This is a genomic window from Sphingobium sp. SG1 (assembly GCF_057063145.1).
Genome location: NZ_JBVVOJ010000003.1, coordinates 229,342 through 284,480, shown reverse-complemented (window position 1 = coordinate 284,480; position 55,139 = coordinate 229,342). Strand labels below are relative to the sequence as shown.

55 protein-coding genes, 1 tRNA gene and 2 riboswitches (2 of these 58 only partly in view) are annotated in these 55,139 nt (G+C 66.6%); of the genes, 21 read left to right on the top strand and 35 right to left on the bottom strand.

Annotated elements, in window-relative coordinates; translation table 11 throughout:
- The 11 genes from ftsZ to AC0KVN_RS09250 form a co-directional block, all read left to right on the top strand.
- Nucleotides 1–161, top strand: partial view of a cell division protein FtsZ gene (gene ftsZ / locus AC0KVN_RS09300; protein ID WP_017501206.1) — the end only. 1,306 nt of this gene lie to the left of the window's left edge; the window shows 161 of its 1,467 coding nt (coding positions 1,307–1,467); the start codon falls outside the window, past its left edge; it ends in the stop codon at nucleotides 159–161.
- Between the two features lie 127 nt (nucleotides 162–288).
- Nucleotides 289–2,223, top strand: coding sequence for a tetratricopeptide repeat protein (locus tag AC0KVN_RS09295; protein ID WP_435566749.1), 1,935 nt, complete (start codon nucleotides 289–291; stop codon nucleotides 2,221–2,223).
- Between the two features lie 9 nt (nucleotides 2,224–2,232).
- The gene (locus AC0KVN_RS09290; RefSeq protein WP_435566748.1) at nucleotides 2,233–3,384 is read left to right on the top strand and encodes a deoxyguanosinetriphosphate triphosphohydrolase; all 1,152 of its coding nucleotides are present in this window, start codon (nucleotides 2,233–2,235) and stop codon (nucleotides 3,382–3,384) included.
- A 385-nt stretch (nucleotides 3,385–3,769) separates the two neighbouring features.
- Nucleotides 3,770–4,306: a hypothetical protein gene (locus AC0KVN_RS09285; RefSeq protein ID WP_279729247.1), complete on the top strand. Its 537-nt coding sequence runs from the start codon at nucleotides 3,770–3,772 to the stop codon at nucleotides 4,304–4,306.
- A gap of 137 nt (nucleotides 4,307–4,443) precedes the next feature.
- On the top strand, nucleotides 4,444–4,728 hold the full coding sequence (locus tag AC0KVN_RS09280; protein WP_435566747.1) for a hypothetical protein: 285 nt from the start codon (nucleotides 4,444–4,446) through the stop codon (nucleotides 4,726–4,728).
- A gap of 99 nt (nucleotides 4,729–4,827) precedes the next feature.
- Nucleotides 4,828–4,928, top strand: a riboswitch (glycine riboswitch).
- A gap of 176 nt (nucleotides 4,929–5,104) precedes the next feature.
- The gene (gene gcvT / locus AC0KVN_RS09275; RefSeq protein WP_161734722.1) at nucleotides 5,105–6,268 is read left to right on the top strand and encodes a glycine cleavage system aminomethyltransferase GcvT; all 1,164 of its coding nucleotides are present in this window, start codon (nucleotides 5,105–5,107) and stop codon (nucleotides 6,266–6,268) included.
- 26 nt (nucleotides 6,269–6,294) lie between these two features.
- A complete protein-coding gene (gene gcvH, locus AC0KVN_RS09270; RefSeq protein WP_004207946.1) occupies nucleotides 6,295–6,666 on the top strand; it encodes a glycine cleavage system protein GcvH in 372 nt (123 codons plus the stop codon).
- 131 nt (nucleotides 6,667–6,797) lie between these two features.
- Entirely contained in the window at nucleotides 6,798–8,156 is a 1,359-nt protein-coding gene (gcvPA, locus tag AC0KVN_RS09265; RefSeq protein ID WP_435566746.1) for an aminomethyl-transferring glycine dehydrogenase subunit GcvPA, read from the top strand.
- A complete protein-coding gene (gene gcvPB, locus AC0KVN_RS09260; RefSeq protein ID WP_435566745.1) occupies nucleotides 8,153–9,724 on the top strand; it encodes an aminomethyl-transferring glycine dehydrogenase subunit GcvPB in 1,572 nt (523 codons plus the stop codon). The genes gcvPA and gcvPB overlap by 4 nt, the downstream gene beginning before the upstream one ends.
- Nucleotides 9,725–9,797: 73 nt before the next feature.
- Nucleotides 9,798–10,442, top strand: a complete 645-nt coding sequence (locus tag AC0KVN_RS09255; RefSeq protein ID WP_435566744.1) for a DUF938 domain-containing protein — start codon at nucleotides 9,798–9,800, stop codon at nucleotides 10,440–10,442.
- A 76-nt stretch (nucleotides 10,443–10,518) separates the two neighbouring features.
- Nucleotides 10,519–11,400, top strand: a complete 882-nt coding sequence (locus tag AC0KVN_RS09250) for a hypothetical protein (RefSeq protein WP_435566743.1) — start codon at nucleotides 10,519–10,521, stop codon at nucleotides 11,398–11,400.
- Here the strand turns inward: AC0KVN_RS09250 and AC0KVN_RS09245 are convergent.
- The 8 genes from AC0KVN_RS09245 to AC0KVN_RS09210 form a co-directional block, all read right to left on the bottom strand.
- Nucleotides 11,357–13,348, bottom strand: coding sequence for an ATP-binding protein (locus tag AC0KVN_RS09245; RefSeq protein WP_483656080.1), 1,992 nt, complete (start codon nucleotides 13,346–13,348; stop codon nucleotides 11,357–11,359). The genes AC0KVN_RS09250 and AC0KVN_RS09245 overlap by 44 nt on opposite strands.
- Before the next feature lie 122 nt (nucleotides 13,349–13,470).
- Nucleotides 13,471–14,703 carry a serine palmitoyltransferase gene (gene spt, locus AC0KVN_RS09240; RefSeq protein WP_004207938.1) on the bottom strand — a complete coding sequence of 411 codons (1,233 nt, stop codon included), beginning with the start codon at nucleotides 14,701–14,703 and terminating at the stop codon, nucleotides 13,471–13,473.
- A 133-nt stretch (nucleotides 14,704–14,836) separates the two neighbouring features.
- Nucleotides 14,837–15,082: an acyl carrier protein gene (locus AC0KVN_RS09235; RefSeq protein ID WP_279729241.1), complete on the bottom strand. Its 246-nt coding sequence runs from the start codon at nucleotides 15,080–15,082 to the stop codon at nucleotides 14,837–14,839.
- A 164-nt stretch (nucleotides 15,083–15,246) separates the two neighbouring features.
- Nucleotides 15,247–15,525 (bottom strand): ETC complex I subunit, encoded by a 279-nt coding sequence (locus AC0KVN_RS09230; protein ID WP_004207936.1) that lies wholly within the window; start codon nucleotides 15,523–15,525, stop codon nucleotides 15,247–15,249.
- A 56-nt stretch (nucleotides 15,526–15,581) separates the two neighbouring features.
- Nucleotides 15,582–18,032, bottom strand: coding sequence for an ATP-dependent helicase HrpB (hrpB, locus tag AC0KVN_RS09225; RefSeq protein ID WP_435566742.1), 2,451 nt, complete (start codon nucleotides 18,030–18,032; stop codon nucleotides 15,582–15,584).
- A gap of 270 nt (nucleotides 18,033–18,302) precedes the next feature.
- Nucleotides 18,303–19,763: an arylsulfatase gene (locus AC0KVN_RS09220; RefSeq protein WP_287428923.1), complete on the bottom strand. Its 1,461-nt coding sequence runs from the start codon at nucleotides 19,761–19,763 to the stop codon at nucleotides 18,303–18,305.
- 121 nt (nucleotides 19,764–19,884) lie between these two features.
- Nucleotides 19,885–20,664: a TSUP family transporter gene (locus AC0KVN_RS09215; protein WP_435566741.1), complete on the bottom strand. Its 780-nt coding sequence runs from the start codon at nucleotides 20,662–20,664 to the stop codon at nucleotides 19,885–19,887.
- Between the two features lie 207 nt (nucleotides 20,665–20,871).
- On the bottom strand, nucleotides 20,872–21,897 hold the full coding sequence (locus AC0KVN_RS09210) for a polyprenyl synthetase family protein (RefSeq protein ID WP_004207933.1): 1,026 nt from the start codon (nucleotides 21,895–21,897) through the stop codon (nucleotides 20,872–20,874).
- 161 nt (nucleotides 21,898–22,058) lie between these two features.
- Between AC0KVN_RS09210 and AC0KVN_RS09205 the strand changes: the two genes are divergently transcribed.
- Nucleotides 22,059–22,337, top strand: coding sequence for a chorismate mutase (locus AC0KVN_RS09205; protein WP_004207932.1), 279 nt, complete (start codon nucleotides 22,059–22,061; stop codon nucleotides 22,335–22,337).
- Between the two features lie 139 nt (nucleotides 22,338–22,476).
- On the opposite strand, the gene AC0KVN_RS09200 is transcribed toward AC0KVN_RS09205, so the two are convergent.
- The 7 genes from AC0KVN_RS09200 to AC0KVN_RS09170 form a co-directional block, all read right to left on the bottom strand.
- Complete coding sequence (locus tag AC0KVN_RS09200) at nucleotides 22,477–23,451, bottom strand: cupin-like domain-containing protein (RefSeq protein WP_435566739.1); 975 nt, start codon at nucleotides 23,449–23,451, stop codon at nucleotides 22,477–22,479.
- A gap of 72 nt (nucleotides 23,452–23,523) precedes the next feature.
- The gene (locus AC0KVN_RS09195; RefSeq protein ID WP_435566904.1) at nucleotides 23,524–24,426 is read right to left on the bottom strand and encodes a DMT family transporter; all 903 of its coding nucleotides are present in this window, start codon (nucleotides 24,424–24,426) and stop codon (nucleotides 23,524–23,526) included.
- Between the two features lie 45 nt (nucleotides 24,427–24,471).
- Entirely contained in the window at nucleotides 24,472–25,932 is a 1,461-nt protein-coding gene (locus tag AC0KVN_RS09190) for a GntP family permease (RefSeq protein ID WP_435566738.1), read from the bottom strand.
- On the bottom strand, nucleotides 25,925–26,959 hold the full coding sequence (locus tag AC0KVN_RS09185; protein WP_004207927.1) for a patatin-like phospholipase family protein: 1,035 nt from the start codon (nucleotides 26,957–26,959) through the stop codon (nucleotides 25,925–25,927). Before AC0KVN_RS09185 ends, AC0KVN_RS09190 begins: the two co-directional genes overlap by 8 nt.
- A 107-nt stretch (nucleotides 26,960–27,066) precedes the next feature.
- Nucleotides 27,067–27,714: a heme exporter protein CcmB gene (locus AC0KVN_RS09180; RefSeq protein WP_313394635.1), complete on the bottom strand. Its 648-nt coding sequence runs from the start codon at nucleotides 27,712–27,714 to the stop codon at nucleotides 27,067–27,069.
- Complete coding sequence (gene ccmA / locus AC0KVN_RS09175; RefSeq protein ID WP_313394634.1) at nucleotides 27,705–28,322, bottom strand: heme ABC exporter ATP-binding protein CcmA; 618 nt, start codon at nucleotides 28,320–28,322, stop codon at nucleotides 27,705–27,707. Before ccmA ends, AC0KVN_RS09180 begins: the two co-directional genes overlap by 10 nt.
- Nucleotides 28,319–28,726, bottom strand: coding sequence for a metallopeptidase family protein (locus tag AC0KVN_RS09170; protein WP_004207924.1), 408 nt, complete (start codon nucleotides 28,724–28,726; stop codon nucleotides 28,319–28,321). The genes ccmA and AC0KVN_RS09170 overlap by 4 nt, the downstream gene beginning before the upstream one ends.
- A gap of 40 nt (nucleotides 28,727–28,766) precedes the next feature.
- Between AC0KVN_RS09170 and AC0KVN_RS09165 the strand changes: the two genes are divergently transcribed.
- The gene (locus AC0KVN_RS09165; RefSeq protein WP_004207923.1) at nucleotides 28,767–29,057 is read left to right on the top strand and encodes a 4a-hydroxytetrahydrobiopterin dehydratase; all 291 of its coding nucleotides are present in this window, start codon (nucleotides 28,767–28,769) and stop codon (nucleotides 29,055–29,057) included.
- A 35-nt stretch (nucleotides 29,058–29,092) separates the two neighbouring features.
- A riboswitch (SAM-I-IV-variant riboswitch) is annotated at nucleotides 29,093–29,202 on the top strand.
- Nucleotides 29,203–29,259: 57 nt separating this feature from the next.
- Nucleotides 29,260–30,306, top strand: a complete 1,047-nt coding sequence (locus AC0KVN_RS09160; protein ID WP_435566736.1) for a threonine aldolase family protein — start codon at nucleotides 29,260–29,262, stop codon at nucleotides 30,304–30,306.
- A 30-nt stretch (nucleotides 30,307–30,336) separates the two neighbouring features.
- Here the strand turns inward: AC0KVN_RS09160 and AC0KVN_RS09155 are convergent, their stop codons facing one another.
- The 3 genes from AC0KVN_RS09155 to AC0KVN_RS09145 form a co-directional block, all read right to left on the bottom strand.
- Nucleotides 30,337–30,834 (bottom strand): hypothetical protein, encoded by a 498-nt coding sequence (locus tag AC0KVN_RS09155; RefSeq protein WP_048937474.1) that lies wholly within the window; start codon nucleotides 30,832–30,834, stop codon nucleotides 30,337–30,339.
- Entirely contained in the window at nucleotides 30,831–33,164 is a 2,334-nt protein-coding gene (locus AC0KVN_RS09150; RefSeq protein WP_435566735.1) for a patatin-like protein, read from the bottom strand. The genes AC0KVN_RS09155 and AC0KVN_RS09150 overlap by 4 nt, the downstream gene beginning before the upstream one ends.
- A gap of 422 nt (nucleotides 33,165–33,586) precedes the next feature.
- Complete coding sequence (locus tag AC0KVN_RS09145) at nucleotides 33,587–34,294, bottom strand: endonuclease/exonuclease/phosphatase family protein (RefSeq protein ID WP_435566734.1); 708 nt, start codon at nucleotides 34,292–34,294, stop codon at nucleotides 33,587–33,589.
- Nucleotides 34,295–34,383: 89 nt separating this feature from the next.
- On the opposite strand from AC0KVN_RS09145, the gene radA reads away from it, so the two are divergent.
- Together radA and AC0KVN_RS09135 are read left to right on the top strand one after the other, a co-directional pair.
- A complete protein-coding gene (gene radA, locus AC0KVN_RS09140; protein ID WP_435566733.1) occupies nucleotides 34,384–35,751 on the top strand; it encodes a DNA repair protein RadA in 1,368 nt (455 codons plus the stop codon).
- A gap of 10 nt (nucleotides 35,752–35,761) precedes the next feature.
- On the top strand, nucleotides 35,762–36,286 hold the full coding sequence (locus AC0KVN_RS09135; protein WP_435566732.1) for a CvpA family protein: 525 nt from the start codon (nucleotides 35,762–35,764) through the stop codon (nucleotides 36,284–36,286).
- A gap of 464 nt (nucleotides 36,287–36,750) precedes the next feature.
- On the opposite strand, the gene AC0KVN_RS09130 is transcribed toward AC0KVN_RS09135, so the two are convergent.
- The 4 genes from AC0KVN_RS09130 to AC0KVN_RS09115 all read right to left on the bottom strand — a co-directional run bounded on the left by AC0KVN_RS09130 (nucleotide 36,751) and on the right by AC0KVN_RS09115 (nucleotide 40,743).
- Nucleotides 36,751–37,647 carry an NAD-dependent epimerase/dehydratase family protein gene (locus AC0KVN_RS09130; RefSeq protein ID WP_136186738.1) on the bottom strand — a complete coding sequence of 299 codons (897 nt, stop codon included), beginning with the start codon at nucleotides 37,645–37,647 and terminating at the stop codon, nucleotides 36,751–36,753.
- Nucleotides 37,648–37,671: 24 nt separating this feature from the next.
- Nucleotides 37,672–38,805 carry a glutamate 5-kinase gene (gene proB / locus AC0KVN_RS09125; RefSeq protein WP_367350111.1) on the bottom strand — a complete coding sequence of 378 codons (1,134 nt, stop codon included), beginning with the start codon at nucleotides 38,803–38,805 and terminating at the stop codon, nucleotides 37,672–37,674.
- A gap of 132 nt (nucleotides 38,806–38,937) precedes the next feature.
- Nucleotides 38,938–40,032, bottom strand: coding sequence for a GTPase ObgE (gene obgE, locus AC0KVN_RS09120; RefSeq protein WP_004207911.1), 1,095 nt, complete (start codon nucleotides 40,030–40,032; stop codon nucleotides 38,938–38,940).
- A gap of 30 nt (nucleotides 40,033–40,062) precedes the next feature.
- Nucleotides 40,063–40,743, bottom strand: a complete 681-nt coding sequence (locus tag AC0KVN_RS09115; RefSeq protein ID WP_069338537.1) for a TetR/AcrR family transcriptional regulator — start codon at nucleotides 40,741–40,743, stop codon at nucleotides 40,063–40,065.
- Nucleotides 40,744–40,797: 54 nt separating this feature from the next.
- Between AC0KVN_RS09115 and AC0KVN_RS09110 the strand changes: the two genes are divergently transcribed.
- The gene (locus tag AC0KVN_RS09110) at nucleotides 40,798–41,325 is read left to right on the top strand and encodes a GNAT family N-acetyltransferase (protein WP_435566731.1); all 528 of its coding nucleotides are present in this window, start codon (nucleotides 40,798–40,800) and stop codon (nucleotides 41,323–41,325) included.
- Between the two features lie 36 nt (nucleotides 41,326–41,361).
- Here the strand turns inward: AC0KVN_RS09110 and AC0KVN_RS09105 are convergent, their stop codons facing one another.
- From AC0KVN_RS09105 to rplU, 3 genes are all read right to left on the bottom strand, one after another.
- Complete coding sequence (locus AC0KVN_RS09105; RefSeq protein ID WP_483656079.1) at nucleotides 41,362–41,937, bottom strand: GNAT family N-acetyltransferase; 576 nt, start codon at nucleotides 41,935–41,937, stop codon at nucleotides 41,362–41,364.
- Nucleotides 41,938–42,222: 285 nt separating this feature from the next.
- Nucleotides 42,223–42,492 carry a 50S ribosomal protein L27 gene (gene rpmA, locus AC0KVN_RS09100; protein ID WP_004207902.1) on the bottom strand — a complete coding sequence of 90 codons (270 nt, stop codon included), beginning with the start codon at nucleotides 42,490–42,492 and terminating at the stop codon, nucleotides 42,223–42,225.
- Between the two features lie 27 nt (nucleotides 42,493–42,519).
- Nucleotides 42,520–42,816, bottom strand: coding sequence for a 50S ribosomal protein L21 (gene rplU / locus AC0KVN_RS09095; RefSeq protein ID WP_004207901.1), 297 nt, complete (start codon nucleotides 42,814–42,816; stop codon nucleotides 42,520–42,522).
- Between the two features lie 190 nt (nucleotides 42,817–43,006).
- Here rplU and AC0KVN_RS09090 point away from each other — a divergent pair, with 190 nt between their 5' ends.
- The 3 genes from AC0KVN_RS09090 to ybaL all read left to right on the top strand — a co-directional run bounded on the left by AC0KVN_RS09090 (nucleotide 43,007) and on the right by ybaL (nucleotide 45,271).
- Nucleotides 43,007–43,390 carry a hypothetical protein gene (locus AC0KVN_RS09090; RefSeq protein WP_313228833.1) on the top strand — a complete coding sequence of 128 codons (384 nt, stop codon included), beginning with the start codon at nucleotides 43,007–43,009 and terminating at the stop codon, nucleotides 43,388–43,390.
- Between the two features lie 53 nt (nucleotides 43,391–43,443).
- Nucleotides 43,444–43,572, top strand: coding sequence for a hypothetical protein (locus tag AC0KVN_RS09085; protein WP_257211493.1), 129 nt, complete (start codon nucleotides 43,444–43,446; stop codon nucleotides 43,570–43,572).
- Between the two features lie 64 nt (nucleotides 43,573–43,636).
- Entirely contained in the window at nucleotides 43,637–45,271 is a 1,635-nt protein-coding gene (ybaL, locus tag AC0KVN_RS09080) for a YbaL family putative K(+) efflux transporter (protein WP_435566728.1), read from the top strand.
- 73 nt (nucleotides 45,272–45,344) lie between these two features.
- Here the strand turns inward: ybaL and AC0KVN_RS09075 are convergent, their stop codons facing one another.
- The 7 genes from AC0KVN_RS09075 to AC0KVN_RS09045 form a co-directional block, all read right to left on the bottom strand.
- Complete coding sequence (locus AC0KVN_RS09075; RefSeq protein WP_004207897.1) at nucleotides 45,345–47,081, bottom strand: DEAD/DEAH box helicase; 1,737 nt, start codon at nucleotides 47,079–47,081, stop codon at nucleotides 45,345–45,347.
- 316 nt (nucleotides 47,082–47,397) lie between these two features.
- Nucleotides 47,398–48,096, bottom strand: a complete 699-nt coding sequence (gene rplA / locus AC0KVN_RS09070; protein WP_004207896.1) for a 50S ribosomal protein L1 — start codon at nucleotides 48,094–48,096, stop codon at nucleotides 47,398–47,400.
- 4 nt (nucleotides 48,097–48,100) lie between these two features.
- Entirely contained in the window at nucleotides 48,101–48,532 is a 432-nt protein-coding gene (rplK, locus tag AC0KVN_RS09065; protein ID WP_004207895.1) for a 50S ribosomal protein L11, read from the bottom strand.
- A gap of 270 nt (nucleotides 48,533–48,802) precedes the next feature.
- A complete protein-coding gene (gene nusG / locus AC0KVN_RS09060) occupies nucleotides 48,803–49,339 on the bottom strand; it encodes a transcription termination/antitermination protein NusG (protein WP_004207894.1) in 537 nt (178 codons plus the stop codon).
- Between the two features lie 36 nt (nucleotides 49,340–49,375).
- The gene (gene secE, locus AC0KVN_RS09055; RefSeq protein ID WP_004207893.1) at nucleotides 49,376–49,579 is read right to left on the bottom strand and encodes a preprotein translocase subunit SecE; all 204 of its coding nucleotides are present in this window, start codon (nucleotides 49,577–49,579) and stop codon (nucleotides 49,376–49,378) included.
- A 173-nt stretch (nucleotides 49,580–49,752) separates the two neighbouring features.
- Nucleotides 49,753–49,828: transfer RNA gene (locus AC0KVN_RS09050), tRNA-Trp, on the bottom strand.
- 63 nt (nucleotides 49,829–49,891) lie between these two features.
- Nucleotides 49,892–50,797 carry a YihY/virulence factor BrkB family protein gene (locus AC0KVN_RS09045; RefSeq protein ID WP_435566727.1) on the bottom strand — a complete coding sequence of 302 codons (906 nt, stop codon included), beginning with the start codon at nucleotides 50,795–50,797 and terminating at the stop codon, nucleotides 49,892–49,894.
- A 159-nt stretch (nucleotides 50,798–50,956) separates the two neighbouring features.
- Between AC0KVN_RS09045 and AC0KVN_RS09040 the strand changes: the two genes are divergently transcribed.
- On the top strand, nucleotides 50,957–52,105 hold the full coding sequence (locus AC0KVN_RS09040) for a GGDEF domain-containing protein (protein WP_435566726.1): 1,149 nt from the start codon (nucleotides 50,957–50,959) through the stop codon (nucleotides 52,103–52,105).
- Here the strand turns inward: AC0KVN_RS09040 and AC0KVN_RS09035 are convergent.
- The 3 genes in view from AC0KVN_RS09035 to AC0KVN_RS09025 are tightly spaced (at most 54 nt apart) and all read right to left on the bottom strand, a layout consistent with a single transcriptional unit that may run on beyond the window.
- A complete protein-coding gene (locus AC0KVN_RS09035) occupies nucleotides 52,102–53,325 on the bottom strand; it encodes a dihydroorotase (RefSeq protein WP_435566725.1) in 1,224 nt (407 codons plus the stop codon). The genes AC0KVN_RS09040 and AC0KVN_RS09035 overlap by 4 nt on opposite strands.
- Complete coding sequence (locus AC0KVN_RS09030) at nucleotides 53,322–54,317, bottom strand: aspartate carbamoyltransferase catalytic subunit (RefSeq protein WP_279729753.1); 996 nt, start codon at nucleotides 54,315–54,317, stop codon at nucleotides 53,322–53,324. The genes AC0KVN_RS09035 and AC0KVN_RS09030 overlap by 4 nt, the downstream gene beginning before the upstream one ends.
- A 54-nt stretch (nucleotides 54,318–54,371) precedes the next feature.
- Nucleotides 54,372–55,139, bottom strand: partial view of a phytoene desaturase family protein gene (locus AC0KVN_RS09025; RefSeq protein WP_435566724.1) — the 3' end only. Its footprint extends 843 nt past the window's final position; 768 of the gene's 1,611 nt are visible here — the last part of the coding sequence; its start codon lies beyond the right edge, outside the window; it ends in the stop codon at nucleotides 54,372–54,374.

Genomic DNA, 55,139 nt, shown 5'->3' with positions numbered 1-55,139 from the left:
CGCCCAAGCCCGCCCAGCCGGCGCCGCGCGTCGCGACCGGTGGCACGCTGTTCGAGCGTATGGCCGGCCTTACCCGTGGCAGCGAAAAGGCACCGGGCGCCGAAGAAGGCACGCAGGGTCTGGATATCCCGCGCTTCCTCAACCGCCAGAACAACCAGTAAGGCCAGCGTGCGGGCATAGGCCCGCACCGGCCTGCCAAAGGCGCGCCGTCGGTCGCTTCGGGCGACCCGGCGCGCTTTTTTGTGCAGGTCATTTCCCATTGCTTCCGCGATCCGCTAAGGGAGCGATGTGACACGATCTCATCTATGGATTCTCGGCAGCCTGCTTCTTGCCACGGCTGCGCAGGCGCAAACCGACCAGGCCGATCTGGTCCGGCCCTCGGGCGCCGCGGACCTCAACAATAATCTGGCGAAGCTGGCCACCAATCCGCGGGATTTCAACGCGTTGGTGGGGGCAGGGGAAGCCGCGCTGGAGTTGGACGATGCCCGCGCGGCCGCCGGTTTCTTTGCGCGCGCCGACGCGATCCAGCCCAATAATGGACGCACCAAGGCGGGCCTGGGCCGGGTCATGCTGAAGATGCAGAACCCGGCCGAAGCGCTGCGCCTGTTCGACCAGGCGACCCGTGCCGGCTATCCCGAAGCGACCATCCAGGGCGACCGTGGCCTTGCGCGTGACATGACCGGTGACCAGGCCGGGGCGCAGCGCGATTATCATGCCGCCCTGCAACGCACACCGGACGATGCAGAACTGGTGCGCCGCTACGCCGCCTCGCTCGGTATTTCGGGGCAGGTGGATGCCGCCGACAAGGTGTTGCAGCCGCTGCTCTACAAGAGCGACCGGGCCGCCTGGCGCTATAATGCCTTCATCCTGGCGATGAACAACCGTCAGGCCGAGGCCAAGAAGGTGGTCGACCAGACCATGCCGGCCCAGCTGGCGAGCGCCATCACCCCCTATATGCAGAAAATGCCCTATCTGACGGCGGCGCAGAAGGCGGCTGCGGTCCATTTCGGCCATTTCCCGCAGGTGGTCGCGACCAGCATCACGCCGATCGTGCCGACCCCGCCGGCGCTGGGCGTCCAGCTGGCGTCGCGCGACGCCGCACCTGCCGCCGCCGCGTCGACCGCGCCGGCCCAGGGTGATCGCCGCACGACCCGCAACGGCAGTGGCCGGCAGCGCGGCACGTCGCTGGCCCGCGCGCCGCTCGGCACGCCCGCCGCCCGCCAGCCCGCGTCGACCCAGAGTCGGCCGCCGGTGGCCGCACAAGCCACGCAGCCCACTGTCCCCGCGCCTGCGCCCGCAACGGTCCAGCCGCTGCCCGCCGACACGCGCGGACGCCAGCCGGTCGTCCAGCCGACGCTGAGCCAGAGCGCCCGTTCGGAGATGGTGCAGCCGGTGCCCGGTCAGGCGACCACCCAGACGCCAGTGCCGACCCCAGCGCCGTCGCCCGCCCCGGTCCGCAGCGCATCGGCCGATGTGCAGGGGCCGCCCGCGCCGGGCCTCGACGCGCTGGATGGCGGCGCGCCGCGCTCGACCGCGCCGGCGCCGACCACCGGCCAGCCGAGCGCCGCCTCGCAGCTCAATTCGAGCGCCCTTGCCCAGGCGTCGAGCGTGACCCCGCCGGCGCCGCAGGGCACGCCGCCTGCAGAGACGCCATCGGCGCCGGTCGCCACCGAATTCACGCCGCCGGCGGGCAGTGCCGCGCCGCAGCCGGCGCCGGAGGCGACCCGGAGCCTGGCCGACATCATCCACGCCATCGACGTGCCCGACAGCGAGCGCCGCTCGAACGTGGTCGCGGTCGACCTGGCCGAGGTCGAGAAGCTGCAGGCTGCCCGCCGCGCCGCTGCGCGCCAGGCGGAGGCGGACAAGGCGAAGAAGGCGGCCGCCGCCAAGGCCAAGGCGGAAGCCGACGCCAAGGCGAAGAAGGAAGCCGAGGAAAAGAAGCGGCTGGCCGCCAACCCCGCGCGCAACTGGGTGCAGATCGGCACCGGGCAGAAGAGCGCGCTGGCCTTCACCTTCAAGCGCTTGCAGGGCAAATATGACGCGGTCGCGCCGCAGGATGGCTGGAGCGCAAGCTGGGGCCAGACCTCGCGCCTGCTGATCGGTCCCTTTGCCAGCTTCACCCGCGCCAGGGCGGTCGAGGCGGACCTCAAGAAGGCCGGCGCCGATGCCTTCGCCTGGCAGAGCGACGCGGGCGAGGTGGTCGAAAAGCTGGGCAGCAAATAAGGGGTTCGCATGACGATGCTCGCATCCTACGCCTCTCAGCCCGACCAGAGCCGGGGACGGCTCCATGCCGAACCGGGCGGCGAGATGCGCGGCCCGCGCGATATGTTCCAGCGCGACCGCGACCGTATCATCCATTCGATCTCCTTCCGTCGGCTGCGGCACAAGACGCAGGTGTTCGTGTCGCCCGACGGCGATCATTATCGCGTGCGCATGACCCACAGCCTGGAGGTGGCGCAGATCGGCCGCGCCATCGCCCGCACGCTTGCCCTCAACGAGGATCTGACCGAGGCGCTGTGCCTGGCCCATGATATCGGCCATCCGCCCTTCGGCCATGCCGGCGAGGATGCGCTGGAGGCGGCGCTGGAGGATCATGGTGGCTTCGATCATAATGCGCACACGCTGCGCACGCTGATGCTGCTGGATTCGCCCTATCCGCGCTTTCGCGGCCTCAATTTGAGCTGGGAAATGCTGGAGGGGCTGGCCAAGCATAATGGCCCGGTGACGAAGCCCGGCTGGGCGATGCGTGAACTGGACGCGCTGTTCCCGCTCGACCTTGCCAGCCATGCCTCGCTGGAGGCGCAGCTGGCGGCGCTGTCGGACGATATCGCCTATGACAATCACGACATTGACGATGGCCTGCGCGCCGGGCTGCTGAGCCTGGAACAGCTTTTGACGGTGCCGCTGGTGCGCCATTGCTGGGATCGGGTGACTACCCGATATCCCGATGTGCCGCAGGATCGGCTGCTGCGCGAACTGGTGCGCGAACAGATTGGCGTGATGGCCAATGATCTGCTCACCACCACCCGTGCCAATATCGCGGCCGCCGGGGTGGAGACGGTTGCCGATGTCCGCGCGCTGGGCCGCACGCTGGTCGCCTTCTCGCCCGAACTGGCGGCGCAGGAACGCGAGCTGAAGCGTTTCATGTATGCGACCCTCTATCATCATCCCGACCAGCTGGCCGCCGCCGACCGGGCGCGGGTGATCGTGATGGACCTGTTCCGCGCCTATCTGGCCGACCCCGCCCTGATGCCGCCCGAATGGCGCGACGAATGCGCGCTGGAAGAACCAACCCGCAGCCGCCATATCGCCGACTTCATCGCCGGCATGACCGATCGCTATGCCGAAAAGCGGCATGCCGAAATTTGCGGGGCCCTGGTCTAGGCGCGAGCGGCCGTCTTCGACGCGACAGTTGAAAGTTCACAGTGTCGTTACACGCGCATTCTGGCGTGTTTGCACGGCCCTACGCGCCTGCGACGCGCCGCCTGGGTCATGTCGATGCGCCTATGACGCCTCTTCCGCGCGACACCGACGCGACAATGAGACGACAGCGAAGCGACGCCGACGGAGCTTGCGGGCGATAAGGCGGAAGGGGCAGGGGGCTGTTCCATCGGGCAGGATAGATCAGAGAAAGCCGGAGTAGGAAAGGGCACGGGCGACCATGGCTCTGGCCGCTGACGACCAATTATTGCCGCTTATGGAGATTGCCGAAATGCTTTAAAGCGGCCATCGAAACCTAGGCTGCCTATCAAAGCGAACAGGAAGCTCGGTGGACGCATTGTCATTCAAGAATGCTCTTCGGAACGCGAAGCCTGCCGCAGAAGCCTTTGCCACCATCGGCCTCAGCAAGGACGAGGTTATTGATATTTCATCGTCTTTCGAAATGTTCGATCGAACGATGGCGCAATCTAATAATCTCCCAGACCCTACGTTGCGTGATTTGTTTGCGCGCTATGACGCCAGCAACACCGAAATAGGTATGGTCCGTTTCCGCGACCTTCCTGAGCCAGCGCAAAACGGTTTTATCATAGGTGATGTAGAAGCAGATTACCTAACTCTGGAGACCCCCTCCGGAGAACTGGTAGTGCGTGACCATGCTGACCCAGATCACCTGATATGGAAATGCGCGCGGAACGGAGCGAGTCTGCTCGCTGCCCTGTCCATAGCGGGAGAATATCTGGGCGCGTGCATGATCGTCGATCAAGCAGGCACAGCATTTCAACAAGAGGCTCTCAAAGACTGTGTGAAAGTTGCAGGAGGGCGAACATACGGCCGCTTTTACGAAATGCTATTAGGCGTTGGATAAGCCAATTGGTGTCCAATTTTGCCAACAGTCGGTTGAAAGCTGCCGTTCTGCTATCCACCCAAACTCCGCCAACGGAAACGCTGCGTTGGCGTTCCGCCGGCTGGTCCGGTCGTCGCGCGGGCTTTATCTCTCTGCCCATGACACTGCATCCCCAGATCGCGGCCTTTGCCGCCCAGCTTGACGATCTTTCCCGCCTGTTGCGGGCACAGGGCGCGCGGCCCTGGGCGGATCGGATCGACCTCATCCAGCGCGCTGTCGCGGACTCCAACTATGCCGGCGTCAGCCGCTTCCTGGAGATGTTCGACGGGGAGGGCGGCTTTGCCGACCTGACCCTCTCGGACGAAGCGGCCGATGCGGCGCTCTCCGAATGCCGGGCGGCGGCGTTGGCGATGGCGCAGCGGCTGGCGCGCGAGGAAGGCTGATCCGGCCATAACCTGCGTCCCTGCAACATTTGCCCGATTGACGCCGCCCGCGCTTTGGGCAAATGCGTGGGGCGTCTCCGGTGCCGAGGATTCGGCAGCGGGCACGATGCGGGAGAGCATGGGCGCCTTTCAGGCTTGAGCCCGTCGCCGAAGGAGCAACCGCCCCGGAATCTCTCAGGCCAAAGGACCGCATCGCGCGTAGATACTCTGGAAAGCGGATGGCCCCGTGCCGTCCCACCGAAGGGGTAAGCCAGCCGGTCCCAGGCCGCTGGTCAAAGCTCTCAGGTTCCGTGACAGAGGGGGTGGCATGCCGGAAGCGCCGATTCGTCGGCTGCGCTGGCCTGTCGCCGCATCCCTCCTACGGAAAGGTCTTGCCATGACCGCCACTGACGACGTCGCCGCCCTCGAAGCGGAACTGCCCCTCGAAGCCCTGCCGCTCGACGCCTGGCACCGTGCCAAGGGCGCGCGCATGGTCGGCTTCGCCGGCTATCATATGCCGATCCAGTATGAAGGCATCATGGCCGAACATAGCTGGACCCGCGAACATGCCGGCCTGTTCGACGTCAGCCATATGGGCCAGCTCACCTTCTCCGACGAGACCGGCGGCGCCAGCGTCGATGCCGCGCTCGAAACCCTGCTGCCCAGCGACATCAAGGGGCTGAAGCCCTTCCGCCAGCGCTACTCGATGCTGCTGGACGCGGAAGGCGGCATCCTCGACGACCTGATGGTCTCGCGCCCCGGCGACGGTGCGTTCGAAGGCGCGGCGATCTACATGGTCGTCAATGGCGCGACGAAATATGACGATATCGGCTGGATGATCGAGCATCTGTCCGACGACGTCACCATGAATCACATGGCCGATCAGGCGCTGTTGGCGCTGCAGGGCCCGGAAGCGGGCGAGGCGATGGCCGCGCTCATCCCCGAAACCGCCGACCTCATCTTCATGCAGTCCGGTCTCTTTACCTGGCGCGGCGTGCCGCTGTGGATCAGCCGTTCGGGCTATACTGGCGAGGATGGCTTTGAAATCAGCGTGCCGGGCGATTCCGTCGCGCTGCTGGCCGATGCGCTGTGCGCGCTGCCGCAGGTCAAGCCGATCGGCCTTGGCGCGCGCGACTCCCTGCGTCTGGAGGCCGGCCTGCCGCTCTATGGCCATGACCTGTCGCCCGCCGTCAGCACCATCGGCGCGGACCTGGGCTTTGCCATCCAGAAGCGCCGCCGCGAGGAAGGCGGCTTCATCGGCCATGCCCGCGTGATGAAGGAACTGGCCGAAGGCCCCGGTTCCAAGCGCGTCGGCCTGAAGATCGAAGGCCGCCTGCCGGCCCGCGAAGGCGCGCAAATCTACGCCGGCGATGTGCTGGTGGGTGAAGTCACCTCGGGCGGCTTCGCGCCGAGCGTGGGCGCGCCGATCGCCATGGGCTGGGTCAGCCTGCCTTATTCCGCGCTCGACACCGCGCTGGAGATCGAGGTTCGCGGCAAGCGGATTGCAGCGGCGGTTGCGCCGATGCCGTTCGTTCCGCATCGTTATCGCCGCAAGGCCTGAATTACCGCTTTTCGAGGAGAGCAAGCATGAGCCGCTATTTCACCGACGAACATGAATGGATCGACGTTGCAGGCGACATCGCCACCGTCGGCATCACCGACTATGCGCAGGAACAGCTGGGCGACATCGTGTTCGTCGAACTGCCCGCCGAAGGCACGACCTTCGAAAAGGGCGACGACGCCGCTGTCGTGGAATCGGTCAAGGCCGCGTCCGACGTCTATGCCCCGATCTCGGGCGAAGTCGTCGAAGCCAATGGCGCGCTGGAAGACGAGCCGGCGCTGGTCAACAGCGATGCCGAGGAAGATGGCTGGTTCTTCAAGCTGCGCATTGCTGATGCGAGCGAGCTGGAAGGCCTGATGAACGAAGCCGCCTACAAGAAGTTCGTGGCCTCGCTTTAATCTAATAGTTCCCCTCCCGCTTGCGGGAGGGGTTAGGGGAGGGCGTGTAGCGCCATCTCCTTCACAGACCCTCCCCCGGCCCCTCCCGCATGCGGGAGGGGAGGCTCGTGGGAGAGGGGGGAGAAAACGAAATGCGCTACCTACCCCTTACCGACACCGACCGGCAGGACATGCTGTCCGTCATCGGCGCGGAGACGATCGATGACCTGTTCATCGACGTGCCCGCCGAAGCCCGCCTGAGCGGCACCATCGCCGGCCTGCCCGATCATGCCAGCGAACTGGCGGTCGAGCGCCACATGGGCGCGCTCGCTCGCAAGAATCTGTCGGCAGGGGAAGCACCCTTCTTCCTGGGCGCCGGCGCCTACAAGCATCATGTTCCCGCCAGCGTCGATCATCTGATCCAGCGCGGCGAGTTCCTGACCGCCTACACGCCCTATCAGCCGGAAATCGCGCAGGGCACGCTGCAGGTGCTGTTCGAGTTCCAGACCCAGGTCGCCCGCCTGCTGGGCGTGGATGTCGCCAATGCCTCCATGTATGACGGCTCGACCGCCTGCTGGGAAGCGATCGGCATGGCCCGCCGCATCACCAAGCGCGGCAAGGCGCTGCTGTCGTCCGGCCTGCACCCCCATTATGTCTCGGTCGCCAACACCATGGCGAAGTTCACCGGCGACGCGCTGGTGCATCAGGCGCCGACGCTGGACGCCGCGACCGACATCGACGCGCTGATCGCATCGATCGACAAGGACACGTCCTGCGTCGTCGTCCAATATCCCGACATTCTCGGTCGCATCGCCGACCTGACCCCGCTGGCCGATGCCGCGCACGCAGCCGGCGCGCTGCTGGTCGCGGTCGTCACCGAGCCGGTCGCGCTGGGCGCGATCAAGGCGCCGGGCCATATGGGCGCGGACATCGTCGTGGGCGAAGGCCAGTCGATCGGCGTCGGCCTCCAGTTTGGCGGTCCCTATCTCGGCCTGTTCGGCTGCAAGCAGAAATATGTCCGCCAGATGCCGGGCCGCCTGTGCGGCGAGACGGTCGATGCGGCCGGCAAGCGCGGCTTCGTGCTGACGCTTTCGACCCGCGAGCAGCATATCCGCCGCGAAAAGGCGACGTCGAACATCTGCACCAACTCGGGCCTGTGCGCGCTGGCGTTCAGCATCCACATGACCCTGCTGGGCGAGAAGGGCCTGCGTGAGCTGGCGATCCTGAACCACGGCCTGGCCGTGCAGGCTGCTGACCGCCTCGCCAAGGTGCCGGGCGTGACCCTGCTCAATGACGGCTTCTTCAACGAATTCACGCTGGTCCTGACCAAGGATGCGCGCGACGTCGTCCGCAACCTCGCCGACAAGGGCGTGCTGGCGGGCGTTTCGCTCGGCCGCCTGTTCCCGGACGCGCCGGAGATCGGCAACGGCCTGGTCGTCGCCGTGACGGAAACCGTCACGCCGGAGGATATCGAAACGCTTGCCGCAGCGCTTGAGGAGGAACTGGCATGACCATGTTGAAGGAAGGTCGCCCGACCACCCCGCAGGCCGTCGCGCAGGAGCATATGGCCCCGGAAACCGCCACCGGCAACCGCGCGCTGATGCTGGAGGAAAAGCTGATCTTCGAGATCGGCTCGACCGACACCACCGGCGTCGATTTCGCGCCGGTGCCCAAGGTGGCCAGCCGCCTCGGTTCGCTCGCCCGCACCGACAGCATCGGCCTACCCGGCCTGTCGGAACAGGAAACGGTGCGCCATTACACCCGCCTGTCGCGCCAGAACTACGCCATCGATCTTGGCCTGTTCCCGCTCGGCAGCTGCACCATGAAGCACAACCCGCGCCTCAACGAAAAGGTCGCGCGGATGCCTGGTTTCGCCGACATCCACCCGCTGCAGCCGCAGTCGACGGTGCAGGGCGCACTGGCTGTCATCCATGAACTGGCCGCCTGGCTGGTGACGCTGACCGGCATGCACTCGGTCGCCATGTCGCCCAAGGCGGGCGCCCATGGCGAATTGTGCGGCCTGCTGGCGATCCGCGCCGCGCTCGAAGCCCGTGGCGACGCCCGCAGCGTCATCCTGGTGCCCGAAAGCGCACACGGCACCAATCCCGCCACCGCCGCCTTCTGCGGCTACAAGGTCGAGGATATTCCCGCGACCCCGGATGGCCGCGTCGATCTGGAAGCCTTGAAGGCCCGTCTGGGACCGGACGTTGCGGCGGTGATGATCACCAACCCCAACACCTGCGGCCTGTTCGAGCGCGACATGAAGACGATCTCCGACGCGGTCCATGCCGCCGGGGCCTTCGTCTATTGCGACGGCGCGAACTTCAACGCCATTGTCGGCCGGGTCCGCCCCGGCGACCTGGGCGTCGACGCGATGCACATCAACCTGCACAAGACCTTCTCGACGCCCCATGGCGGCGGTGGTCCGGGTTCGGGTCCGGTGGTGTTGTCGGAAGCGCTCACGCCCTTCGCGCCGCTGCCTTTCGTGGAAAAGCAGGGCGACAAGTTCGTGCTGGTCGAAGAGGAAACGGCGGAGGATCACCACGCCCAGACCTTTGGCCGGATGGTCGCCTTCCATGGCCAGATGGGCATGTTCACCCGCGCGCTGACCTATATCCTCAGCCACGGCGCCGACGGCCTGCGCCAGGTCGCGAGCGATGCGGTGCTGAACGCCAATTACATCCTGCGCAGCCTAGATGACGTGCTCGACGCGCCCTTCGGTGCGGCTGGCCCGTGCATGCATGAGGCACTGTTCAGCGACAAGGGGCTGGCCGAAGGCTTCACGACGCTGGATATCGCCAAGGGCCTGATCGACGAAGGCTTCCACCCGATGACCATGTATTTCCCGCTGGTCGTCCATGGCGCGATGCTGGTCGAACCGACCGAGACGGAAAGCAAGGCGGCGCTCGATCAGTTCATCATGGCGCTGCGGAGCCTCGCCGAACGGGCCAAGGCGGGTGACGAGGCGCTGAAGGGCGCGCCCTATCACGCCCCGCGCCGTCGCCTCGACGAGACGCTGGCCGCGCGCAAGCCGGTGCTGACCTGGTCCGAACCGGACCTGGCGGTCGCCGCCGAATAAGCCGGACGCAAAGGGCGGTGGAGGATCTCCACCGCCCTTTTTGCATCGGCCGGCCACAGACAAGGATTTGTCCATGACACAGGACGCCCCCGCACCCTGGACGCCGCAGGGCGACGGCCCCGATCCGCGCCGCCATGCCCCCGCGACGCTGCGCAACCGCGATGCGATCGCGGCTGTCCTGCGGGACGAACTGCCCGATGCCGGGCTGGTGCTGGAAGTGGCGAGCGGCAGCGGCGAACATGTCGTCCACTTCGCCGTCGCGTTCCCCGCGCTCGATTGGCAGCCCAGTGATCCCGATCCCGCGGCGCTGGCCTCGATCGCGGCGCTGCGCGGCGACGCCAATCTGCCCAATCTGCGCGCGCCACTGCTGATCGACGCGGCGGGCGCCGACTGGCCGATCGATACGGCCGACGCGCTCCTGTGCATCAACATGGTGCATATCAGCCCCTGGGGCGCGACGCTGGGCCTGCTCGCCAGCGGCGCGCGATTGCTGGCGCCGGGGGCGCCGCTGATCCTCTATGGCCCCTATGTCGAGGATGATGTGCCGACCGCCCCCTCCAATCTGGCGTTCGACCGATCGCTGAAGGATCGCAACCCGCAATGGGGCCTTCGGACCCTGACCGATGTCGACCGGGCGGCGGCCGATGTCGGGTTGGCACGCACGCGCCGCGTGGCGATGCCGGCCAATAATCTGATGCTGGTCTATCGCCGGGGATAGGGCGCTGATGGTCGTGCGCGCATGATCCGCGCAAGATGCTTCCACCCGGCGGAATCAGGCTCTAAAGCGCTTGGCGATGACCAACAGCCTGTTCTCGCTCGTCGCTGCCGAACTGTCCGCGCCGGCTGATCCGCGCGCGGCCGCCATGGCGGGGGCGCTGGCGGCGAAATATCCCGGCGCGGCGCGGGCGGTGCTCTTCTACGGCTCCTGCCTGCGCGAGGCCAATCTCGACGGGCTGATGCTCGATTTCTACCTGATCGTCTCCGATTATGAGGCGGCCTATGGCAAGGGCTGGCTGGCGCGCGCCAACCGGGCGATCCCGCCCAATGTGTTTCCGTTCGAACATGGCGGCCTGATCGCCAAATATGCCGTGCTGTCGGAGGCCGACTTTGCCCGGCTGAACAGCATGAAGGCGGACAATGTCTCGGTCTGGGCGCGCTTTGCCCAGCCCTCGCGGCTGCTGTGGTCGGCGGATGATCTGGCGCGCCAGCGCGCGCTGGCGGCGGTGGCGCAGGCCGCGCCGACCCTGTTGTCGCTCGCCCGGCCGATGGCGGACGGGCAGGGGGATGACCCTGTCGCGCTGTGGAAGGCCGGCTTTACCCTGACCTATAATGCCGAATTGCGGGCGGAGAAGACGGGGCGCTCGCTCTCGATCGTCGATGCCGATCCCGATCGTTATCGCCGCTTCGGTGCGGCGGCGCTGGCCGAGGGACTGCCGCCGTCGCCCGATCATGCGGACAAGGTCTGGCGCGGGCTGCAGCGGCGCGGCAAATATCTCTCGGCGGTGCGCCTTGCCAAGGCGAGCTTCACCTATGCCGGCGGGATCGATTATCTGGCGTGGAAGATCAACCGCCATGCCGGCACCGCAATCGAGATCAAGCCCTGGCAGCGGCGCTGGCCGCTGCTGGGCGCGGTCACTCTGCTGCCGCGGCTGTTCCTGGGTGGTTCGATCCGCTGAGCGCGTTCGACAGTGCCAGGCCCAGGGCATTGAGCGTATAGGGCTTGCGCAGCACCTCATGCCCCCGGAAATCGTCGCTGTCGGTCGCATCGCCGGTGAAGCCGGTGACGAACAGCACCGGCAGATGGCGCATATGGGCGGGCAGGGTGCGGATCATTTCCGGCCCGGTCATGTCGGGCATCAGCACGTCGCTCATGATCAGGCCGATATCGGCATTGTTGCTGAGCAGCTTGGCCGCCTTGCTGGGATGGTCGCATGCGATCGGCAGGTGGCCGAGTTCGGCCAGCGCCGCCATGGTCTGGTTCAGCACGCGCGGATCATCCTCCACCACCAGGATGCGGGTAGGGGGATGGAGCGTGTGCAGCTGTTCGCTCGCCGGGGCCTCTGCTGCGGCCTCCTGCTCGGTCAGGATGCGGCGCGGCAGGTAGATATGGACGCTGGTGCCGGTGCCCAGTTCGGATTCGATGCGGATTTCGCCCTGGCTCTGGCGTACGAAGTCGAAAATCTGGCTGAGGCCAAGGCCGGTGCCCTTGCCGACCGGCTTGGTGGTGAAGAAGGGCTCGAACACGCGGGCGGCCACCTCGGCCGTCATGCCGCAGCCATTGTCGGTGACGCTGACGGTGACATAGTCGCCGGCCGGGCATTCGCCGATCTGGTTGGCGGCAAGCTGTGCCTGGCCGGTCGAGATGGTCAGCTTGCCCCGGCCCTCCATCGCGTCGCGGGCGTTGACGCACAGGTTGAGGAGGGCGTTTTCCATCTGATGCTGGTCGACGAAGATGCGCCAGCCGCTTGCCTTGTGGGCGAAGCTGACGATGATCTGGTCGCCGATCGTGCGGTCGACCAGATCGGCCATGCCGCGCAGCAGGCTGTCGGGATCGACAGCATTGGGCAGCAGCGGTTCGGAACGGGCAAAGGCGAGCAGGCGGCGGGTCAGCGCGGCGGCGCGGTTGGCGCCCTCCATCGCATTGTCGAGATGATGGCCCGCCTCGGCCGGCTTCAGCCGCAGCTTGCGCTTGGCCAGTTCCAGCCCGCCGACGACGACCGCCAGCATATTGTTGAAGTCATGGGCGATGCCGCCGGTCAACTGGCCGACCGCGTCCATCTTCTGCATCTGGCGCAGATTATCCTCGGCGGCGGCGCGTTCGGCGGATTCGCGCTTCAACTGCTCATAGGCGTCCGACAATTCGCTGGTGCGGGCGGAAACGGCCTCTTCCAGCCGGTCGGCGCGTTCCGCCTCCATATCCGCCATGCGGCGCGCGTTGCGCCGTTCGGTATAGGCGGCATTGACCAGCCACAGCGCGAACAGCACGCAGACCAGCAGGGCGAGGCCGACCATGCGCGACGTCTTGCCGACCAGTTCGGTGCGGTCGCCCGCCAGGCTGACGGCCAGGCTGCGTTCGCGCAGCCGCGCATTTTCGGCCTGGATCACCAGGTCGATCAGCGCCGTCAGTCGCTTGATATCCTGCGATCGCCCGGCCTGATGGAATTGCGCCAGCGCGCCCATCTTCTGGTCATAGGTGGTGCGCAGGCCGATTTCGCTCAGCGTCTTGCCGCGCTGTTCGAAGGCTGCCTGGAGCGCGCGGACATTGCCGCGCTGCCAGTCGGACTTGCGGGTGGCATAGGTCAGCGACTTGAGCTGGCTGGCGGCGGTGCGCCACTGGTCCTGGAACAGCCGGCCAGTGTCGGGGTCGAGGCTGATGACATAGCGGGCCAGCGTCACTTCGGCGCGGGCGGTCTTGGCCTCGAAGGCGCGGGCAAGCGCCATGATTTCCCAGCTGCGCTGCTGTTCGGCAAGCGCGCGCTGGTGATCGCGCGAGGCGCTGCTGGCGCTGTAGAGCAGGGCGCCGAGCGATCCGATCAGCAATATGCCAAGGACCAGGGGCATGTAGCGCCGCGCCGCGGCGCGCCAGCCCCGGTCCTGTTCATCGATCACTTCGCGTTCCGCCATATACCGTTACACTAACCGAACTATGTTAACCGCGCGAATATGCAGGTTAGATGGTTCCGCTGCTGTAGCAGATTCTATCGCAGGAAATACCCGGTCGATCGTCGGAGTGTCGAAAAGCGCGATCAGTTGATCGCGCCGGTGGCCTTGCCGGCGGTCTCGAACATGGCGATGATCTGTTCGACCTGCTCGTCGCTATGTTCGGCGCAGAGCGAGCAGCGCAGCAGGAAGGTGCCGGCCGGGGTTGCCGGCGGGCGCGCCATGTTGACGTAGAGACCCAGCTCCAGCAGCGTCTGCCACATCGCCACCGCCTGCATCTGGTCGGTCAGGATGACGGCGATGATCGCCGACTGCGGCGTGGCGCTGCCCAGCTTGAAGCCGAGGTCGGTCAGGCCCTGGTGCAGGCGCTGGCTGTTCTTCCACAGATGGGCGCGCTTCTCGCCGGCATGCATCAGCTTGCGGATGCTGGTCGCGGCGGTGGCGACGACGCTGGGCGGCAGCGATGCGGTGAAGACATAGGGGCGGCAGACGAGGCGCAGGATCTCGAACTTGGGATGGTTCGAGACGCAGAAGCCACCGACCGTGCCGACCGACTTGGAGAAGGTGCCGACCACGAAGTCGATCTCGCCCTCGACGCCCTGTTCCTCATAGGCGCCACGGCCATTGGGGCCGAAGAAGCCCATGCCATGCGCTTCGTCGCACAGGATCATGCAATTGGGGTGCTTGCGGATGGCGGCGACCATCTCGGGCAGCGGCGCGACGTCGCCCAGCATCGAATAGACGCCTTCCAGCACGACCAGCTTCAGCGCATCGGCGGGCAGGCGGCCCAGGCGCTTGTCCAGATCCTCGACGCTGTTGTGGCGGAAGCGGACGATCTCCGCATTGCCCATGGCGCAGCCATCATAGATGGAGGCATGGCTGTCGGCGTCGAGCACGACATAATCGCCCTTGCCCGCGAGGGTGGAGATGATGCCCAGGTTCGCCTGATAGCCGGTCGAAAAGACCATGGCGCCCGACGTGCCGTAGAACTCCTTGAGCGCGTCCTCGACTTCCTTGTGGCCCTGATAGGTGCCGTTGAGGACGCGGCTGCCGGTGGTGCCGGCGCCGAACTCGTCCAGCGCCTTCTTGCCGGCTTCCACCACGTCGGGATCGAAGGTCATGCCCATATAATTATAGGTGCCGAGCAGGATGGTTTCCTTGCCCTTGATGATCGCGCGGGTGGGCGAGAGCACCTGGTCCATGACGATCGCATAGGGATCGCGCACGCCCGTCGCCAGCAGCGCCTCGCGCTCGTTGATCAGCGGATCGAACTTGGAGAAGAGATCGCGGGTTTCGGTAGCGATGGCGGCGTCGGTCATAATATCAATGATCCCAAACCCGTTCGTCCTGAGCGAAGTCGAAGGACGCTGCTGAGCGAAGGCGAAGCATGGAGCCTCGGCTCCGCTCGGCAATGGGCTTCGACTTCGCTCAGCCCGAACGGTAGTTAAAGTGTCAGGCGGCCTTGAGCTTGGCGACCGCGTCGACCAGCTGGCCCACGGTCTCGATCTCGGCCTGCATGTTCATGGTGATGATGATGTCGAACTCGTCCTCGATGGCGGCGACGAAATCCATCACGGTCAGGCTGTCCCATTCCAGGTCGCCGGCAAAGGTGGTGGCTTCGGTCAGGTCGACGCCCTTCTTGTTGAAGGGGGCGATCTGCGCTGCGACGCTGTCGAAAATCTCGCTGCGATCGGTCATTATCTCTTCAATCTTTCCATGAAAGCACGGCTTTTGCCGCCTTGGCTTGCTCTTTGGCAAACGAATAAGGCGTCAATCGGGCAGCATCTGGGGCAAAATGCCTTGTTCGCGGCGCGCCGTGTCGCGCCGCGCTCTGCTATTCCAGCCTCGAACGGGCTGAAGGATCAGCGGAAATTGTCGGCGTAGGCCTGAATTTTCAGCGTCTTGGGCGGGGTCGCGATGACGGTGTAGGCGATCTTCTCGCGCTCGGCATAGGCGACGGCCGCGTCCTGCGAAGAGAAGCTGAGCTTCAGCTGCTGCTTGGTGTCGCCCGAGCCGGCCCAGCCGGTCAGCGGATCGGCCTTCTTCGCTTCGGCGGGCGCATATTCCAGCACCCACTTGTGAGTCAGCGCCTTGCCGGACTGGAGGGCGTTCTTCTGGATCTGGTAAATGCGCGCGGTCATCGCGATGGAACTCCGTAAAATCGTTATTGTGCGTTGCACCAGCGGTCGCCGTGAAGTCAAGAGTTGCGGCGCGCGTCCGCATTTTTGGTGCGCAATGTGGCATTGGCGCTCGCCGGATCGTCGGGCCAGGGGTGGCGGGGATAGCGGCCGCGCATTTCCTTCGCCACGTCGCGCCAGTTGCCGGCCCAGAAGCCGGGCAGGTCGCGCGTCGTCTGGATCGGCCGGCCGGCGGGGGATGTGAGCGAGAGGACCAGCGGGATGCGCTGGTTGCCGACGGTCGGGTGTTGCGACAGGCCGAACAGCGCCTGCACCCGCAATTCCACGCGCGGGCCACCCTCGGCCGCATAGTCGATCGCATGGGTGGAGCCGGCGGGCGATCGGAAATCGGGCGGGGCGAGCCGGTCGAGCTGCTGCTTGCCGTCCCAGCCGATCAGCGTTTCGAGCACGCCCGACAGTTGCGACCGGTCGATGTCGGACAGGCGGCGTTTGCCCGCCAGCAGCGGCGGCAGCCACTCGTCCAGCGTGTCGATCAGCGCGGCGTCGGACAATGCGTCGATCCCGGCAAAGTCCGCCCGCATCCGCAGCGATTGCGCGGCTTCCGACCAGGGCAGCAGGGCAAGGCCGCCCTGCCGCACGCCATCGACCAACGCGGCGACCACGGCATCGGGGTCGGGCCGGTCATCGGAGCCGGAGGACAGGCGCACGGCACCCAGCCGCCGCTCCCGCAGCGCCTCGATCCCGCCATTGGCCGGGCGGAACTTCACCGTGCGATGTTCGGCGATGCGCTCGCCGAACAAAGCGATCACCTCCGCCTCGCCGATGGGGGCGGCCGACAATATACGCGCGCCTGCGGCGCTGCCCTGCACCTCGCCCACCGCCAGCCAGGTTTCGCTGGCCAGCGGCGAGAGCGGATCGAGCCGGAAGCCGCGCCCGCCCACGCTGGCCCAGTCGGCGCCATCGGCGGAGCGGCGCTTGGCGACGCGATCGGGAAAGGCAAGGGCGAGGCAGAGGCCGACATCGTGCAGTCCGCCCTCTGCGGGCGGTCGCGCATCGACCAGGCGCGCCCAACGCTTGGCGAGGCCGCGTCCTGCTTCGGCTCGCTTGCCGCCCTCGCGCCGCCAGCGCTGGAGCCGCAGGGTGAGGTCGGTATCCTGTCCGCCCAGGCCGCGTTCGCCGAGCAGGACCGCGATCTCGGCGGCGGTGCGGGCGAGGCCGCGCTCACCGGCACGCACCAGCATATGGGCGATGCGCGGCGCCAGCGGCAGGGTGGCGAGCGCCTTGCCATGGGCCGTGATGCGGCCGTCGGCGTCGAGCGCCTCCTGGGCGGTCAGTCGCTTGGCGGCCTCGGCCACGGCAGCGGGGGGCGGCGCGTCGAGCCAGCGCAGGCTGGCCGGGTCGCCGACGCCCCAGAGCGCGCAGTCGAGCAGCAGGCTGGACAGGTCGCTTTCCAATATTTCGGGCGGGTCGAAGGGCGGCATGCCCGCCGTTGCCGCGGCCTCCCACAGGCGATAGGCGACGCCGGGGCGCTGGCGCGCGGCACGACCGGCGCGCTGGGTCGCCGATGCCTGGCTGGCGCGTTCGGTGACGAGGCGGGTGACGCCGGCGGCGCGGTCATAGCGCGGACGGCGGGCAAGGCCGGAGTCGACGACGATGCGCACGCCATCGATGGTCAGGCTGGTTTCGGCAATCGAGGTGGCCAGGATCACCTTGCGCCGCCCGTCGCGCGAGGGGCGAATGGCGGCGCGCTGGGCCGCCGGATCGAGAGAGCCGTGCAACATGTGGACCTCGAACGCGCCACCCTCGATCCGTTCGGCGGTGCGCTCGATTTCCCGGACGCCGGGCAGGAAGGCGAGCAGATCGCCCTCAGCCTCCTCTTCCAGCGCGCGGCGGATGGCGGCGGCCATCTCATCCTCGATCCGCTTTTCGGCATGGCGGCCGATAGGACGCAACTCCAAGGGCTGGATCTTGCCCTCGCTCTCGATCACCGGCGCGCCATCGAGCAGCGTCGAGAAACGCGCGCCGTCGAGCGTTGCCGACATCGGCAGGATACGCAGGTCCGGGCGCAGCGCCGCCTGCGCGTCGAGCGCGAGCGCCAGGCCGAAATCGCTGTCCAGGCTGCGCTCATGCACTTCATCGAACAGCACGGCGGACACGCCGGCCAGTTCGGGATCATCCTGGATGCGGCGGACGAAAATGCCCTCGGTCAGTACCAGCAGGCGCGTCTTCGAGCTGACCTTGCTGTCCATCCGCGTCGCATAGCCGACCGTGCCGCCGGGCTGCTCGCCCAGCATCTCGGCAATGCGCTCGGCTGCGGCGCGCGCGGCGAGGCGGCGGGGGGAGAGTAGCAGCACCTGGCCGTCGCACCAGGACTGGTCGAGCAGCGCCGGTGCCACCGCCGTCGTCTTGCCCGCGCCCGGCGGCGCCACCAGCACGGCATTACTGCTAGCGCGAAGGGCGGCGAGCAGGTCAGGCAGGACGGCATGGATCGGCAGGGCGGGGGCGGTCATGGCCGTTCCTCTGACGCCAATGCACCGCGACCACAAGTCGGCTGTGCGGCTATCGTGCCGGCGGCCTGGGCTTGGAACAGCAGAGCACGTCTACGATGATCCAGTGATCGGCGAATTTCCCGATGGGGGAATGGTCATGACCTGGAGCGTCGGGAAGGAAGGGCTGTGGTCCCGAGCGATGTTGTGCCGGTCGGGGCGGACGGCACGGCAAGCGCTTCCTGTTCAAAAGAGAAAGGGGCTGCCGCAGGCTTGTCTGCGGCAGCCCTGACTTCAATCCTGCGCTGCGTGTTCCTTGAACTTCTCGATCAGCTTGGAAAAGTCGCCCGACATGGCCTCCTGCCGTGGCGGGAACTCCTGGAAGGTCATGACATGCCTCGTCATGAAGTCGATGATCGGCAACAATACCCAGCCCTTATGTTCGGCCAGCTTGCGATTGACGTCGCCCCATTGCCGCTCGAACGGGTCCATCAGGATGTTGGTGATCATCGGTCGCCCGAGATGGACAAGCGGATTATCCCACTTGCCTTCCATCTTGGCGGCGATCGTCACCTTCCATGGGCCGTAGCGGACCGCCGTCAGGTTGGTTTCGTCATAATAGAAATAATGTTTGCGGGCCGATGGCCCCTTGCCGGTGAACAGCGCGGTCTGGTCATAGCCGTCGAGATGCACCTTGTAGGTCTTGCCGTCATGCTCGACCCCGGCCTTCAGCTTCTTGTCGATGTCCGGCATGCCGACCAGCGCCGCGAAGGTCATGAAGAAATCTTCCATCGCGACGATCTCGGGGCTGACCTGCCCGGCCGGAATCTTGCCCGGATAGCGGATGACGCAAGGGACACGCACGCCGCCTTCCCAGGTCGTGCCCTTGTCGCCGCGGAACGGTGACGTGCCGCCTTCGGGCCACATATATTGATATGCGCCATTGTCGGTGGTGTAGACGACGATCGTGTCCTCGACGATGCCGAGGTCTTCCAGCTTGGCCAGAAGCTGGCCGACATGGCCGTCATGTTCGGCAAGGCCGTCGCCATAAATGTCGGCCTCGGACGCCCGCGAGACACCCTTGCGCTCATCAAGCATATGCGTGAACACATGCATGCGGCTGGCGCAGTGCCAGATGAAGAAGGGCTTGTCCGCCTTCACCTGCCGCTCCATGAAATCGGACGACTTGGCGACGATTTCGTCATCGATCGTCTTCATCCGTTCCGTCGTCAGCTGGCCCTCATCCTTGGTCGGACCGTCCGCGGTTCCCGACACGATGCCGCGCACGCCCCATTTCTGTTCGAATTCCTTGGTCTGCGGGCGATCGGGATCTTCCGGATCTTCATTGGCATTGAGATGATAGAGATTGCCGAAAAACTCGTCGAAACCATGGCGATGGGGCAGGTGCTCCTCGCGATCGCCCAGATGGTTCTTGCCGAACTGCGCCGTGGCATAGCCTGCCATTTTCATGATCTGGGCGATTGTGGGGTCTTTTTCCGACATGCCCTGCGGCGCGCCGGCGCAGCCAACAGTCGTCAGGCCCGTGCGCGCCGGCATCTGTCCCGTGATGAACGCCGCGCGCCCGGCCGTGCAGGATGGCTGGGCATAGAAGGACGTCAGGCGGATGCCTTCATGGCCGATCCGGTCGATGTTGGGCGTGGCCACCCCCATCGTGTCGCCGCCAAAGGAACTGATGTTCCAGTAGCCGATGTCATCCCCGAAAATGACCAGGATGTTGGGTTGCTTCTTCGCCATGCTGAGTCTCCGATCCTGATGGATGGACGGGAGGCTAGCGGCGAGCGGGCCGCGACGCTGCATGGGGATAATCCCGAGAAGCGGCGGGGACATCCCCTATGCCCGGCGAAGGGGCGGGGGCCTAGCCGAACAGATAGATGTGGATCGGGTTTTTCGGATCGAGCAGCATCTTGGTCGTCAGCGCCAGCGACATGATGATGAGCAATGGCTTGATCAGCTTCGAGCCGAACCGCATGGCAAGGTGCGATCCGATCTGGCCGCCGGTGATCGATCCGACCGCCATGGCGAGCCCGGCAATCCAGATGACATGGCCGCCCGCCACCATGGTCAGCAATCCCGCGACATTGGAAGCGAAATTGGCCGCCTTGGTCTGGGCGGTGGCGCGCAGCAGCGACAGGCCGCCCAGCGCCAGGAAGATGGTGGTGTAGAAGGCGCCGGCGCCGGGCCCGAAAAAGCCGTCATAGAAGCCGACCACACCGATCATGCCGGACAGGCCCCACATGCCGACGCGGGCATGGCGATCGGCATCGCTGAGCTTGGGCGAGAAGGTGAAATAGGCGGCCATCGCGATCAGCAGCGCAGGCATCAGTCCCGCCAGGATCGACGGATCGACCCGTTGCAGCAGCCAGGCGCCGCCGATCGACCCGATGAAGGCGGCGATCACCGGCCCCTTGTAGGTCGCAAGGTCCATATGGCCGCGCCGGGCATAGGCGACGCAGGCGCCGAAGGTGCCAAGGCAGCTTTGCAGCTTGTTTGTCGCGACCGCCGGCACCGGCGGTACGCCGGCGGCAAGCAATGCGGGCAGGGCGATCAGGCCGCCCCCGCCCGCCATCGCGTCGATGCAGCCGGCCATGAAGGCAGCGGCCATGAGGAAGGCGATGGTTTCGGGGGACAGGATCATTATATTTACCCCGTTCGGGCTGAGCGAAGTCGAAGCCCGCACCAGAGCGAAGCGAAGGAACTTCGCCTGCGGCTCAGTTTTGCCCTTCGACTTCGCTCAGGGCGAACGGATATTGGAAGGGGAAACGAGCAGAAGTGCCCGTCTCCTCAACTTATGGTCTGCCGCATTTTCCGAGTCAGCGGACGTGCCGTCCGCTTCGAAAATGCTTCAGTACGCTCGTGCTATCGCGAATTCGACCGCTTCGGTAAGGGCCGCTTTGGCCTTGCCGGCATCGAACATGCCCAGCGCGTCGATCGCGCGCTGCCCATAATGGCGGGCGCGGGCCAGCGTGTCGGCGATGGCGCCGGTCTGGCGCAGCAGCTGCGTCGCATGGGCCAGATCCTCGTCGCTGATGCGATGGCCCGAGATCGCGGCCTTCCAGAAGGCCTTGTCCTCGTCCGACCCGCGCGCATAGGCCAGGATTACCGGCAGCGTGACCTTGCCGTCGCGGAAATCGTCGCCGGCATCCTTGCCCATGGTGGCGCCGTCCGATTCATAGTCGATCGCGTCGTCGATCAGCTGGAAGGCGATGCCAAGGTTGCGGCCATAGACGTCGAGCGCATGTTCCTCCGCTTCGCTGCGGTCCGCGACCACGGCGGAAATGCGGCAGGCGGCGGCGAACAGGGCGGCGGTCTTGGCGCCGATGATGTCGAGATATTGTTCTTCGCTGGTGTCGATCTTGCGCTGGGCGGTCAGCTGGTTGACCTCGCCTTCGGCGATGATCGCCGATGCGCCCGACAGAATCTTGAGCACCTTGAGCGACTCGGCCTCGACCATCAGCTCGAACGAGCGGGAGAAGAGGAAGTCGCCGACCAGCACCGAGGCGCTGTTGCCCCAGATGATGTTGGCGGTCTTGCGGCCGCGGCGCAGGCCCGATCCGTCGACGACATCGTCATGCAGCAGCGTGGCGGTGTGGATGAACTCGACCGATGCGGCCAGCTTGTAATGGCGCGATCCGGCATAGCCGACCAGGTCGGCGCAGGCGAGCGTCAGCATCGGCCGCAGCCGCTTGCCGCCGCCGGCGATCAGATGGCCGGCCAGTTCCGGGATCAGCGGGATGCGCGACTGCATCCGGTCCAGGATCACGCTGTTCACCTGGTTCATGCCATCGGCGACGAGCGCCATGATGGGAGCGAGCGAAGGGGCGCTGGTGCGGCCGATCGGGTGGACGTTGCCGGGGGAGGATGCAGTCATGACAAGCGTCCTCTGGCGGGGCAAAAAGCAGATGGCAAGCGGGAATAGCTTGCCTGCGCGGCGCAATGGCGCAAAAAGCGCGCCGGACGATTGATTGACGCATCGCAGTAACGGAAAAGCCACGCCTTTTCCCGCCGCGATGCCGCTGTGGAGAATGCCAGGTGGATGAGACTTTGAAGCGCTATCGCGAGAGCATCGACAATATCGACGCGGCGCTTGTCTTCATGCTGGCGGAACGGTTCAAGGTCACCCAGGCGGTGGGCGAATATAAGGCGACCCACGACCTGCCGCCGGCCGATCCGGGCCGGGAGGAACGCCAGATTTCGCGCCTGCGCCAACTCGCGCTCGACGCCAATCTCGACCCCGACTTCACCGAGAAATTCCTGCGCTTCATCATTGATGAGGTGATCCGCCATCATGAGCGGTTGCGGGAGGGCTGATTTCGAAAAAATGCGCGAAAGAGCGCATTTTTGAGGCGGTGCCAGCCCGCTCCCCCACCCGGCCACCCAACGGCAGTATTCTTTGGGTGGCCGGGTGGGGGAGCGGGCCGGAGCGGTAGCACATTCTCCAGGCAACGCTTTACCCGGCGGGATAATTTTCATGGCCCGCATTGGGCCAGTGGAAATGCGTGTAGGTCAGCATGGTCGAGAAGCTTTCCGATCGGACCTGATGCCACCAGCCGATCGGGATGAAGAGCAGGTCGCCCGGCGTCAGCCGCACCTCGTAGCGCAGCACGTCGCGGGAGCGGGGATAGCGGGCGAGCCGTGCCGGATCGGTCAGGTCGTCGACATCGCTGAAGACATGGCGGTTATGCGCCAGCCGATGGGTCTGCGACGGTGGCACCAGGATGACATGCTTGGTGCCCGTCACCTGCGCCAGCAGATTGTTGGTGAGGTCGAAATGCAGCGGGGTGAACGCGCCCGTGCCGCCGATCCAGAGCATGCCGGGCGTCGGCGCCAGATAGGCGTCGGGATGGCCGAGATCGGCCTGTAGCGGCGCGAGGGCCGGGCCGTTCGCCGCGCTGTTATAGGCGGTCAGATAGGCGTCATTGCCGCCGTCGCGCACCAGGGCGACGAACTGGCGAAAGGGAGCACGGCGCTTGTGCCGGTCCTTGGCCAGCTCATAGTCGGCGGCCTGCGCGCGGCCGCCCTGATATTCGACCTCCGCCGTGCCAATGGCATCGGCCAGATAGTCCGGCGTCCATTTCGCGCGGGCGGGCCAGCCCTCCATCGCCCCCTTGATCAGGACCGGGCGGCCGGGCGCGTAGAAATTGTGGAGGAAATCCTCGCCCGACAGCGCGTCGGCGGTCAGCAGGCCGGAGGCGTAGGGGGACAGGGCGCGCTGCTGCTCCATGACATTCAGCAGCCAGTCGCGCCGCTTGAGCGCGAGCGCGCTGTCGTCGCGCGGCGCTGGAGCCGGCTTGGGCGGCACATGGGGCACGGCATTGGCGGACGGCGCGCCAAAGCCGACCTGGCGCAGGGTCATCTGCATCTGCATGTCCGTCGCCTGCGACAGGATCGAGGGAAGCGGCGGGGTGCGGCCGGATTTGCTCATGACCCGCCCTAGCGCGCGATCATGACCGCCATGTTGCAGGATGTGACGAACCTGTGACGGCGCGGTGGCGGTTCAGGCTGGCTCCACCACCTCGGTCCGCTTGGGCTGCGACCGGCCCAGCAGCACGCCGCCCAACGCCAGCGCGAAGCCGGCGATCTGCACCGGGCCGAGCTTCTCGCCGAACAGCAGCCAGGCCTCGACCGCGGCGAGCGGCGGCACCAGCAGCAACAGCATCGACATGCGCGTCGGTCCCTGGGTCCGCACCAGCCAGACCAGCAGCGACAGGCCGGCCGCCGACAGGCCGAGCACCGACCAACTGAGGCCGATCCACATCATTGGGCTGTTGTCCCAGCGCCATTCGCCCACGATCAGGGTGGCGGCGATCGCCACCAGCGCGCCGCCGGCATTCTGCACCGCGCCCGACACCCAGATCGGATCGCCGCCGATCGTGCCGCGCTGGATTAGCGTGCCGCCGGTCATCGCCAGCACCGCGACGATGCCGCCGATCGCGGGAATGAGCGTGATCGCGCCCGCGCCCGACTTGGCGATCGCCGGCATCAGCACGCAGCCGACGCCCAGGATGGCGATGGCAAGGCCGGTCCAGGCGCGCGCGGGCAAGCGCTCGCCCAGGATCGCGACGCTGGCGACCGCCACCATCAGCGGCTGGGTCGCGCCCAGCAGCGACATGATGCCGGCCGGCATGCCATGGCTGACCGCCCACCAGCTGAGCGTGAGGTAAAGGCCATGCAGCATCGCGCCTGCCGCCAGATGCAGCCCCAATCGCCGGCCGCGCGGCCAGGGCTGGCGCCCATGCAGCGCCAGCGCGCCCAGCAGCAATGCAGTCAGGCACAGGCGCGCTGCCAGGATCAGCTCGGGCGCGCCATGGGGCACCATCGCGCGGGCGACGATGAAGCCGGTGGACCAGATCAGAACGAACAACAGGGATGCGATAATGCCGAACATGGCGCAGCCCATGGCCGATGCGCGCGCGCCTGTCGACCCGGCCAAGGGGCGAAGGGATCAGAAGCTGCCCAGCGTCGACCCGATCAGGATCACGGCGACCAGCGCCGCAAGCGAGCTGACGATGCCGGCCATGGCGATATCCCGATAGGATTCGCGGTGGGTGACGCCGCTCAGCGCCAGCAACGTCACGATCGCGCCATTATGCGGCAATATGTCCAGCGTGCCGGACCCGATCACCGCCACCCGGTGCATGATGGCGGGATCGGTGCCGGTCTGCGCCGCAATCTCCATAAAGGTCGGCCCCAGCGCCTCCAGCGCGATGGTGAGCCCGCCCGAGGCCGATCCGGTGAGCGCGGCGAGCAGGTTGGTCGCCACCGCCAGCGACACCAGCGGCCCGCCGCCCATGCCCAGCACCCAGTCGCGGATCATGTGGAAGGCGGGCAGCGCGGCGATCACCGCGCCGAAGCCGACCAGGCTCGCCACGCTGATGATTGGCAGCACGGCGGCGTTGGCGCCCGAATCGATGCTGTCGCGCAGGCTGACGAGGCGGCCCCGGTTGAACAGGATGATGGCGAGCGTGGCGATCATCAGCGCAGCCGTCACCGACCATATGCCCGCAACCGCGCCCAGGCTGGTGCTGCCCCATAAAGGCTCCGCCAGGAAGGGTGCGTCCCAGGTCGGGAACAGCCAGAGCGAGAGGATGAGGTTGCAGCCGATCATCACCCCGATCGGCAGGAAGGCGATGCCGAGCGAAGGGCGGTCGTCGGTGGGCGCCCCCTTGTCCATTTCGGCCGGATCGAAGGTGGAGGCGGTCGTCGTATGCTCGCGCATCCGCGCGCTGTCGACTGGCACGGCCGGGGACAGGCTGGGATCATAGCCCTCCTGTCGGGCAGCGGCGGTCGCCTGTGCCCGCAGCAGCCAGCCAAGCCCCACCGCCAGCATGATGATCGCGGCGATCAGGCCCAGGCCCGGCGCGGCATAGATGGAGGTGCCGAAGAAGGGCATGGGAATGACATTCTGGATCGCCGGCGTGCCGGGCAGGGCGGTCATGGTGAAGGTCGATGTGCCCAGGATGATGGTCGCGGGCACCAGCCGCCGGGGGATGTTGCCGGCGCGGAACAGCGCCTGCGCCATCGGCACCAGCACGAAGAAGGCGACGAACAGGCTGACCCCGCCATAGGTCAGGATCGCGCCGGCCAGCACCACCGCCATGATCGCGCGGCCGGACCCCAGCCAGCCGATCATGGCGTCGGCAATGGTGCGCACCGATCCGCTGTCGTTCATCAGCTTGGCGAAGATCGCGCCGAGCAGGAAGAGCGGGAAAAACTGGGCGAGGAAGCCGGCGGCGGCGACCATGAAGATCTGGGTCCAGCTCGCCAGCATCGGATAGCCCGAAAAGCTGGCGGCGATCATCGCCAGCGCCGGGGCGAGGAACAGGACGCTCCAGCCGCGATAGGCCATGGCGATCAGCGCACCGAGCGCGACCAATATGCCTAGGAAGCTCAATGCCTCAGACATGGGCGAGCAGCGCGTCGATATCGAGCGTCGATTCCCGGCCGATCGCCTGGCCATGATCCTTCAGGAAATCGTCCGCCGCCTTGCGCCCGATCTTCTTGAGCTTCCACAGGAAAGCCCATTCCGCGTTCAGCTTGGACGAATGGCCGAATTGCAGCATGTCGGCGCTGGCGATGCGGTGGATGCGCATCTTCGCCCATTTTTCGCCCTCGCCATGGCCGGGGTCGGCAACCTGGCGCAGCAGCGCCATCATCCGGATTTCCTGCAACAGCACCGCGTTGAAGGAAATCTCGTTCAACCGGCTGGCAATGTCGCGCGCGGCATAGAGGTCGGTGGCGCGCTCGACCGGGTTCACCTGGATCAGGATGGTGTCGTCCGAATCGCAGTCGCGCACCAGCGGCGTCAGCGTCGGATTGCCCGAATAGCCGCCGTCCCAATAGGCCTCGCCATCGATCTCGACCGCGTGGAACATGGTCGGCAGGCAGGCGGAGGCGAGCAGCACGTCGGGGGTGATTTCGGCATTGCGGAACACGCGGGCCTGGCCGGTGCGCACGCTGGTCGCGGTGATGAACAGGCGGATCGGGCTGGCGGCGAGATGATCGAAATCGACGCATTCGTTGAGGATGTCGGTCAGCGGGTTGAATCCGCCCGGATTGAGATCATAGGGCGAGCAGAGCCGCGCCATCAGGTCCATGCCGACATAGAGCGGCGAATAATCGAGCGTCCAGCGGCCGAGCGCTATGTCGAGCGGGCTGCGGCGGAACGGGCTGAACATCGCCCCGTCCGACACCTTGCTCCAGAAGCGGGTGAGGGCGCGGCGGGCACCCGGCGCGCCGCCATGGGCATAGCCGCTGGCCAGCACGGCCGCGTTCATCGCCCCGGCCGACGTGCCGGATATGCCGTCGATCCGCAGCCAGGGTTCCTCCAGCAGGCGGTCGAGCACGCCCCAGGTGAAGGCGCCATGGGCGCCGCCGCCCTGCAGGGCCAGGTCGATCAGGCGGCTTTGCGGTGCGGCAGTCGGATCGGGCATCGGGCACCTCGCGCTTGGCGGGCATGCCGCGCTGTCGGAGTTTGTTGCGATGCAGCATGGGACCATTGCGGCCCGCCAATGTCAACGCCTTGCGCGTTGCACAAACCTCATTCCCGACCCGCGCGGATCGCCGCGCCGCCCGCGATCGGCGTGATCGCGACCAGCAGCAGCGAGGCGGCACCCAGGAATTTGAACGCGGCGCCGCTGCCGTCGCCCAAAGTGCCCGCGCCAAAGATCAGCAGCGGTACCGCCAGCGGCAGGGCGAGCAGGCCCGCCAGAGCCCCCGACGAGCGCAGCCCGGCGGTCAGGGTCGCCACCAGCAGGCCAAGCGCGGCCAGCGCGGGCGTGCCGATCAGCAGCCCGGCCTCCAGCGTCAGGATCGTCGCGCCGTCCAGCTTCAGCAGCGCGGCGGCGGGCAGGGCGGCGATCATCAGCGGCGGGCCAAAGCCCAGCCAATGGGCGATCAGCCGGGCGATCACCACCATCTCCTCGCTGATGCCGCGCAGCGCGATCTGGTCCAGGATGCCGGCATCGCGATCCGGCGCGACCAGCCTGTCGACCGGCAGCAGGCTGGCGAGCAGCGCCGCGATCCACAGCATGCCGCCGCCGGTGCGGGAGAGCAGGGCGGCGTCGGGACCGACCGCAAAGGGATAGAGGCTGGCGACCAGCAACAGGAAGGCGACCGGCAGCCACAGCCCGGCCGAGCGCCAGGCCTGTCCCAGGTCGCGGGCGACGAGCAGGGCGATCAGTCGCATGACGCCTCCTGCGCCGGGTCCGGCACATGGGCGGCCATCTCGATCCGCACCGGATCGGTCAGCGGCAAAGGCTGGTGCGAGGCGGCGACGACGATGCCGCCGGCCGCCAGATGGTCCGCCACCGCGGCGCCGAGCAGCGCGACCGACGCATCGTCCAGGCCATTGGCCGGTTCGTCGAGCAGCCAGATATCCGCGCCGCTGGCGATCACGCGGGCGAGCATGGCGCGCTTGCGCTGGCCGGTGGAGAGCATGCGCACGGGCACGTCGCGCAAGGGGGCGAGCGCCATGGCGTGGAGCGCGCGGTCGAGCGCGGCCGCATCCACCCGGTCAAGCTGTGCCCAGAAGCCGAGTGCGCGATGAAGCGGCAATTCCATGTCGAGCGCCAGCCGCTCGTCGGCCAGCGCGACGCTGCCCTGGCGGTCGATCGTCCCGGCATAAATGGGCAGCAGACCGGCGCACTGGCGCAGCAGGCTCGACTTGCCGATGCCGTTGGCGCCGTGCAGCAAGGCGCTGCCGCCAGCCGCCAGCACCAGGTCGACGCCGGCAAAGAGCAGGCGTCCGCCGCGCAGACAGGCCAGGCCCGACAGGCGCAGCGCCGCACCGCTCATGGGGCGACCATATCCTCCAGCACATGCATGTCGATGTCCGACAGGCCGAAATGATGGCCGATTTCATGCACCACGACATGGGTGATGAGCGCTTCGAGCGGCACGCCGGTTTCGACCCATTCGTCGAGCAGCGGGCGGCGGAAAAGATGCACGGTCGGCGGCAGATCGCCGGTCTGTGCCTCCTGCCCGAAGGGACGGCCGCTATAGAGGCCGGTCAGGCCGAAAGGATCGTCAATCTCCATCTCCTTCAATATGTCGGCGTCGGCGAAATCCTCGACCAGCATCACGACATTGGAGAGATAGGAACGGAAGGGCTCGGGCAGGCGGCTCAGGGCCTCCAGCGCGAGTGTCTCGATTTCCTGTGGGGTAGGGGCGAAGCGGAACGATTGACCAGTGTCAGGCATGGCTGTCACATAGGCGAAAGAAATAACGCAGGATAGAGAAATGCTTGCCAGACTGAACGAAACGGAACGGGCGATCGCGCTGGCGGATTTGCCCGAATGGACGGCGGTCGCCGAACCGGACGGGATTGCGCGCAGCTTCACCTTTCCCGACTTTGTCGCCGCCTTCGGCTTCATGACGCGGGTGGCGCTGCTGGCGGAAAAGGCCGACCATCATCCCGAATGGTCGAACGTCTATAATCGCGTCGAAATCACGCTCACCACCCATGATGCCGGCGGCCTGTCGCAACGGGACATCGATCTGGCGAAGGGGATAGAGGCGCTGCTGCGCTGATGCTTGACGCGGCATCGCCCGGCCGATAATCGCCCCGGCAACATCAAGAGTCGGGCCAACGTCCGACACCAACCTGCTCCCCGAGCAAGGTGGTGCCCCTCGCCAAGAGGGGGATGTGGCCGGACCGGCAATCCAACGGGACATGCAGCCACGACGACGTTGATCCGATGCTTGGTCACACACCAGCAGACGGAAGCATGACGTGCCCATTTCCACACAGCAATTTGCCAGCGACAATTATGCCGGGGCCTGCCCCGAGGCGCTCGACGCGATGCTCGCGGCGAACAGCGGATCGGCGACGGCCTATGGCGAGGATGAATGGACGCAGCGCGCCGCGGACAATTTCCGCACCCTGTTCGGCGGCGATGCGGAGGTCTTCTTCGTCTTCAACGGCACCGCCGCCAATTCGCTGGCGCTCGCGGCGCTGTGCCAGTCCTATCATAGCGTGATCTGTTCGGCCGCCGCCCATGTCGAGACCGACGAATGCGGCGCGCCCGAATTCTTCTCCAACGGATCGAAGCTGCTCGCCGCGCCCTCGGCCGACGGCAAGCTGACGCCCGACGCGATCCGGCAGCTCGCGACCAGCCGATCCGACATCCATTTCCCCAAGCCGCGCGTCGTCACCATCACCCAGCCGACCGAGACCGGCCTAGTCTACACGGTCGAGGAAGTGCGCGCGATTTCGGCCGTGTGCCGCGAACTGGGGCTGAAACTGCATATGGACGGCGCGCGCTTTGCCCATGCCTGCGCCAGCCTGGGCTGTGACCCGGCGGAGATCAGCTGGAAGGCGGGCGTCGACGTGCTCTGCTTTGGCGGCACCAAGAATGGCATGGCCGTGGGCGAGGCGGTGATCTTCTTCGACCGCGCGCTGGCGCAGGATTTCGACTATCGCTGCAAGCAGGCGGGACAGCTGGCGTCGAAGATGCGTTTCCTGTCGGCGCCCTGGATCGGCCTGCTGGAAAGCGGCGCCTGGCTGCGCAATGCCCGCCATGGCAATGCTTGTGCGACCCGGCTGGCGGCGGCGATCGCCGACTTGCCGGATGTCAGCCCGATCTTCCCGGTGGAGGCTAATGCGCTGTTCCTGTCGGCCCCCGCGGAGGTGCTGGACGCATTGCGTGCGCGCGGCTGGCGTTTCTACACCTTCATCGGCGGCGGCGCGCGATTCATGTTCGCCTGGGATGCGCAGGTGGAACGGGTCGACGAACTGGCCCGCGACATCAGGGAAGCCTGCCTGGCGGTCGCCGCCTGACCGGATGGCGCTAGTGCCGGCGAGGCGGCCTCAGGGTTCCTCGCCCTCGATCCGGGCGTCATAGCTGCTCAGCGCGCTGATGACGTCCGGCATCTTTTCGTAGCGCTTGCGCAGCAAGGCCAGCTTCGCATCGGTGCCGGAGCAGAGTTCGGCGACGCTTTCCTCGATATAGGCGCGCCGTTCCGCATCATAGGGTTCCTCGCCGCGGAAATGGTCGCAGCTGTCGCGGTCGACCATGAAGGCGGTGACTTCGCGCGGGAAGGGGGCGGGCTGGGCCGCGTTGCTGGACGGCGGCAGGTCGAGCGAATTGGTCGGGCCGGGCGGGCCGACGGTGACGATCGGCGCCGGGCGCGAGGGCAGGACGGCGGGGGGAGCGGGCGGCGGCGGATCGGGCTGGACGACGGCAACGGCCACCTGCTGCGGCGCGCTGGCCGGGGCGGCCTGTGCGCTGTCATCGGACGAGCCCTTGCAGCCGGTGACGAGCACCAGCGCCAGCATCATCGGAAACAGCTTCAAACGCCCCTTCACCCGATTTCCTCCCGCAGTCCGGCGATCAGATCCGCAACATGCGGCAAGCGCGACTCTTCCTCGTCGAGGATCGCCAGAAACGCCGCCCGCCTATAGTTGCGCAACGCCCCTTCGGGAAGACGGGTTGGGGCAGGAATTGCGGAAATTACGATATCCAGCAGACGCTCCACCCCATGGAGCCTGCCCCACAGATAGTCATTCTCCCGATAGACCCGGCTGAAGAAGGCGCCAAAATTGTTGAATTCTATGCCTTTTAGCGTGGCGTTAGCGCCGCCGGCGCGGATGGCGGTGCAATCTTCGGGCGAAATCCGGTCGACCTTGATCGGATCATATTCATCGACAGCGTCACCCTGAAGCAACGGTAAGGTCGCGATGTCGGAGAAGGGAAAGCCGAGATAGGCCAGCAACATGGTGCGGCGCCCGGCCTTGGGCAGGTTGGCGAGCGCCTCGGCCAGCAGCATGTCGGCCGCCTCGTCGCGGGCACGCAGGCCGCGCGCCTGCGCCATCGCCTCCAGCGCGGCACCGGCATCGGTCGGCACCTGCGCCGCGGCGGCGCGGACATGGTCATTGTAGAAATCATTGCCCTCGCATTCGGTGTAGAGGGCGAGCGCGCGATAGATGGCGTCGTGCATCGCCTGCACCGCTTCGCTGTCGGCATCGGCCTCCAGTTCCAGCGTCTCGGCCAGCCGCCGGGCCAGGAAACGCAGGCGGCGGATGCGGAAGGCCAGGTCATGGGTGCGGAAGAACAGGACGGGCGCGGCGGCGGAGCCGGCATCCTCGGTCAACTGGTCGGCGCCGATCGCGCGCACCTGCTTCCAGATCGCCTGGCGATAGGCTTCGCGCATCATCGGCGCATCCTCGCCGCTCAGTTGGAACAGCCGTGCGGCCAGATCCTCGACGATGCCCGACAGCTTGAGATGGGCATAAGCGGGGAAGGCGAATCCGGCCGATGCGGCGGCGCGCTGCTGCGCCTTGCCGCGCCAGGCCGACAGGCGGGCCGGCGTTGGCCGGTCGAGGAACAGCATGCGGCCGATCGCCCCCTCCACCTCCGCCTCGATACCGGGGCGCAGCGCCTGGATGATCCGGCCCATGCGGCGGATGCGGGCGGAATGGCGGTCGATCGCCTCCAGATTGTCGCGGATCGGCTGCTCGCGCGGAATGTCCGACAGCGCGCCGAAGATGGTGCGGAAAAAGCCCGGCAGCGGCGCATTCTCGCCGATCGGCGCGGCTTCCTCCTCGCCCTCGCGATTAAGGTGGATCGACCGGTGGCCGGGCTTGGGATCGATATAGACGAAGCGGCGGTCGACCTCGCGCCGCGACGGCCGGTTCTTGAGCGCGCCGATCGCCTGGGCAAAGGGGGCGTTGGCCAGCACCGATCCGTCGATCAGCACCGCGTCCTCCGCCTCGCCCCGTGCCGCGCGGCGGGGCAACACGCGCGCCAGGAAGGCGTCGCGGCCGGGCCAGGCGCGGTGGCGCCGCTTCAATACCCGGTCCAGTTCGCGCACGGTGAAGGGTGGAAAGGCGCCGGGGAAGCTGGCGGTGGCGCGCGCGGCAAAGACCAGTTCGGCTGGATCGGCAAAGCCGCTGGCGCTGCCGCCGCGTCCGCGAAAGCCGATCGATAGCCGATGCTCGGTCTCGATCACCTGGGGCGGGCTGTTGAGGCTCAGGCTCTGCACATGGCCGTCGAAATCGGTGACGGTGACGAACAGGTCGAGCGGATGACCGTCGGGCAGCAGCGACGGCCCGGCCGGCGTGGCGGCCATGGCGTCGAACGCGTCGAGCAGCATGGTCGAGAATATTTCCCCGCCAAAGGGCGGCTCGAACCAGCGCGAGCGGATGAAGCGCGACAATTTCATCCGCACCTCCTCGCGCGTGTCGGGCGCTACCGTGCGCTCGACCGCGTCGCCGGGGCGGCGCGCGGCCATCCATACCAGCGGCGTCGCCCAGAATTTGGTCAGTGCGCGGGCGGGGCGGGCGTCGGGATCGAGCAGTTCGTCGACATCGGCATTGTCGAGCCACAGCGCAGTGAGTGGCTCCAGCGACTGGCCGGTCTCGATCGCCTGGGCCAGGAAGATGCCGTTGATGCCACCCGCGCTGGCGCCGGCGATGATGTCGGGCAGGATGCGCAGCCGCGTGCCGCTCGCCGCCTCGATATCGGCGAGCAGATGATGGTAGACCGCCTCGCTCGCCCCCTGCGGTGCGGTGCCGTCATGAAAGGCCCGGCTCGCCCGCGTCAGGTGCCAGATTTCCTTGGTGATGCCGTGCATGTAGACAGCCAGGCTGATCCCGCCATAACAGACGAGCGCGAGGCGTAATTCCTTCTCCCTCATGGGGATAGGGATCGCAAAGCCAGGCCGCCTTGTCGAGAGGCGGAATGTCCCACCCCCTGTCCGAAAGCGGGAAGGGGGGATGGCGGGGTGGGTGGCTAAGCAACGGCCTGTTTTCCACCGTCATCCCCGCGCAGGCGGGGATCCATCTCCCCAGCGTCTGACCAGATGCAAGGTCAGGGGATGGATTCCCGCCTACGCGGGAATGACAAAATGGGGTGGGAACAAGACATAGCCCCTCCCTTCCAGGGAGGGGTTGGGGTGGGTTGCGAGCGTAGCGAGCTTCTGCCCTATCGACCGTAGACCGCCGCTACGCGGCGCACCCACCCCCGGCCCCTCCCTGGAAGGGAGGGGAGTAGGAAACGTCCGCTTCTGGTCGCTTCCAGACCCTCTGCCGTCCCCCCCCCCCCCAACACGCGCCGCATTCACCCCAGCTTGAACTCCGCCCAGATCGGCAGATGGTCCGACGCCTTGCGCGCGGCGGCGCTTTCGTGGACGCCGCTGTCGACCAGGCGGATGCGACCGCAATGCATGATCCGGTCGAGCCGGGCGACCGGGCGGCGCGCGTGGAAGCTGCGGCCGCAGGGTGCGAAGCTGTAATGGCGGGCAAAGTCGGCGAGGCAACCGCGTTCGGCGCTCCATTCGTTGAGGTCGCCCATCAGCACCGTCGGCAGGGCGTGGCCCTGGCCCTGGGCCGCGGCATGGATGACCGCCGCGGCCTGCTTGCGCCGCCACAGCCCCGACAGGTCGAGATGCATGCCGAACACGCGCAGGGTCGCGCCCTTGATCCCGACCTCCGCCATGGTCGCGCCGCGCGGTTCCAGGCAGGGCAGGTGCAGCACGTCATAGGCGGCGACCTCCGCCTCCTTGCGGACGATGATGGCATTGCCGTGCCAGCCCATGCTGTCGGTCTGGACATTGAGCGGCACCGGCTTGTAGCCGCTCTGGCGCTCGAGCAGCAGCGGCGGGATCGCGGCATAGCGTATGCCGAAGCGCCGGTCGGCCTCCTGCAGCGCGATGATGTCGGCATCCACCTCGTTCAGCACGTCGATCACCCGCTCGGGCGAGCGGCGGCGGTCGGTGCCGATGGCCTTGCGGATATTATAGCTGGCGACGCGGATCGTGGCGGACATGCTGCTTCAATGCGCCAGCCGCGCGGGGGTTTCCAGCCTCGATGCAAGATCGCGTTTGTGTTCCTTTTATGTTCTGTTATGCGTGGGCCATGGCCAAGGCAAAGCGCAAATTCGTCTGTCAACGATGCGGCACCGTTTCCGGCCGGTGGCAGGGGCAGTGCGATGACTGCGGCGAATGGAACAGCATCGTCGAGGAAGCGGCCGAGACCGTCTTTTCCGCCAAGCATGACCTGCAGGGTGGTGGCCGGGCGATCACCCTGATCGGCCTCGACAGCAAGGTGGAACTGCCCGCGCGCACCAGTACCGGCATCGCCGAGTTCGACCGGGCGCTGGGCGGCGGCATCGTGCCGGGATCGGCCACGCTGATCGGCGGCGATCCGGGCATCGGCAAGTCGACCCTGCTGCTGCAGGCGGCGGCGCGGGTCGCCTCGCGCGGGCTGACCGTCGCCTATATCAGTGGTGAGGAGGCGTCGGATCAGGTGCGGCTGCGCGCCCAGCGGCTGGGCCTGGGCAATGCGCCGGTGCAACTGGCGAGCGCGACATCGGTGCGCGATATCCTCACGACGCTGAGCGACGGCGTGCCGCCCGCGCTGCTCATCATCGATTCGATCCAGACCATGCATAGCGACCTGATCGAGGGCGCGCCCGGCACCGTCAGCCAGGTGCGCGCATCGAGCCAGGAACTGATCAAATTCGCCAAGCAGCGCGGCACCGCGCTGATCCTGGTCGGCCATGTCACCAAGGATGGCAGCATCGCCGGCCCGCGCGTGCTGGAACATATGGTCGACACGGTGCTGGCGTTCGAGGGCGAGCGCAGCCACCAATATCGCATCCTGCGCGCGATCAAGAATCGCTTTGGCGGCACCGACGAGATCGGCGTCTTCTCGATGGTCGCTGAGGGGCTGGAGGAGGTCGCCAATCCGTCCGCTTTGTTCCTCACCAATCGCGACGAGACGGTGACGGGCGCCACCGTCTTCCCCGCGCTCGAAGGGACGCGGCCGGTGCTGGTCGAGATCCAGGCGCTGGTCGTGCGGCTGTCGAGCGGGGCGACGCCCCGGCGCGCGGTGGTCGGCTGGGACAGCGGCCGGCTGGCGATGATCCTCGCCGTGCTGGAGGCGCGCTGCGGCCTCAGCTTCTCGACCTGCGAAGTCTATCTCAATGTCGCGGGCGGCTATCGCCTGTCCGATCCGGCCGCCGACCTGGCCGTCGCCGCCGCTTTGATGTCGGCCTTGTCGGAACGGCCGGTGCCCGCCGATGTCGTGCTGTTCGGCGAGATTGCGCTGTCGAGCGAGATCAGGCCCGTCTCGCACACGCCGCTGCGGCTGCGGGAATCGGCGAAACTGGGCTTCAATCGCGCCTTCGTGCCGGCGTCGGGCGCGGACGGGGTGAAGGGGATTTCGGTCAGCGGCTTCCGCACGCTTGCACAGCTGGTTGACCAGATGCTCGGGCGCGGATAGCCAGCGCGGCATGAACGCCGTCGATATCCTCGTCCTCCTCCTCATCGGCGGTTGCGCCATATTCGGCCTGCTGCGCGGGTTCGTGACCGAAACCCTGTCGCTGATCGCCTGGGTCGCGGGCATCTTCGCGATCAGCCTGTTCCACGCTTCCGTGACCGAATTGCTGACCAGCTTCGTCGGCAGCGAGAGCGGGGCGGCGGTGCTGGCCTTCTTCCTGATCTTCGCCGTCACCTTTGGCGCTGGCAAGCTGCTCGCCCGATCGATCGGCCAGCGCACCCGCCAGTCGGTGCTCGGCCCGATCGACCGGGTGCTGGGCGGCGGCTTCGGCGCGATCAAGGGGCTGATCGGCGCGACCCTGGTCTTCCTCGCCTTCTCCCTGGTCTATGACACATTCTACGGCAGCGGCGCGCGCCGCCCCGACTGGCTGTCCGACGCCCGCACCTATCCGCTGCTCAACGCCAGCGGCAAGGCGATCAGCGAATTTGTCGACGAACAGCGCGCGCAGCAACCGGCGGAGTCCGATCCGGCGGCGTGACCGGGTTGGATGGCTTACGGCCATCCCACCGACGTCATGCTGAACTTGTTTCAGCATCGATCAAGCCTAACAAACCATTGGTCTATTGGGAGGAATGGACCCTGAAACAAGTTCAGGGTGACGATGATGGGATGGGCGGTTCTTGGTCGAAACTCGACCCGTCACGCCCGCATGCCGCTGTCCTACAGCTCTGCCCCTGTTCTAAGCTGGGGCATGACGCTGCCGCTCATCCTGCCTCCGCTATCCATGCAACTGGCGCGCGACGGGGGCGTCGCTGTCGCTGCGCAGGTGCGCGGGTGGGGCCTTGTCGGGGCGTGCCGGGCGCGTCTGCCGAACCTGCCATGGCGCGTTACCGGCGCGTGGGCGGTGCATCATGGGGGCGAAGCAGGTGCAAATGCCCCGGAAAGGCCGTTTACACTATGAACTTCGGTCGTGACCCGCGCGGACTCGTGTCCTTGGGCGGGCTACAGCCAGCCCTTGGCGCGATAGGCTTCGACCGTGGCCTTGAGCCCTTCCTCGGTCGGGATCTGCGGCGTCCACAGCCGCTTGGGCGGCTGCTTGCGCTTGGCGACGACCCAGTCGGGATGGCAGAAATAATCGACCCGGTCGGGGGTCAGCTTGGCGTTGCGGCCGCGCACCAGCCGGTCGAGCCGGGCGGCGGTCGCCAGCAGCCATTGCGGCGTCGCGAAGGTGCGGACATTGCGACCCACGGCCCGGCCGATCGCCTGGCCGAATTCCTGATGGTCCCAGCCGCCGGGCGTCGCATCGTCCGCCTCATAGGTGCGGGTCTGGCTCTGCTCCTTTTCGCAGGCGAGCGTCAGCAGCAGGCGGGAAAGATCGGCGACATGGATCACCGACAGCCGGCCGCCGGGCGGCAGCAGCATGATGCCGCGCTTGGCCATGCGGAACAGTTCCAGCATTTCCTGGTCATTGGGGCCATAGATGGCGGGCGGGCGCACGATCGTCCAGTCGAGGCCGCTGGCCTTCACATGGCGTTCGGCCAGTTCCTTCGACCAGCCATAGTCCGACATGCCCGGTTCGCGCGCGGCGAGCGAGGAGACATGGACGAGCCGGCGCACACCGCGTTTGCGCATGGCGTCGACCACCGCCATCGTGCCGCGCGCATTGCCCGCCTCGAACCCCTCGCGGTCGGGCGCGTTCACCACGCCCGCGATATGGATCACGGCATCGGCGTCGCGCACCAGCGTGTCGAGCGCGGCGGTATCGTCGAGCGAGCCGGGCACCCATTTGAGATGGGCGCGGGGTGGCTGGGCCCGGCGGGTGAGGGCGTTGACCTGGAGACCGGCGGCAAGCGCCTGATCGAGCGTTTCGGCGCCGACGAAACCCGTCGCGCCGGTCATGGCAATTCTAAGGGACATAATAGGTCAGACCATCGCCATATGGTCGCGATGGACCAGCACGGTGCGGGACATTTCGCCAAGCAGGGCGGGAATGTCCTCGCTGCGGCGGCCGGCGATCTTCGCGGCGGCCTCGCTGTCATATTCGATGAGGCCACGGGCGATCACCCGGCCGTCCTGATTGAGAATGTCGACCACGTCGCCGCGCGCGAACACACCCTCGACCCGCGCGACGCCGGCCGGCAGCAGGCTGTTGCCCTTGCCCAGAGCGGCTTCGGCGCCGGCATCGACGATGATCCGGCCGAGCACGGTGAGGCGGCCCGAGAGCCAGCCCTTGCGCGCGCCCTGGCTTTCGGCGGCCAGGAAGATCGAGCCGCGGCCGCCATTGGCCCAATGGCTGAGCGGGGCGTCGACCTTGCCCGAAATGATGGCGAGATGGGCGCCGGCGCCGGTGGCGATTTGTGCCGCCTGGATCTTCGACACCATGCCGCCCGATCCCATGCCCGAAGCCGAACCGGTGTCGGCCATGGCGGCAATGCGCGCGTCGATGCGCTCTATCCTCTCGATCAGCATGGCATTCGCATCGGCGTGCGGGTTGGCGGTGTAAAGCCCGTCCACGTCCGACAGCAGCACAACCGCGTCGGCCCGTGCCGCCTGTCCGATGCGCGCCGCAAGGCGATCATTGTCGCCAAAGCGGATCTCCGCCGTGGCGACGCTGTCATTCTCGTTCACCACCGGCACGACGTCGAGCGCCATCAGCCGCTCCAGCGTGGCCGAGGCGTTGAGATAGCGGCGGCGATGCTCCAGATCGTCGAGCGTCACCAGCATCTGCGCGGCGGTAATGCCCTTTTCATGCAGCAGGCTGGCCCAGCATTGCGACAGGGCGATCTGGCCGGTGGCGGCGGCCGCCTGCGCATCCTCCAGGCTGCCGCGCCCGCCCTTGGGCAGCTTCAGCCGGCGCGCGCCCAGCGCGATCGCGCCCGACGACACGATGATGACCTGTTGCCCGGCCGCCTTGCGCGCGGCGACATCGGCCACCAGCGTGCGCAGCCAGTCGACGCGCACTTCCCCGGCCGGATCGACCAGCAGCGCCGACCCGATCTTGATGACCAGGCGGCGGACCAGGGCAGGGGGAAAGCCGGACAGGGCGTTCGTGGCCACTTTTACAACAACATCCGTTCGGTTCGAGCCCTTCGACGACGCCTGCGGCGTCGCTCAGGACAGGCTTTGTCGAGAACCTCGCGCGCAGTTCTCGACAAGCTCGAACCGAACGGAGATAAGTTTATTGATGCCTTAGATCGGCGACCAGGTGGCTTCGCCGTCGCTGTCGTCGGCGTCGTCCTCTTCACGATCCTCGTCGAGCATTTCCAGCACGGCGTCGAGCAACGGGGTGACGCCTTCGCCGGTCGCGCCGGAGATGATGAAGACATCTTCCACGCCGGCCTGCTCGCGCAACTGTTCGGCAATGTCTTCCATCAACTCCTGGCCCAGCAGGTCGCCCTTGTTGAGCACCACGATCTGCGGCTTTTCGTCCAGCCCGCCGCCATAGGCAGCCAGTTCGTCGGTGACGATGCGGAACGCTTCGACCGGATCGTCACCGGTCGCGTCGATCAGGTGCAGCAGCACGCGGCAGCGCTCGATATGGCCCAGGAACCGGTCGCCGATGCCCGCGCCCTCGGCCGCGCCCGCGATCAGGCCGGGAATGTCGGCCAGCACGAATTCGCGATCACGGTGCAGCACCACGCCAAGCTGCGGCTTGGTGGTGGTGAACGCATAGGCACCGACCTTCGCCTTGGTGTTCGTCACCTGGTTGATCAGGGTCGACTTGCCGGCGTTGGGCATGCCGACCAGGCCGACATCGGCCAGCAGCTTGAGCCGCAGCCAGACCCACATTTCCTGGCCCGGCCAGCCGGTGCCATGCTGGCGCGGCGCACGGTTGGTGCTGGTCTTGTAGGACAGGTTGCCGCGGCCGCCGTCGCCGCCGCGCAGGAAGCTCACACGCTGCCCCACCTCGGTGAAGTCGGCCAGGATTTCCTGTTCCTCATATTCGGGATAGCCGTCTTCGTCCTCGGTCCCCTCGATCGGCTGGGGATCGGACAGGATCTGGGTGCCGACCGGCACCTTGACGATCAGGTCGTTGCCGCCGGCGCCATAGCGGTTCTTGCCCATGCCGGGCATGCCGCGCTGCGCCTTGAAATGCTGGGTGTAGCGGAAGTCGATCAGCGTGTTGAGGCCGGCCACGGCCTCGAAGATGATGTCGCCGCCCTTGCCGCCATTGCCGCCGTCCGGGCCGCCATATTCGACATATTTTTCACGCCGAAAGCTGACCGCGCCGGGACCGCCCCAGCCGGACTTGATATAGATTTTTGCTTGATCGAGAAAATGCATGGCGCGCCCATAGCGTCTTCTTGGGCAAAATTAAACCTTAGCTTGCGACACTTTCGCCGTCGCCGTCAACCGGGCTTCTTCGGTCAGGGCGGAGACCAGGCTGCGGGCCGCCAGTTCGCGCGCTTTCTCGCGATTGAGGCCCAGCGCAGCGGCCATCGGGCCGCCCATCTGCGAATCGCCGAGCGCCAGCAGGACCAGCATCAGCGTATTGTCGCGGATCACCTCGGCCAGTTGCGGGCGCAGCGCGGTGGCGGCCAGCTTGTCGACCAGCCGGTGGATCGCATCGACCACCGGGTCGAGCGCATCCTCATTGCCCGATGCCAGCATCCAGCTGGCCAGCGCGCCGGCGCCGCCGGCGTCGAACGCGTCGAAGGTCATGTCGACGATCCGCCGGGGTTCGACCTCGCCGCGCCGGGCAGCGTTCACCGCGTCGCCGATCGTGGCGGTGATGGCGTCGGCCAGATAGCCGGCGAGCGCCTTCTGCAGGCCGGCGGCCGATCCGAAATGGTGGAGCAGATTGGCGTGGGTGCGGCCGATGCGATTGCCCACCGCCTTCAGCGTCACGGCCTGTGGCCCTGCTTCCAGCAGCAGGTCGCGGGCGGCTTCCAGCGCGATCAGGCGACTTTCGTCGGGGCTGAGGCGCGAGCGCTTGAGGGGGATCGGTTCGGGCAACGTGGCTTGCCCATGACACAGGGGCCGGGGGAAGGCCATAGCCATGTGCGGGGTCGCTTGACCGGTCCCTGCGCGACCGCCCATAGATTGGCGATGACCGATGCACCGATCCTCACCACCGACCGCCTGATCCTGCGCCCGCATCGGGTGGAGGATTATCCCGCCTGCCAGGCGCTATGGGCCGATCCGGACGTGGTGCGCTTCATCGGCGGCGCGGCGCTCGATGCGCAGGCGGTGTGGTTCCGCATCCTGCGCTATGCCGGCATGTGGGCGCTGCTCGGCTATGGCATGTGGGCGATCGAGGATCGCGCCAATGGCGAATTGCTGGGGGAGGCTGGCCTACTGAGCGCGGCGCGGGGCCTGGCTGAACTGGATGGCGTGCCGGAAGCGGGCTGGGTGCTGGGGCCGGCCGCCTGGGGGCGCGGCATCGCGACCGAGGCGATGGCGGCGATCTTTGCCTGGACCGATGCGCATCTGGCGGAGCAGTCGATCCGCTGCATCATCGCGCCCGACAATGGCGGGTCGATCAAGGTGGCGGAGAAACTGGGCTTTGCCGCGCTGGCCGAAGTCGATTTCCATGGCGCGCCGACCCGTGTCTTCGATCGGCTCCGTCAGGCGTGAGAGGCGGGCGCCTTGATCGGCGCCCGCGCACTTCAGTCAAGCGGCAAGCGCCGGCAACGCGTCGCCATATAGGTCCAGGGCAAAATCCACGCTCATGCGGGCGGCTTCGCCCTCGTCGAAGACCAGGCAGTCGGCCTCGGCCCCGCGGGCGGGGCTGTAGCGCCGCTCGATCGTGCCGTTGGCGCGGAAACCAATCTTGCGCAGGACATGGCCCGACGCGCGATTGTCGGCGAAATGGACCGCACGGACCGCGGGCAGATTATGCGCGCGGGCGATGCTCATGACGGCGCGGGCCGCCTCCGTGGCGAAGCCCAGGCCCCAATAGGGGCGGGCGATCCAGTAACCCAGTTCAGGCGTGCCATCCTCGGCCTCATGGATGCCGCAGCCGCCCACCAGACGCGGCGCGCCCCGGGTGCGCGTGAAGGCCAGCAGGCGCGGCATGCGCGAATCCTGCGGCAGTGCCAGGAAGGCTTCGGCATCGGCCAGGCCATAGGGGGCGGGTGCGCGGCTCAGATTGCGCAGGACCGCGTCATTGTCGATGGCCTGGGCCAGGGCGGGGGCATCTTCCATCCAGCCTGGCCGCAGCAGCAGGCGGGGGGTACGGGCGAACATTCACGTCTCTCCTCTTCGTGCGCGCCAATAGCTGCCAATCATGACGGCTTGACGACGGTCTTCTCTGGCTGAGCCCCGCCCGCACGACGCGCGAGAAGGCCAGTAGTTCCAGAGGTTTGAGGGAAATCGGGAGGAGTGCCCGGTGATGTTCGTCAGAACGGAAAAAGGGCGCTCCCTGTGAAAGGGGCGCCCTTTTTTCCCTCGATCCCGATCGGCGCACTTATGTGCATAACCGATCAGGCGGGACGTCCCTTTTGCGAAGGACGACCCGTCATCGATCGTCCGTTATTCGGCTGCCGCGGCTACCGCGTCGACCGATACATATTTGCGGCCGAGCTTGCCGTCGTGGAACACGACGCGACCTTCGCCCAGGGCGAAGAGGGTGTGATCCTTGCCCATGCCGACGTTACGGCCGGGATATACGCGGGTGCCGCGCTGGCGAATGATGATGTTGCCGCCGATCACTTCCTGACCGCCGAACTTCTTCACGCCAAGGCGCTTCGACTCAGAATCGCGACCGTTACGCGACGAACCGCCAGCTTTCTTATGTGCCATGACCTAAACTCCTTATCTAAGCTGCGCTCAGGCGATCGACACGATCTTGAGGATCGTGTGATTCTGGCGGTGGCCGTTCTTGCGGCGATAGTTGTGACGACGACGCTTCTTGAAGACGATGACCTTCTCGCCCTTCGCCTGCGCAATGATTTCGGCTGCGACGGTCAGCTTGGCTGCGTCCTTCAGGTCGCCGCCTTCGCCGGCCAGCAGGACGTCGTCCAGCGTAACCTTGTCGCCGGCTTCGCCAGCGAGCTTTTCAACGACGATCTTATCTCCGGCGGCGACGCGATACTGCTTGCCGCCCGTGCGCACGATAGCGAACATGGCTTGGTCTCTTCTCGTTCAAATCTGCTTTACGCAGATCGTCGAGGACAAAAAGCCTGTTCGACCCGCGCGGGAATGTGGCCCGGTAGTGGAATGACTCGATTCTGTCAACCGCCATGGGCCCAGCTTGTGGGCTGGTTTTTGGCTCTTAGTCTTCCTACATCGGTGATGGAAGGGAATATAAGCGCCGATGAGCAGATTACATCCCCAGGATGCGACCGGCAAGGGCAGGCTGCCCTTCATCGCATCGCTGTGGGCTGCGATTCTGGTTGCGCTGCTCTGCGCGATCGCGCCGGACGGTCCGCCTTCCAGCAAGCTCAATGGTTCCGCCTTCAGTTCCGCCACGACCGGCGTGGTGCTCAAGGCGCGCTCGCTGCCTGCGCCGCATCTGGCACGTGCGCCCCGCCCTGATGGGGATGGGGTCGCCTTGCCCTGGCTGCTGGCGGCGGCGCTGGCCCTCATGCTCTCCTGGCGCCTTCTGACGCCCGACGCCCCCCTCCCGCTGCTGGCAGGCCGCTACAGCCATCTTCGCGCGCGGAGTCGCCGCGCCCGCGCCCCGCCCGCCTTCCTCTGACATTTTTCCCGCCCGCCATGGCGGGCGTCCGTCAGACAGAAGGAATTGAGATCATGCCCCGCAAAAGAAAGATGCGCGGTGGCCGGCGCAATCCGCCCGGCTGGTTCATGCCCGTCGTCATGGCAGGGCTCGGCGCCGCCGGCGCCCTGCTCTCGATCGCGATGCTCGGCATCGTCGAATAATAGACAATGTTCCGCGCCGGCGGCAGGATGAAGGCCTGCTGCCGGCGGACAGGGAAGGAATTTCATGCCCCACCACACGCCCCTTATCGGGACGATCGTTGCCGGCCTCGTCGTGGCCTTCATCATGGGTGCCATCGCCCATCGCCTGAAATTATCGCCGCTGGTCGGCTATCTGGTTGCCGGCATCATGGTCGGCCCCTTCACCCCCGGCTTCGTCGCCGACAGTGGCCTCGCCAATGAACTGGCGGAAATCGGCGTCATATTGCTGATGTTCGGCGTCGGCCTGCATTTCTCGCTCAAGGATTTGTTGTCGGTCAAAGCGATCGCCGTGCCCGGCGCAATCGTGCAGATCGCGGTCGCGACCCTGCTCGGCATGGGCCTTGGCTATCTGATGGGCTGGCCGCTGATGGGCGGGCTGGTCTTTGGCCTCGCTTTGTCGGTCGCCAGCACGGTCGTGCTGCTGCGTGCGTTGCAGGGGGCGGACCTAGTCGAAACCCGGCGCGGACGTATCGCGGTCGGCTGGCTGATCGTCGAGGATCTGGTGATGGTCCTTGCCCTCGTCCTCCTGCCGGCGCTGGCGGGGGTGATGAACAATGCCGATGCGGGCGGCGGGGCAAGCGCCCTGATCGCGCCGCTGGTCGGTACCTTGCTCAAGGTCGTCGGCTTCGTCGTGCTGATGCTGGTGGTGGGCCGTCGCCTCATCCCCTGGGCGCTGCACTGGGTGGTGCATAGCGGGTCGCGCGAGCTGTTCCGCCTCGCCGTGCTGGCCATTGCGCTGGGTGTCGCTTTCGGTGCCGCGATCGTGTTCGACGTGTCCTTTGCGCTGGGCGCCTTCTTTGCCGGCATGATCCTGGGCGAAACCCCGCTCAGCCGTCGCGCGACCGAGGAGACGCTGCCGCTGCGCGACGCCTTTGCGGTGCTGTTCTTCGTGTCGGTCGGCATGTTGTTCAATCCGGCGGTGGTGGTGGAACAGCCGCTGCCGCTGCTGGCGACCGTGCTCATCATCGTGGTGGGCAAGTCGATCGCCGCCTGGGGCATCGTCCGTGCCTTTGGCCATCCCAATGTCACGGCGCTGACGATTGCCGCCAGCTTGGCGCAGATCGGCGAATTTTCCTTCATCCTGGCGTCGCTGGGGGCGGGGCTGGGCGTGTTGCCGGCTGAGGCGCGCGATCTGATCCTTGCCGGTGCGATCGTGTCGATCTTCATCAATCCGATCCTCTTCTCGCTGATCGTGCGCGATCACAAGAAGGAGGAAGATGAGACGCAGGCCGACACCGCGACCGATCAGCCGCGCCTCGGTCATGTCATCCTGGTCGGCTATGGCCGGGTCGGCAAGCTGATCGCCAAGCGCCTGACCGAGCGCCATGTCCAGTTCGTGGTGATCGAGGGCGACCCCGAACGGGTCGAGGAGGCGGAAGAGGCCGGACTGTCGGTGGTGCGCGGCAATGCGCTGGAGGACCGGCATCTGCTGGCGGCGGGCATATGCGAGGCGCGCTATCTGCTGATCGCCGTGCCCGAAGGGTTCGAGGGCGGCGCGATCAACGAGCATGCCCGCCATCTCAACCCCAATTTGCAGGTGATCGCCCGCGCCCATAGCGATGCCGAGGTCGCGCATCTCGAAGCGCTGGGCGTGCGCCATGTCGTCATGGGCGAACGCGAACTGGCCGGGCGCATGCTGCAGCTTTGCGGCGTCGGCTGAGGGACAAAGAAAAAGGGCGGTGAACGATGATCGATCGTTCACCGCCCTTTTTTAGGACGTCATGTCGCCGGCCTTAGCCGCGCGGCTTGCGCGGGCCGCCGGGGCGCTTGGGCCCGCCCTTGAAGGGGCGGGGCGCGTAACCGGCCGGACGCGGGCCACGGTCGTTCGAGCGGTTGCCCTGGCGGCGATTGTCGCGGGCCTGCTCGCGCGGGGCGCCGTCGATCATCTCGAACGCCACGTCGGCGCCCTCGTCATTGGCCTCGCCCGAGCGCTTGACGGCCGACATGAAGCGGCTGGCGATCGCGCGCGGGATTTCGAACATGGTTTCGTTGGTGGTGATACGGATCGCGCCGATGTCGCCGCGCGACACATGGCCGCGGCGGCAGATCAGCGGCAGGATCCAGCGCGGATCGGCATTCTGGCGACGGCCGATGTCCATGCGGAACCACTGGGTATCCTCGAAACCCGGACGCGGCCCTTCCTGGCGCGGCGGGGCTTCGCTGCGGTCCAGCAGTTCCTCGGGCGCGGGCAGCGAGGCGCGGGCGCTCTTCACCAGCATCGCGGCGATTTCCTTGGCCGACTTTTCCGCCAGCAACTCGGCGCCCAGTGCCCAGTCGGCCTCGTCCAGCTCGGCCTTTTCCATCAGGGTCGAGCGCAGGCGGGCATTATCCTGTTCCAGGATCGCTTCCTTGCTGGGCGGGGTGCCCCATTCGACCGGAATCTTGGCGCCGCGCAGCATCGATTCGACGCGGCGGCGACGCGGATAGGGGACGATCAGGACAGCGGTGCCCTTCTTGCCGGCGCGACCGGTGCGGCCCGAACGGTGCTGCATCGTCTCGGCGTCGCGCGGCAGTTCGACATGGACCACCAGCGTCAGGCTGGGCAGGTCGATGCCGCGTGCGGCGACGTCGGTGGCGACGCAGACGCGCGCGCGCTTGTCGCGCAGCGCCTGGAGCGCGTGGTTGCGCTCATTCTGGCTATGCTCGCCCGACAGCGCCACGGCGGCGAAGCCGCGCTCGGTCAGGCTGCTATGCAGGTGACGGACATTGTCGCGCGTGGCGCAGAACAGGATCGCGGTTTCGGCTTCATGATAGCGCAGCAGGTTGACCACTGCATTCTCGATGTCCGACGGGGCGACGGTGACGGCCTGATAGCTGATGTCGCCATGGCCGCGTTCTTCGCCCACGGTCGAGATGCGCAGCGCGTCCGACTGATAGCGCTTGGCCATCGCGACGATCGGCTTGGGCATGGTGGCCGAGAAGAGCAGGGTGCGGCGATCTTCCGGCGCGCTGTCAAGAATGCCTTCCAGATCCTCGCGGAAGCCCATGTCGAGCATTTCGTCCGCTTCGTCGAGGACGACAGTGCGCATTCCCGACAGGTCCAGCGCGCCGCGTTCCAGATGGTCGCGCAGGCGGCCGGGGGTGCCGACGACGATATGGGCGCCATGGCTGAGCGCGCGGCGTTCCTTGGCGGCGTCCATGCCGCCGACGCAGGTGGCGATGCGGGCGCGGGCGGCGCCATAGAGCCATTCCAGCTCGCGGCTGACCTGCAGCGCCAGTTCGCGCGTCGGCGCGATCACCAGCGCCAGCGGCAGGCCGGCGACGGGCAGCTTGTCGCCGCCGGTCAGCAGTTCGGCGGCCATGGCCAGGCCGAAGGCCACGGTCTTGCCCGAGCCGGTCTGTGCCGACACCAGCAGGTCGCGGCCCTGCGCTTCGTCCTGCGTCACTTCGGACTGGACCGGGGTCAGGCTCTCATAACCCTTGGTGGTCAGCGCCTGGGCGAGCATGGAGGGGAGATGTTCAAAAGACATTTTTTCGTTTTCCATCGGTAAAGCGACCCGCCATTCCCGACGGATACGTGAAGACCTGCCATGCTCCCGCCGTGGAGAGCCCAGGGGTAGGTCGCGTCCCTGGTTCCAAAATCCTCCCCTTGTCGGGGGAGGGGGACCGTCGACATCGCCGACGGTGGAGGGGTGTCCCCCTATGGCGCAGGCGGCGAATGCCCCTTTGCCCGGCCTTGTGGCCCTCGGGCCGCTTCTTGAACGAGCGGCTGGTCCTATAAAATAAGAAGGCCGCCTTCCCCCGCAAGGAGGGAAGGCGGCCCCTTTAATTCTTATCCCAACGGGATCAGATCGAGGCGACTTCGGCCACGTCGACCTTCACGCCCGGACCCATCGACGACGACAGGGCGATCTTGCGGACATACTTGCCCTTCGAGCCCGAGGGCTTCGCCTTGACGATCGCGTCGACGAACGCGTCGAAATTCTTGCGCAGGTCTTCAGCCGAGAAGCTCGACTTGCCGAGGCCAGCGTGGATGATGCCGGCCTTTTCGACGCGGAATTCGATCTGACCACCCTTGGCGGCCTTCACGGCTTCGGCGACGTTCGGCGTGACGGTGCCCAGCTTCGGGTTCGGCATCAGGCCCTTGGGGCCCAGAACCTTACCCAGGCGACCCACCAGACCCATCATGTCGGGGGTGGCGATGACACGCTGGAAGTCGATGTTGCCGGCCTGGATCGATTCGAGCAGGTCTTCGGCGCCTACGATGTCGGCACCGGCGTCGAGCGCCTGCTGAGCCTTGTCGTTGCGGGCGAACACGGCGACGCGAACGTCCTTGCCGGTGCCGGCGGGCAGGGTGACGACGCCACGGACCATCTGGTCGGCGTGACGCGGGTCAACGCCCAGGTTGATCGCGATTTCGACGCTTTCGTCGAACTTGGCGGTGGCGTGGGTCTTGATCAGGCCCAGCGCCTCGTCAACGCCGTGCAGCTTTTCGCGGTCGATCGCGGTCGCCAGGGCCTTTGCCTTCTTGGTCAGCTTTGCCATGGTCTTAGCCCTCCACCACTTCGAGGCCCATCGCGCGAGCGGAACCTTCGATGATCTTCGTTGCAGCGTCGATGTCGTTCGCGTTCAGGTCAGCCATCTTCGCCTGGGCGATTTCGGCGAGCTGGGCGCGGGTGATCTTGCCAGCGACGACCTTGCCCGGCTCCTTCGAACCCGACTTCAGGTTGACGGCCTTCTTGATCAGATAGGTGGCCGGCGGCTGCTTCGTCACGAAGGTGAACGAACGGTCCGCATAGACGGTGATGATGGTCGGCAGCGGGGTGCCCTTGTCCATCTTTTCCGTCGAGGCGTTGAACGCCTTGCAGAATTCCATGATGTTCACGCCGCGCTGACCCAGGGCAGGGCCGATCGGCGGCGAGGGGTTGGCGGCTCCGGCGGGCACCTGGAGCTTGATATAGCCCGTAATCTTCTTGGCCATTTTCACTCACTCTATAGCTGGCAGGCCTGCTGGGCAGATCTGCCGGTTCAAGTTTAGCGGTCTAGCGGCTCCCGCAAGGGAACCTCCCGCACATGTCCAGCCGCCCCGTGGGGAGGCATGGAAGCGCGGCCCTATAGCGACCTTCTTGTCCAAAGGGAAGGGGGAGTCTGTCATTCGGTCGATTCGGCCGAAAGCGCAGGGCTTCCCCAACAAAAAGGGCCGCCGGCTGAAAAGCGGGCGGCCCTTTTTGAACAGCCTTGCGGCGGCTGGTTACTTCGACAGTTCGACCTGTTCGAAGTCCAGTTCCACCGGGGTGGCGCGACCGAAGATCGACACCGACACCTTGACCCGGTTCTTTTCGAAATCCAGTTCCTCGACCACGCCGTTGAAGCTGGCAAAGGGGCCGTCCAGCACCTTGACGCTGTCGCCGATTTCGTAATCGACATTGACCTTGTGTTTCGGGGCGGCGGCGGCTTCCTTCTGGGCGCCGAAATAGCGGGCGGCTTCGCTCTCGCTGATCGCCTGGGGCTTGCCCGACGAACCCAGGAAACCGGTGACCTTGGGCGTGTTCTTGACGAGGTGATAGACGTCGTCGTTCATTGCCAGCTTGGCGAGGACATAGCCCGGCATGAACTTGCGTTCGACCTGGACCTTCTTGCCGCGCTTCACTTCGGTCACGGTTTCGGTCGGAACCTCGACCTGCTCGACCAGTTGCGACAGGCCCATGCGCTCGGCCTCGGTCAGGATCGATTCCTTGACCTTGTTCTCGAAGCCCGAATAGGCGTGGATGATGTACCAGCGCGCCATGTTACCGTCTTAAACTCCCTTTTGAACGCCGAGCGTTCAACGACCCGATGCGAGGCTCAGCAGCCACTGGACGATCGCACCGAAGAAGGTGTCGATACCGAAGAAGAAGATGCCCAGCAATGAGGTCATGATGACGACCATGATCGCGGTCATGATCGTTTCACGGCCGGTCGGCCAAACGATCTTCTTCGCTTCGGTCTGCACCTGATTGACGAATTCGCTCGGAGAAGTCTTCGCCATCGCGCTGTCAGCTCACCTTCAAAATCAATACCAAAGCGCGAAACGGCGGTCCGCCCTCCCGTTTCCCGCGATAAGTCGGTGTCGGGGGAGGCAGTCGCGCTTCGCGACCGATGCTTCGCTAAGCGCACTTAGCCGCGAACCCGTGATTGTTCAAGGTTCGCGGCTAGTTCGCTTGGCAGGAGTGGAGGGACTCGAACCCACGGCATTCGGTTTTGGAGACCGACGCTCTACCAACTGAGCTACACTCCTGCACTGGCCCGAGCCAGCGAAGGAGGGCGCTTTAGCGTGGCCTATCGGGGAGGGCAAGCGACTTTATGCAACTTCTTCAACAAGAATATGCGCGCTGGTCTGGCGCTCGGCTTCCGCGTTGATCTGGGCGCCCAGCAGCACGATATAGGCGGAGACGAACAGCCAGAGCTGCAGGATCACCACGGCCGCGAGCGAGCCATAGGTCTTGTTGTAATCGCCGAAGGTCGAGACGTAGAAGGAGACGCCCAGCGTCGCCACCAGCCAGAACAGCGTCGCGGCGATCGACCCCACGGTCAGCCATTGCCATTGCACCCGGCGGCGATGCGGGCCGAAGCGGTAGATCAGGCCGAAGATGCTGCTGGCGAGCAGGCCGGCGCAGATCCAGGTCGTCGCCTTGATCGTGAACAGCACGCCCGGTCCCCAGTTGGTCAGCAATTTCTGGAGCAGGCCGATGATCGTCGCGGTCACGACGCCGGCGACCACCACCAGCACGGCGGAAAAGGTGATTCCCATCGACACGCGATAAAAGGCGAAGATGTTGCGCCCCTCCTTCTGCGCATAGACGATGTTGAGTGCCTCCATGATCGCGGACGCGGCGCGGGTGGCGCCATAGACTGCGAGGCCCAGCGCCAGGAACAGGCCGAAGCCGATCGCCGGCTTGCGCGCGCTGACCATGCCCAGCAACTGGTCGTTGATCAGCTGGGCGGCATCGGCGGGCACGACGGTGATGATCGCCTGCATGTGGCGGGCCACGATCTGCGGGTCACCGACCAGGCCATAGGTCAGGACGACCGCGGCCAGCAGCGGGGCGATCGACAGGAAGGCGTAATAAGCGACGCCAGCGGACAGCAGGCCCAGATGATTGGCCGACATGGCGGCATAGACGCGCTTCAATATCTCCCACCAGGCACGCGGCGGGATTTTCCATGGCGCATCGACATGCACCTGCTGGGCGATCGTTTCGGTCATGATTGTCCCCTGCTGAACAGGGGTAGCGCCTGAACGGCGATAGGGTTCCCTGATTCGCCTCCCTCATGGTTTTCCCCGGTTAGGGTTTCCCGTTGTTGGAGGATTAACCTCCTTTCGCTACCAACGGCCGCTCGCAGCGAGGCGGCAGGGAGCGGACAAGTGGCGGAAAAGCGCTGGCAACAGCGGCTGAAGGGCTGGGACGGCCCGTTCACGGCACCGGTGCCGGACAGCGCGCGCGATGCGGTGCTGGATACCCAATATCGCCGTTTCCATCAGGCGCTGCCGCTTTTGTGCCTGCTGATCATGGCCAATACCGTCGCGATGGCGCTCGCGGTGATGGGCGATCTGCCCTTGTGGCAACAGGTGACGCCGCCTGCGCTGATCTTCCTGGCCTGCGCGGCATCCCTGCTGCGCTGGCGCGGCGTGCCGATCGCGACCGACGCCAGGGTGCAGGCGCGCAGCCTGAAGCGGGTCGCCCATGTCGCGACCGCGTCCGGGCTGGTGGCGGGACTGTGGGCGGTCAACGCCTTCACCGAAACCGAAATCTATTATTGCATGGTGGCGCCGGTGTTCATCGGCATCGGTGCGCTGGTTGCTGCGACGACCTTGCTCAGCGTGCCGCGCGCCGCGATCGGGGCGATGGGCGCGGCGGTGTTGCCGATCCTGGTGAAGATGGCGCTCTATGACAATCTGGGCGTGCGGGCGATGGCGGTGATGATGGCGATCGTCACGGTGATGCAGGCCAATCTGGTGCTGGGCAAGTTTCGCGAGACGGTAGCGATGCTGGTGTCGCAGCGAGACCTTGCACGGCTGGCCGGCACCGATGCGCTGACCGGGCTCGACAACCGGCTGAGCTTCATGCGCGCGATCGAAGAACGGGTGGAGCGGGGCGCGGCCTTCAGCGTGCTGCTCGCCGATCTCGACGGCTTCAAACAGTGCAACGATCAGCATGGCCATCAGGCAGGGGATGTCCTGCTGACATCATTGGGTGGTCGGTTGCGGGCCTTGATGCCGGACGCGGTGAGCATTGCGCGGCTGGGCGGCGACGAATTTGCGCTGCTCCATGACGCGGAAACCGATGTTGATGCCCTGCATCGGCGCATGCCCGGCATCCGGCAGGCGATCGCTGCGCCGGTAGGCTGGCAGGGGCGCAGCCTGTCGGTGGGCAGCAGTTTCGGCATCGCCACCTTCCCGCAGGACGGAACGGAGGCCGCCGCCGTCCTGCATGTCGCCGACACGCGGCTCTATGCGGACAAGCGACAGCGCAAGGGACGGCGATTTGTGGGGCCGCAACGCCAGATTGCTTAGAAGAACTGCCCGCCCTTCATGATGCGGCGCGCGCGGCCCTGCACCGGCACCTTGTCGAACGGCGTGTTGCCGGCCGAGGCCGCCATCTTCGCTGAATCGACGATCCATGGCGCGTCGGGATCGACCAGGATCAGGTCGGCGGCGCTGCCGGGCGCAAAGCTGCCGGCATTGACGCCCAATATCTTCGCCGGATTGGCGCTGAGCAGGGTCATCAGCCGGTTGAGGCTGACATGGCCCTCGCGCACCAGGTTGAGGGACAAGGCGAGCAGCGTTTCGGCGCCGGCCATGCCGGGCGACGCGTCAGCGAAGGGCAGGCGCTTGTCCTCGGGCCCGCGCGGGTCATGGCCCGATGTGATGACGTCGACGGTGCCGTCGGCGACGGCGGCGATGCTGGCATGACGGTCGGCATCGGATCGCAGCGGTGGCGACAGGCGCGCGAAGGTGCGGAAGTCGGTCATCGCCTGATCGTTGAGGAACAGATAGGCCGGGCTGATACCGCAACTGACCTTCAACCCCTCCGCCTTGGCGGCGCGGATCAGGTCGAAACCGGCCTTGGTCGTGACCAGGCGGAAATGGATGGCGGCGCCGGTCTCGCGGGCCAGCATGATGTCGCGCGCGATCGCCATCGCCTCGGCGCAGGCCGGGGCATGGGCTAGGCCCAGGCGCGTCGCGGTCTCGCCGCTGGTCGCCACCGCCTTGGCGGACAGGCCGCCATCCTCGGCATGGACGATGACGGTGAGGCCCAGGCCCGAAGCGTAGGAGAGGATGCGCAGCATCACGCCCGAATCGGCGATCCACTGGCGACCGGTGCCCACCGCCTTGGCGCCGGCGATCTGCATCAGGCCCATTTCGGCCATTTCCGTGCCCTTGAGGCCGCGGGTCGCGGCGGCGATCGGGTGGACCCAGAAATCGGGCTTGCCCGCGCGGGTCGCTTCGCGGATCAGGCCGACCTCGTCCAGCGGCGCGCGCTGGTCGGGCATCAGGGCGGCGCGGGTGATGCCGCCGAAGTGGAAGGCGGGCTTGTCGGTGGCGAAGACGCCCAGGTCGATCAGGCCCGGCGCGACCACCAGCCCGCCGGCATCGACCTGCTGCGCGTCGGCGGGAATGTCGACCGCGCCGGTGGCCAGGATGCGGTCACCCTCGATCAGGACGGTGCCGGGGGCAAGGGCATCGCCGGCCGGATCGGCCAGCTTGCCGTTGACGATTGCGATCCTGCTCATGCCCAGCCTTCCACACCACGCGCCTGGCGCGTCAAAACATCCAGGCACGCCATGCGCACCGCCACGCCCATCGCCACCTGTTCGGTGATCGCCGACCGATCGGGATCGTCCGCCACCGTGCTGGTGATCTCGACCCCCCGGTTCATCGGGCCGGGGTGCATGACGAGAGCGTCGGGCTTGGCGATCGCCAGCCGTTCGGGCGTCAGGCCGTAAAGCGCATGATATTCGCGCGCCGACGGGATGAAGGCGCCGTCCATCCGCTCATTCTGCAGGCGCAGCATCATGACGACATCGGCGCCATCCAGCCCGTCTTCCATCCGGCTATAGGGGGTGGCGCCCAGCATCTCGACCTCGGGCGGCAGCAGGGTGGGCGGGGCGACCGCACGCACCTGCGCGCCCAGTGCGGCGAGGCAGAGCATGTTGGATCGGGCGACGCGGCTGTGCAGCACATCGCCGCAGATGGCGACCACCAGCCCCTCGAACCCGCCCTTGCGGCGGCGGATGGTGAGCGCATCGAGCAGTGCCTGCGTGGGATGCTGGTGCCAGCCATCGCCCGCGTTCAGCACCGGGCAGTCGACCTTGTCCGCGATCAGCGCGACCGCGCCCGAACTCGCATGGCGGATGACGATGACGTCGGCGGCCATGGCATTGAGCGTCATGGCGGTGTCGATCAGGGTCTCGCCCTTCTTCACGCTCGATTGGCCGGCGTGCATGTTGACGACGTCGGCGCCCAGCCGCTTGCCGGCAATCTCGAACGACAGCAGGGTGCGGGTGCTGTTCTCGAAAAAGGCGTTGATCTGGGTCATGCCCGCCAGCCGGTCGTCATGCTTGCGCGCCTGGCCCTTGTTGGTGCGGGCCCAATGTTCGGCCTCGTCCAGCAGGAAACGGATTTCCCAGGGCTTGAGGTCGGCGATCGACAGCAGGTGCCGGTGCGGGAACAGCGCCCGGCCAGTCAGCTCGGGCGTTGCATCAGGAATGAAGATGTCGGGCATGAGCCGGGTCTTTAGGCCAGGCTTTCGGTTGGGGCAAGGCGGGGAAAGACCCGATCAGGCCCGGCCGCGCCATTTCCCCCACAGGGCGCGATCCTTCAGCACCTCACGCGCGGCATTATGGCCCGGCGCGCCGGTGACGCCGCCGCCCGGATGGGTGCCCGCGCCGCACATGTAGAGGCCCTTCACCGGCCCGCGATACGCGCCATGCCCCAACACAGGCCGCGCCGCCCACATCTGCTCCAGCGTCAGATTGCCATGCATGATGTCGCCGCCGATCAGGCCGAACTTGCGTTCCAGGTCGAGCGGCGAATGGATCTGGCGGGCGATCACGCTCTTTGCAAAACCGGGTGCATGGGCCTCGACCGTGGCGATGATATGGTCGGCCGCCGCCTCGCGTTCATCGTCCCAGCTTCGCCCGTCGGGCAGTTCGGGCGCGAATTGCTGGCAGAAGAGGCTGGCGACATGGCATCCCTCGGGCGCCAGGCTGTCGTCGATGGTCGAGGGGATCAGCATCTCGACGATCGGCGCCTTCGACCAGCCGTCGCGCTTTGCATCCAGATAGGCGCGGTCCATATAGTCGAGTGTTGGCGCGATGATGATGCCCGACTGGTGATGCTCGCCAATGCCGGGCAGGCAGGTGAAGTCGGGCAGGGCGGAGAGTGCGACATTCATGCGGAAGGTGCCCGATCCGGCCTTGAACGCCTTGATCCGTTTCAGGAAATCGGCGGGCAGGTCGGCCGGCCGCATCATCCGCTCGTAAAGCAGCTTGGGGCCGACATTGGCGATGATGCTGGCACCCATCACTTCCTCGCCGCTGGCCAG

Bases quoted from the DNA above. Each gene is read 5' to 3' on its own strand.
- AC0KVN_RS09290 (WP_435566748.1), top strand. From the start codon at position 2,233: ATGACGATGCTCGCATCCTACGCCTCTCAGCCCGACCAGAGCCGGGGA.
- AC0KVN_RS09280 (WP_435566747.1), top strand. From the start codon at position 4,444: ATGACACTGCATCCCCAGATCGCGGCCTTTGCCGCCCAGCTTGACGAT.
- gcvT (WP_161734722.1), top strand. From the start codon at position 5,105: ATGACCGCCACTGACGACGTCGCCGCCCTCGAAGCGGAACTGCCCCTC.
- gcvH (WP_004207946.1), top strand. From the start codon at position 6,295: ATGAGCCGCTATTTCACCGACGAACATGAATGGATCGACGTTGCAGGC.
- gcvPA (WP_435566746.1), top strand. From the start codon at position 6,798: ATGCGCTACCTACCCCTTACCGACACCGACCGGCAGGACATGCTGTCC.
- gcvPB (WP_435566745.1), top strand. From the start codon at position 8,153: ATGACCATGTTGAAGGAAGGTCGCCCGACCACCCCGCAGGCCGTCGCG.
- AC0KVN_RS09255 (WP_435566744.1), top strand. From the start codon at position 9,798: ATGACACAGGACGCCCCCGCACCCTGGACGCCGCAGGGCGACGGCCCC.
- AC0KVN_RS09250 (WP_435566743.1), top strand. From the start codon at position 10,519: ATGACCAACAGCCTGTTCTCGCTCGTCGCTGCCGAACTGTCCGCGCCG.
- AC0KVN_RS09245 (WP_483656080.1), bottom strand. From the start codon at position 13,348: ATGGCGGAACGCGAAGTGATCGATGAACAGGACCGGGGCTGGCGCGCC.
- spt (WP_004207938.1), bottom strand. From the start codon at position 14,703: ATGACCGACGCCGCCATCGCTACCGAAACCCGCGATCTCTTCTCCAAG.
- AC0KVN_RS09235 (WP_279729241.1), bottom strand. From the start codon at position 15,082: ATGACCGATCGCAGCGAGATTTTCGACAGCGTCGCAGCGCAGATCGCC.
- AC0KVN_RS09230 (WP_004207936.1), bottom strand. From the start codon at position 15,525: ATGACCGCGCGCATTTACCAGATCCAGAAGAACGCCCTCCAGTCCGGC.
- hrpB (WP_435566742.1), bottom strand. From the start codon at position 18,032: ATGACCGCCCCCGCCCTGCCGATCCATGCCGTCCTGCCTGACCTGCTC.
- AC0KVN_RS09220 (WP_287428923.1), bottom strand. From the start codon at position 19,763: ATGGCGAAGAAGCAACCCAACATCCTGGTCATTTTCGGGGATGACATC.
- AC0KVN_RS09215 (WP_435566741.1), bottom strand. From the start codon at position 20,664: ATGATCCTGTCCCCCGAAACCATCGCCTTCCTCATGGCCGCTGCCTTC.
- AC0KVN_RS09210 (WP_004207933.1), bottom strand. From the start codon at position 21,897: ATGACTGCATCCTCCCCCGGCAACGTCCACCCGATCGGCCGCACCAGC.
- AC0KVN_RS09200 (WP_435566739.1), bottom strand. From the start codon at position 23,451: ATGAGCAAATCCGGCCGCACCCCGCCGCTTCCCTCGATCCTGTCGCAG.
- AC0KVN_RS09195 (WP_435566904.1), bottom strand. From the start codon at position 24,426: ATGGGCTGCGCCATGTTCGGCATTATCGCATCCCTGTTGTTCGTTCTG.
- AC0KVN_RS09190 (WP_435566738.1), bottom strand. From the start codon at position 25,932: ATGTCTGAGGCATTGAGCTTCCTAGGCATATTGGTCGCGCTCGGTGCG.
- AC0KVN_RS09185 (WP_004207927.1), bottom strand. From the start codon at position 26,959: ATGCCCGATCCGACTGCCGCACCGCAAAGCCGCCTGATCGACCTGGCC.
- AC0KVN_RS09180 (WP_313394635.1), bottom strand. From the start codon at position 27,714: ATGCGACTGATCGCCCTGCTCGTCGCCCGCGACCTGGGACAGGCCTGG.
- ccmA (WP_313394634.1), bottom strand. From the start codon at position 28,322: ATGAGCGGTGCGGCGCTGCGCCTGTCGGGCCTGGCCTGTCTGCGCGGC.
- AC0KVN_RS09170 (WP_004207924.1), bottom strand. From the start codon at position 28,726: ATGCCTGACACTGGTCAATCGTTCCGCTTCGCCCCTACCCCACAGGAA.
- AC0KVN_RS09165 (WP_004207923.1), top strand. From the start codon at position 28,767: ATGCTTGCCAGACTGAACGAAACGGAACGGGCGATCGCGCTGGCGGAT.
- AC0KVN_RS09150 (WP_435566735.1), bottom strand. From the start codon at position 33,164: ATGAGGGAGAAGGAATTACGCCTCGCGCTCGTCTGTTATGGCGGGATC.
- AC0KVN_RS09145 (WP_435566734.1), bottom strand. From the start codon at position 34,294: ATGTCCGCCACGATCCGCGTCGCCAGCTATAATATCCGCAAGGCCATC.
- radA (WP_435566733.1), top strand. From the start codon at position 34,384: ATGGCCAAGGCAAAGCGCAAATTCGTCTGTCAACGATGCGGCACCGTT.
- AC0KVN_RS09135 (WP_435566732.1), top strand. From the start codon at position 35,762: ATGAACGCCGTCGATATCCTCGTCCTCCTCCTCATCGGCGGTTGCGCC.
- AC0KVN_RS09130 (WP_136186738.1), bottom strand. From the start codon at position 37,647: ATGACCGGCGCGACGGGTTTCGTCGGCGCCGAAACGCTCGATCAGGCG.
- obgE (WP_004207911.1), bottom strand. From the start codon at position 40,032: ATGCATTTTCTCGATCAAGCAAAAATCTATATCAAGTCCGGCTGGGGC.
- AC0KVN_RS09115 (WP_069338537.1), bottom strand. From the start codon at position 40,743: ATGGCCTTCCCCCGGCCCCTGTGTCATGGGCAAGCCACGTTGCCCGAA.
- AC0KVN_RS09110 (WP_435566731.1), top strand. From the start codon at position 40,798: ATGACCGATGCACCGATCCTCACCACCGACCGCCTGATCCTGCGCCCG.
- AC0KVN_RS09105 (WP_483656079.1), bottom strand. From the start codon at position 41,937: ATGTTCGCCCGTACCCCCCGCCTGCTGCTGCGGCCAGGCTGGATGGAA.
- rpmA (WP_004207902.1), bottom strand. From the start codon at position 42,492: ATGGCACATAAGAAAGCTGGCGGTTCGTCGCGTAACGGTCGCGATTCT.
- rplU (WP_004207901.1), bottom strand. From the start codon at position 42,816: ATGTTCGCTATCGTGCGCACGGGCGGCAAGCAGTATCGCGTCGCCGCC.
- AC0KVN_RS09090 (WP_313228833.1), top strand. From the start codon at position 43,007: ATGAGCAGATTACATCCCCAGGATGCGACCGGCAAGGGCAGGCTGCCC.
- AC0KVN_RS09085 (WP_257211493.1), top strand. From the start codon at position 43,444: ATGCCCCGCAAAAGAAAGATGCGCGGTGGCCGGCGCAATCCGCCCGGC.
- ybaL (WP_435566728.1), top strand. From the start codon at position 43,637: ATGCCCCACCACACGCCCCTTATCGGGACGATCGTTGCCGGCCTCGTC.
- AC0KVN_RS09075 (WP_004207897.1), bottom strand. From the start codon at position 47,081: ATGTCTTTTGAACATCTCCCCTCCATGCTCGCCCAGGCGCTGACCACC.
- rplA (WP_004207896.1), bottom strand. From the start codon at position 48,096: ATGGCAAAGCTGACCAAGAAGGCAAAGGCCCTGGCGACCGCGATCGAC.
- rplK (WP_004207895.1), bottom strand. From the start codon at position 48,532: ATGGCCAAGAAGATTACGGGCTATATCAAGCTCCAGGTGCCCGCCGGA.
- nusG (WP_004207894.1), bottom strand. From the start codon at position 49,339: ATGGCGCGCTGGTACATCATCCACGCCTATTCGGGCTTCGAGAACAAG.
- secE (WP_004207893.1), bottom strand. From the start codon at position 49,579: ATGGCGAAGACTTCTCCGAGCGAATTCGTCAATCAGGTGCAGACCGAA.
- AC0KVN_RS09045 (WP_435566727.1), bottom strand. From the start codon at position 50,797: ATGACCGAAACGATCGCCCAGCAGGTGCATGTCGATGCGCCATGGAAA.
- AC0KVN_RS09035 (WP_435566725.1), bottom strand. From the start codon at position 53,325: ATGAGCAGGATCGCAATCGTCAACGGCAAGCTGGCCGATCCGGCCGGC.
- AC0KVN_RS09030 (WP_279729753.1), bottom strand. From the start codon at position 54,317: ATGCCCGACATCTTCATTCCTGATGCAACGCCCGAGCTGACTGGCCGG.